This window comes from Pseudomonas lundensis, assembly GCF_001042985.1.
GTDB lineage: Bacteria > Pseudomonadota > Gammaproteobacteria > Pseudomonadales > Pseudomonadaceae > Aquipseudomonas > Aquipseudomonas lundensis.
Genome location: NZ_JYKY01000016.1, coordinates 1 through 56,938, shown reverse-complemented (window position 1 = coordinate 56,938; position 56,938 = coordinate 1). Strand labels below are relative to the sequence as shown.

Annotated in this window: 52 protein-coding genes and 1 pseudogene (1 of these 53 cut by a window edge); 23 read left to right on the top strand and 30 right to left on the bottom strand. The window is 58.4% G+C overall.

Features of this window, described 5'->3' with window-relative positions:
• A protein-coding gene (locus TU74_RS14090; RefSeq protein ID WP_047279039.1) for a cation:proton antiporter crosses the window boundary here: on the top strand, positions 1–1,287 show its 3' portion. The gene continues 474 nt to the left of window position 1, outside the view; the window shows 1,287 of its 1,761 coding nt (coding positions 475–1,761); its start codon lies off the left edge, out of view; its stop codon occupies positions 1,285–1,287.
• A 102-nt stretch (positions 1,288–1,389) separates the two neighbouring features.
• Here the strand turns inward: TU74_RS14090 and TU74_RS14085 are convergent, their stop codons facing one another.
• From TU74_RS14085 to uvrD, 4 genes are all read right to left on the bottom strand, one after another.
• A complete protein-coding gene (locus TU74_RS14085; RefSeq protein WP_014720555.1) occupies positions 1,390–1,797 on the bottom strand; it encodes an SMI1/KNR4 family protein in 408 nt (135 codons plus the stop codon).
• A 136-nt stretch (positions 1,798–1,933) separates the two neighbouring features.
• Entirely contained in the window at positions 1,934–2,806 is an 873-nt protein-coding gene (locus TU74_RS14080; protein WP_047279713.1) for a Tim44 domain-containing protein, read from the bottom strand.
• 179 nt (positions 2,807–2,985) lie between these two features.
• Entirely contained in the window at positions 2,986–3,426 is a 441-nt protein-coding gene (locus tag TU74_RS14075) for an EamA family transporter (protein ID WP_048376887.1), read from the bottom strand.
• Positions 3,427–3,464: 38 nt separating this feature from the next.
• Positions 3,465–5,648, bottom strand: coding sequence for a DNA helicase II (uvrD, locus tag TU74_RS14070; protein ID WP_048376886.1), 2,184 nt, complete (start codon positions 5,646–5,648; stop codon positions 3,465–3,467).
• Between the two features lie 398 nt (positions 5,649–6,046).
• Here uvrD and TU74_RS14065 point away from each other — a divergent pair.
• The 3 genes and pseudogenes from TU74_RS14065 to TU74_RS23535 form a co-directional block, all read left to right on the top strand.
• A pseudogene (locus TU74_RS14065) lies at positions 6,047–7,723 on the top strand (putative bifunctional diguanylate cyclase/phosphodiesterase); the annotation flags it as partial.
• A 156-nt stretch (positions 7,724–7,879) separates the two neighbouring features.
• Positions 7,880–8,746 carry a transcriptional regulator HexR gene (hexR, locus tag TU74_RS14060; protein ID WP_047279049.1) on the top strand — a complete coding sequence of 289 codons (867 nt, stop codon included), beginning with the start codon at positions 7,880–7,882 and terminating at the stop codon, positions 8,744–8,746.
• 139 nt (positions 8,747–8,885) lie between these two features.
• Positions 8,886–9,098: a PA3496 family putative envelope integrity protein gene (locus tag TU74_RS23535; RefSeq protein WP_047279051.1), complete on the top strand. Its 213-nt coding sequence runs from the start codon at positions 8,886–8,888 to the stop codon at positions 9,096–9,098.
• On the opposite strand, the gene TU74_RS14055 is transcribed toward TU74_RS23535, so the two are convergent.
• Entirely contained in the window at positions 9,040–10,002 is a 963-nt protein-coding gene (locus TU74_RS14055; protein ID WP_047279710.1) for a LysR family transcriptional regulator, read from the bottom strand. The genes TU74_RS23535 and TU74_RS14055 overlap by 59 nt on opposite strands.
• A gap of 190 nt (positions 10,003–10,192) precedes the next feature.
• Here TU74_RS14055 and TU74_RS14050 point away from each other — a divergent pair, with 190 nt between their 5' ends.
• A complete protein-coding gene (locus tag TU74_RS14050; RefSeq protein ID WP_047279055.1) occupies positions 10,193–11,608 on the top strand; it encodes an acetyl-CoA carboxylase biotin carboxylase subunit in 1,416 nt (471 codons plus the stop codon).
• Between the two features lie 11 nt (positions 11,609–11,619).
• Positions 11,620–13,428, top strand: a complete 1,809-nt coding sequence (gene oadA / locus TU74_RS14045) for a sodium-extruding oxaloacetate decarboxylase subunit alpha (RefSeq protein WP_047279057.1) — start codon at positions 11,620–11,622, stop codon at positions 13,426–13,428.
• 132 nt (positions 13,429–13,560) lie between these two features.
• On the opposite strand, the gene TU74_RS14040 is transcribed toward oadA, so the two are convergent.
• From TU74_RS14040 to TU74_RS14025, 5 genes are all read right to left on the bottom strand, one after another.
• Positions 13,561–14,325, bottom strand: a complete 765-nt coding sequence (locus TU74_RS14040) for a hypothetical protein (protein WP_157315172.1) — start codon at positions 14,323–14,325, stop codon at positions 13,561–13,563.
• Positions 14,326–14,645: 320 nt separating this feature from the next.
• On the bottom strand, positions 14,646–15,068 hold the full coding sequence (locus tag TU74_RS24180; protein WP_139145722.1) for a hypothetical protein: 423 nt from the start codon (positions 15,066–15,068) through the stop codon (positions 14,646–14,648).
• Positions 15,069–15,376: 308 nt separating this feature from the next.
• Positions 15,377–16,057 carry a GNAT family N-acetyltransferase gene (locus TU74_RS14035; RefSeq protein WP_048376884.1) on the bottom strand — a complete coding sequence of 227 codons (681 nt, stop codon included), beginning with the start codon at positions 16,055–16,057 and terminating at the stop codon, positions 15,377–15,379.
• Positions 16,058–16,071: 14 nt separating this feature from the next.
• Positions 16,072–16,524, bottom strand: a complete 453-nt coding sequence (locus TU74_RS14030; RefSeq protein WP_048376883.1) for a GNAT family N-acetyltransferase — start codon at positions 16,522–16,524, stop codon at positions 16,072–16,074.
• Positions 16,525–16,528: 4 nt separating this feature from the next.
• On the bottom strand, positions 16,529–17,158 hold the full coding sequence (locus TU74_RS14025; RefSeq protein ID WP_048376882.1) for an FMN-binding negative transcriptional regulator: 630 nt from the start codon (positions 17,156–17,158) through the stop codon (positions 16,529–16,531).
• A gap of 89 nt (positions 17,159–17,247) precedes the next feature.
• On the opposite strand from TU74_RS14025, the gene pdxR reads away from it, so the two are divergent.
• Positions 17,248–18,795 carry a MocR-like pyridoxine biosynthesis transcription factor PdxR gene (pdxR, locus tag TU74_RS14020; RefSeq protein WP_048376881.1) on the top strand — a complete coding sequence of 516 codons (1,548 nt, stop codon included), beginning with the start codon at positions 17,248–17,250 and terminating at the stop codon, positions 18,793–18,795.
• A gap of 46 nt (positions 18,796–18,841) precedes the next feature.
• On the opposite strand, the gene TU74_RS14015 is transcribed toward pdxR, so the two are convergent.
• The 5 genes from TU74_RS14015 to TU74_RS13995 form a co-directional block, all read right to left on the bottom strand.
• On the bottom strand, positions 18,842–19,942 hold the full coding sequence (locus tag TU74_RS14015) for a polyamine ABC transporter substrate-binding protein (protein WP_048376880.1): 1,101 nt from the start codon (positions 19,940–19,942) through the stop codon (positions 18,842–18,844).
• Positions 19,943–19,955: 13 nt separating this feature from the next.
• Complete coding sequence (locus tag TU74_RS14010; RefSeq protein WP_048376879.1) at positions 19,956–20,987, bottom strand: histone deacetylase family protein; 1,032 nt, start codon at positions 20,985–20,987, stop codon at positions 19,956–19,958.
• A gap of 188 nt (positions 20,988–21,175) precedes the next feature.
• Positions 21,176–22,168, bottom strand: coding sequence for an AraC family transcriptional regulator (locus TU74_RS14005; RefSeq protein ID WP_047296533.1), 993 nt, complete (start codon positions 22,166–22,168; stop codon positions 21,176–21,178).
• A gap of 69 nt (positions 22,169–22,237) precedes the next feature.
• Complete coding sequence (locus tag TU74_RS14000; RefSeq protein WP_047281683.1) at positions 22,238–23,242, bottom strand: asparaginase; 1,005 nt, start codon at positions 23,240–23,242, stop codon at positions 22,238–22,240.
• A 56-nt stretch (positions 23,243–23,298) separates the two neighbouring features.
• The gene (locus TU74_RS13995; RefSeq protein ID WP_048376878.1) at positions 23,299–24,720 is read right to left on the bottom strand and encodes an alanine/glycine:cation symporter family protein; all 1,422 of its coding nucleotides are present in this window, start codon (positions 24,718–24,720) and stop codon (positions 23,299–23,301) included.
• 768 nt (positions 24,721–25,488) lie between these two features.
• On the opposite strand from TU74_RS13995, the gene TU74_RS13990 reads away from it, so the two are divergent.
• Positions 25,489–25,839: a DUF6124 family protein gene (locus TU74_RS13990; RefSeq protein WP_048376877.1), complete on the top strand. Its 351-nt coding sequence runs from the start codon at positions 25,489–25,491 to the stop codon at positions 25,837–25,839.
• A gap of 150 nt (positions 25,840–25,989) precedes the next feature.
• On the opposite strand, the gene aspA is transcribed toward TU74_RS13990, so the two are convergent.
• Positions 25,990–27,414, bottom strand: a complete 1,425-nt coding sequence (aspA, locus tag TU74_RS13985; RefSeq protein ID WP_047279083.1) for an aspartate ammonia-lyase — start codon at positions 27,412–27,414, stop codon at positions 25,990–25,992.
• 179 nt (positions 27,415–27,593) lie between these two features.
• Here aspA and TU74_RS13980 point away from each other — a divergent pair, with 179 nt between their 5' ends.
• Positions 27,594–28,505: a LysR substrate-binding domain-containing protein gene (locus tag TU74_RS13980; protein ID WP_047279700.1), complete on the top strand. Its 912-nt coding sequence runs from the start codon at positions 27,594–27,596 to the stop codon at positions 28,503–28,505.
• Positions 28,506–28,588: 83 nt separating this feature from the next.
• On the opposite strand, the gene TU74_RS13975 is transcribed toward TU74_RS13980, so the two are convergent.
• Both TU74_RS13975 and TU74_RS23145 read right to left on the bottom strand, forming a co-directional pair.
• Positions 28,589–29,185 carry a hypothetical protein gene (locus TU74_RS13975; protein WP_157315170.1) on the bottom strand — a complete coding sequence of 199 codons (597 nt, stop codon included), beginning with the start codon at positions 29,183–29,185 and terminating at the stop codon, positions 28,589–28,591.
• Between the two features lie 123 nt (positions 29,186–29,308).
• Positions 29,309–29,860 (bottom strand): hypothetical protein, encoded by a 552-nt coding sequence (locus TU74_RS23145; protein ID WP_053070012.1) that lies wholly within the window; start codon positions 29,858–29,860, stop codon positions 29,309–29,311.
• A 429-nt stretch (positions 29,861–30,289) separates the two neighbouring features.
• On the opposite strand from TU74_RS23145, the gene purE reads away from it, so the two are divergent.
• The 4 genes from purE (at position 30,290) to TU74_RS13950 (ending at position 32,851) form a co-directional block, all read left to right on the top strand.
• Positions 30,290–30,781 carry a 5-(carboxyamino)imidazole ribonucleotide mutase gene (purE, locus tag TU74_RS13965; RefSeq protein WP_047279087.1) on the top strand — a complete coding sequence of 164 codons (492 nt, stop codon included), beginning with the start codon at positions 30,290–30,292 and terminating at the stop codon, positions 30,779–30,781.
• Between the two features lie 11 nt (positions 30,782–30,792).
• Complete coding sequence (locus TU74_RS13960; RefSeq protein ID WP_048376875.1) at positions 30,793–31,878, top strand: 5-(carboxyamino)imidazole ribonucleotide synthase; 1,086 nt, start codon at positions 30,793–30,795, stop codon at positions 31,876–31,878.
• Between the two features lie 106 nt (positions 31,879–31,984).
• Positions 31,985–32,233 (top strand): GlsB/YeaQ/YmgE family stress response membrane protein, encoded by a 249-nt coding sequence (locus TU74_RS13955; RefSeq protein ID WP_047279090.1) that lies wholly within the window; start codon positions 31,985–31,987, stop codon positions 32,231–32,233.
• A gap of 81 nt (positions 32,234–32,314) precedes the next feature.
• Complete coding sequence (locus TU74_RS13950) at positions 32,315–32,851, top strand: DUF3299 domain-containing protein (protein WP_047279093.1); 537 nt, start codon at positions 32,315–32,317, stop codon at positions 32,849–32,851.
• Positions 32,852–32,914: 63 nt separating this feature from the next.
• Here the strand turns inward: TU74_RS13950 and TU74_RS13945 are convergent, their stop codons facing one another.
• A complete protein-coding gene (locus TU74_RS13945) occupies positions 32,915–33,823 on the bottom strand; it encodes a D-hexose-6-phosphate mutarotase (protein ID WP_048376874.1) in 909 nt (302 codons plus the stop codon).
• A 57-nt stretch (positions 33,824–33,880) separates the two neighbouring features.
• Positions 33,881–34,282, bottom strand: a complete 402-nt coding sequence (locus TU74_RS13940; protein ID WP_003438129.1) for an acyl-CoA thioesterase — start codon at positions 34,280–34,282, stop codon at positions 33,881–33,883.
• A gap of 377 nt (positions 34,283–34,659) precedes the next feature.
• Between TU74_RS13940 and TU74_RS13935 the strand changes: the two genes are divergently transcribed.
• The 7 genes from TU74_RS13935 to TU74_RS13905 all read left to right on the top strand — a co-directional run bounded on the left by TU74_RS13935 (position 34,660) and on the right by TU74_RS13905 (position 44,091).
• Positions 34,660–35,949 (top strand): MFS transporter, encoded by a 1,290-nt coding sequence (locus TU74_RS13935; protein WP_048376873.1) that lies wholly within the window; start codon positions 34,660–34,662, stop codon positions 35,947–35,949.
• Positions 35,950–36,118: 169 nt separating this feature from the next.
• Positions 36,119–37,105 (top strand): phosphate ABC transporter substrate-binding protein PstS, encoded by a 987-nt coding sequence (locus tag TU74_RS13930; RefSeq protein WP_047279100.1) that lies wholly within the window; start codon positions 36,119–36,121, stop codon positions 37,103–37,105.
• Between the two features lie 176 nt (positions 37,106–37,281).
• Positions 37,282–39,567 carry an ABC transporter permease subunit gene (locus TU74_RS13925; RefSeq protein WP_048376872.1) on the top strand — a complete coding sequence of 762 codons (2,286 nt, stop codon included), beginning with the start codon at positions 37,282–37,284 and terminating at the stop codon, positions 39,565–39,567.
• A gap of 15 nt (positions 39,568–39,582) precedes the next feature.
• Positions 39,583–41,253, top strand: coding sequence for a phosphate ABC transporter permease PstA (gene pstA / locus TU74_RS13920; RefSeq protein WP_047279104.1), 1,671 nt, complete (start codon positions 39,583–39,585; stop codon positions 41,251–41,253).
• A 99-nt stretch (positions 41,254–41,352) separates the two neighbouring features.
• Entirely contained in the window at positions 41,353–42,186 is an 834-nt protein-coding gene (gene pstB, locus TU74_RS13915) for a phosphate ABC transporter ATP-binding protein PstB (RefSeq protein ID WP_047279108.1), read from the top strand.
• Positions 42,187–42,272: 86 nt separating this feature from the next.
• Positions 42,273–43,034 (top strand): phosphate signaling complex protein PhoU, encoded by a 762-nt coding sequence (gene phoU, locus TU74_RS13910; RefSeq protein WP_047279110.1) that lies wholly within the window; start codon positions 42,273–42,275, stop codon positions 43,032–43,034.
• A 160-nt stretch (positions 43,035–43,194) separates the two neighbouring features.
• A complete protein-coding gene (locus TU74_RS13905) occupies positions 43,195–44,091 on the top strand; it encodes a response regulator (protein WP_047296591.1) in 897 nt (298 codons plus the stop codon).
• 15 nt (positions 44,092–44,106) lie between these two features.
• On the opposite strand, the gene TU74_RS13900 is transcribed toward TU74_RS13905, so the two are convergent.
• The 4 genes from TU74_RS13900 to TU74_RS13885 all read right to left on the bottom strand — a co-directional run bounded on the left by TU74_RS13900 (position 44,107) and on the right by TU74_RS13885 (position 47,170).
• Positions 44,107–46,068 carry a DUF7844 domain-containing protein gene (locus tag TU74_RS13900; protein ID WP_048376871.1) on the bottom strand — a complete coding sequence of 654 codons (1,962 nt, stop codon included), beginning with the start codon at positions 46,066–46,068 and terminating at the stop codon, positions 44,107–44,109.
• The gene (locus tag TU74_RS13895; RefSeq protein ID WP_047279694.1) at positions 46,065–46,385 is read right to left on the bottom strand and encodes a DUF2388 domain-containing protein; all 321 of its coding nucleotides are present in this window, start codon (positions 46,383–46,385) and stop codon (positions 46,065–46,067) included. The genes TU74_RS13900 and TU74_RS13895 overlap by 4 nt, the downstream gene beginning before the upstream one ends.
• A 26-nt stretch (positions 46,386–46,411) precedes the next feature.
• The gene (locus tag TU74_RS13890; protein WP_047279693.1) at positions 46,412–46,705 is read right to left on the bottom strand and encodes a DUF2388 domain-containing protein; all 294 of its coding nucleotides are present in this window, start codon (positions 46,703–46,705) and stop codon (positions 46,412–46,414) included.
• 147 nt (positions 46,706–46,852) lie between these two features.
• Positions 46,853–47,170: a DUF2388 domain-containing protein gene (locus TU74_RS13885; protein ID WP_047279124.1), complete on the bottom strand. Its 318-nt coding sequence runs from the start codon at positions 47,168–47,170 to the stop codon at positions 46,853–46,855.
• A gap of 122 nt (positions 47,171–47,292) precedes the next feature.
• On the opposite strand from TU74_RS13885, the gene TU74_RS24175 reads away from it, so the two are divergent.
• Positions 47,293–47,448, top strand: a complete 156-nt coding sequence (locus TU74_RS24175) for a hypothetical protein (protein ID WP_157315168.1) — start codon at positions 47,293–47,295, stop codon at positions 47,446–47,448.
• Between the two features lie 21 nt (positions 47,449–47,469).
• Here TU74_RS24175 and TU74_RS13880 read toward each other — a convergent pair whose 3' ends face one another.
• The 6 genes from TU74_RS13880 to TU74_RS13855 form a co-directional block, all read right to left on the bottom strand.
• A complete protein-coding gene (locus tag TU74_RS13880) occupies positions 47,470–47,685 on the bottom strand; it encodes a DUF1127 domain-containing protein (protein WP_048376870.1) in 216 nt (71 codons plus the stop codon).
• A 318-nt stretch (positions 47,686–48,003) separates the two neighbouring features.
• Entirely contained in the window at positions 48,004–49,494 is a 1,491-nt protein-coding gene (locus TU74_RS13875) for an acetyl-CoA hydrolase/transferase family protein (RefSeq protein ID WP_047279132.1), read from the bottom strand.
• A 182-nt stretch (positions 49,495–49,676) separates the two neighbouring features.
• Positions 49,677–51,113: an NAD(P)(+) transhydrogenase (Re/Si-specific) subunit beta gene (locus TU74_RS13870; protein WP_047279134.1), complete on the bottom strand. Its 1,437-nt coding sequence runs from the start codon at positions 51,111–51,113 to the stop codon at positions 49,677–49,679.
• A complete protein-coding gene (locus TU74_RS13865) occupies positions 51,110–51,433 on the bottom strand; it encodes an NAD(P) transhydrogenase subunit alpha part 2 (RefSeq protein WP_047279135.1) in 324 nt (107 codons plus the stop codon). The genes TU74_RS13870 and TU74_RS13865 overlap by 4 nt, the downstream gene beginning before the upstream one ends.
• 11 nt (positions 51,434–51,444) lie before the next feature.
• Positions 51,445–52,566 carry a Re/Si-specific NAD(P)(+) transhydrogenase subunit alpha gene (locus TU74_RS13860; RefSeq protein ID WP_048376869.1) on the bottom strand — a complete coding sequence of 374 codons (1,122 nt, stop codon included), beginning with the start codon at positions 52,564–52,566 and terminating at the stop codon, positions 51,445–51,447.
• Positions 52,567–53,002: 436 nt separating this feature from the next.
• The gene (locus TU74_RS13855) at positions 53,003–53,899 is read right to left on the bottom strand and encodes a LysR family transcriptional regulator (protein ID WP_048376868.1); all 897 of its coding nucleotides are present in this window, start codon (positions 53,897–53,899) and stop codon (positions 53,003–53,005) included.
• A 158-nt stretch (positions 53,900–54,057) separates the two neighbouring features.
• On the opposite strand from TU74_RS13855, the gene TU74_RS13850 reads away from it, so the two are divergent.
• Positions 54,058–55,239, top strand: a complete 1,182-nt coding sequence (locus TU74_RS13850; protein ID WP_047279141.1) for an acyl-CoA dehydrogenase — start codon at positions 54,058–54,060, stop codon at positions 55,237–55,239.
• Positions 55,240–55,254: 15 nt separating this feature from the next.
• Complete coding sequence (locus TU74_RS13845; protein WP_048376867.1) at positions 55,255–56,475, top strand: CaiB/BaiF CoA transferase family protein; 1,221 nt, start codon at positions 55,255–55,257, stop codon at positions 56,473–56,475.
• Positions 56,476–56,938 lie beyond the last annotated feature (463 nt).

Here is a 56,938-nt window from a genome sequence, read left to right as displayed (position 1 = left end):
GACATTTTGGGCATCGGGATTATTGCCCTGCTTTCCAGCATCGCCGTCAGTGGCAGCGTGAGCCCGGAAGAGGTGTTCTCGACCGTCGGCAAACTCTCGTTGTTCATGATCGTGGCATTGGTCATTGGCATTTTGCTGGTACCCCGGGTACTGGCTTATGTAGCGCGGTTTGAAAGCAATGAGATGCTGCTGATTACCGTGCTGGGGCTGTGTTTTGGTTTCTGTCTGCTCGTGGTCAAGCTGGAGTACAGCATGGTGCTGGGGGCGTTTTTGATCGGCGCAATCATGGCCGAATCCCGGCAGCTGCTGAAAATCGAAAGGCTGATCGAGCCGGTGCGTGACCTCTTCAGTGCGATCTTTTTCGTCGCCATCGGCTTGATGCTCGATCCTGCCATCTTGTGGGAATACGCTCTGCCAATAGTCGTCATTACCTGTGCGGTGGTACTGGGCAAGATGTTGTCCTGTGGCTTGGGTGCGTTTATCGCAGGCAATGATGGACGGACCTCGCTGAGAGTCGGGATGGGGCTCTCTCAGATCGGAGAGTTTTCATTCATCATCGCGGCACTGGGCATGACCTTGCAGGTCACCAGCAGCTTCCTGTACCCCGTAGCGGTCGCTGTGTCGGTGCTGACCACCCTGATGACCCCGTATTTGATTCGCGCCGCTGATCCGCTCTCGCTCAAGCTGGCGCAGATCATGCCCAACCGGGTGTCGCGCGTGTTCGGGCTCTATGGCGAATGGCTGAGCAGTATTCAGCCCCAGGGCGAAGGGGCACGGTTGGCGGCGATGATTCGCAAGATCTTGCTGCAAGTGGGTGTCAATCTGGCCCTGGTGATGGCCATATTCTTTGCCGGGGGGTATTTCGCCCCTCGCATTGCGGTGTATTTGCAGGGGTGGGTGATGAAATCGAGCTGGCAGCATGGCTTGATCTGGGGCGCCGCGTTATTGCTGTCGCTGCCGTTTCTGATCGCGGCGTATCGCAAACTCAAGGCACTGTCGATGCTCTTGGCAGAGATGGGGGTTAAACCCGAGATGGCGGGGCGGCACACACAGCGCGTCCGTCGCGTGATTGCTGAAGTGATCCCGATTCTATCGTTGCTGGTTATCTTCTTGCTGCTGTCAGCCTTGTCCGCCAGTATCTTGCCGACCAATGAACTGCTGATCGTGATTGCGGTGGTTGCAGCCGGGGTCGCGGCGGTGTTGTGGCGCTGGTTCGTGCGCATTCACACGCGCATGCAAGTGGCCTTGCTGGAAACCCTCGACAACCACAAGGATGTGGGCCACTAGCGGCCTGGTTTATCTTCTGCAGGAGCGAGCTTGCCTCGTGATGGGGATGGTGCTCAGCCCCTCTCGCGCACGCTCACTCCTGCAAAGCAACTGGCGGGTGTATCAGCTTTCCAGCCAGACATCCCGTGCCCAGTGCCAGACCGATTCCCATGTCTCTTCGGTAACCAGCTCTTCTTCGGCGGACCACAGCACGACCGTGCCGTCTTCCTCGACGCAGTAGTAGTCGTCGCCGTCCTGACAGATAGGGATCAGGCTGCGGTCTACGCCCGCATCCCATGCATTGGCCGCGACGTCAGGCAGGTAGGTATGCGATTGCGGGTCGGTCACAGTGACCGGTTCCAGGCTGCCATACACCACGTCGCTGACCGTCAGCAAAAACTCTCGGAAAACAAAGGGAATATCGATGAACAGCTGTTCTTCGATTTCCACCAGCAAATCTTCGTCAGGCAGTTCCAGAGGAACCGGGACGGGTTCATTTGCCTCACGCAATTGTTCAATGATCTCTTCCACGACCTCAATCCTCATACTCTAATGGCGCGGTTTTATATGACGCGCTTTATACAGTAGCTCGTTATAAGTGCAATCGTGAAATGCAAAGCCCCGGACAAGTCCGGGGCTTTGGTTACAACCTGTTAAGCGAAATCGATCAGCCGTTCTGACGGATACCGGCTACAAGCCAAGGCTGGTTTTCACCTTGAACGCGTTCCATGTTCCAGCTTTCGCTGAAGGCTTCACCCTGATCAAAACGTGAGGTTTTGGAGAGGCCGCTGAACGTCAGTGTGGCGATGGTTTTATCGGCGCGATCGTCCAGGCCGTCCAGCTGAACGGTCAGGTTGTCGATGTACGTCGAGTTGAAGCCATCACCCAGATCAGCGCGCTCGCGCTTGAGGAATTCAAGCATTTGCGGAGTCACGAACTCAGCGATCTTGTCCATTTCGTTAGCGTCCCAATGCTGTTGCAAGGACTGGAAATGGTTGCGCGCGGCTTCCAAAAAGCTCTGCTCGTTGAACCAGGCGGGCGCGTTGATGACCGGGCGTGGCGCCGCGGCAGAAGAACCGCCACCGAAGATCGACGCAGTGGCTGGCTTGGCGTCGAACGCTTCGCGCTGCATCGGTGCGTGACCCGCCGGGGCCAGGTCAGCTTGTTGCTTGCGACGACGCGCGGCGATGAAGCGGAAGATCACAAACGCAATGACCGCCATGATCAGGATGTCGAAGATCTGCATGCCCTGGAAGCCGTCGCCCATGAACATGGAAGCCAGCAGGCCGCCGGCAGCGATACCGGCCAGAGGGCCAAGCCAGCGTGAAGCACCACCGGCCTTGGCAGCTGCGCCAGCAGCGGCAGGGGCTGCGGCTGGAGAGGCAGGGGCTGCGGCTGGAGAGGCAGGAGCGGCTTGGCGAGTCTGGTGGCTAGGCGCCGAACCAAAACTTTTGCCGCCGCCGAAGCGCTTGGCATTTGCGTCGAGACTCATCGTCAAACCGATGCACAACGCCATGGCGATGCTAAGAAAACGTTTCATAAAGGGAATTCCCATTTGTGGATGACACGCGCGCCATGGTGCACAGGTGAGGTGTGACTGGCTAGCGGTGAAGTGTTTCGGGTTTTTGCCTAATTTAGAGTAAGACGTTTCTTTGTATTCTGTAGTTCACGTTGAAAAGACACGATTGTCGACTCAGTGGGACCCACGGTACGGCGTCTCTAGCGCTTGAGCGCCAGCATCACCACGCCCGCCGTGATCAAGCCGATTCCGCCCCATTGCCGCAGGTCGAGTTTTTCGCCCAGCAGCCATACACCGATGATCGCCACCAGTACCACGCTGAGCTTGTCCACCGGTGCGACGAGTGACGCGGGCCCCAGTTTCAAGGCGCGGAAGTAGCAAAGCCAGGATGCCCCGGTCGCCAACCCCGACAACGCTAAAAACAGGTAACTGCGTGGGGAGATCGAACTCAGCGGCTGATACTGGCCTGTGGCGTAAAGAATCAGCGCCAGGCTGACCAGCACCACTGCGGTACGCAACAACGTCGCGAAGTCGGAATTGACGTGTTCGATTCCGACCTTGGCAAAGATCGCCGTCAGCGCGGCGAACGTGGCTGACAACAGGGCCCAGAATGTCCAGGAAGAAAAAAAGCCTGAGCCCATGTTGCCTACCTTATCGTCCGATGGCTGTCGGGTTGCTGTCAGACCGCCTCAAGTTTGGCGTAGCCCATCATCAGCCACTTGCTGCCTTCAGAGAAGTTGACCTGCACCCGCGCCTGCGCACCGGCGCCCTCGAAGTTGAGGATCACACCTTCACCGAATACCGCATGCTTGACCATCTGACCCAGTTTGAATTCGGTTTCCGGAATCTCCGAACCCCCAAACAGGGTGCTGGCGCTCTGCTGTTGACCGCCGCCGAAAGGGCGGCTGACGCTGTTGGACAAACGCACTTCCTGAATCAGCCCTTTTGGCACTTCACGTACGAAGCGTGAAACCTTGTTGTAGGTCTCACTACCGTAAAGACGTCGGGTCTCAGCATAGGTCATCACCAGGTTCTGCATGGCCCGTGTGATGCCCACGTACGCCAGTCGGCGCTCCTCCTCAAGACGACCAGGCTCTTCAAGGCTCATCTTGTGCGGGAACAGGCCTTCTTCCATGCCCACCAGGAACACGTAGGGGAATTCCAGCCCTTTGGCGCTGTGCAGGGTCATCAACTGGATGCCGTCTTCGTGCTCTTGCGCCTGGGTGTCGCCGGCCTCCAGCGACGCATGGCCGAGGAATGCGGCCAACGGTGTCAGTTCTTCGTCTTCTTCCGTGTTCTCGAAGTTGCGCGCGGCGCTGACCAGTTCCTCAAGGTTTTCTACCCGGGCCTGGCCTTTCTCACCTTTTTCAGCCTGGTGGTAGGCAATCAGCCCGCTTTGCTCGATCACGGTCTGGGTCATCAGATGCAAAGGCATCTCCATGACTTTTGCCGCGAGGCTTTCGATCAATTCGACAAAACCGGCAATGGCACCCGACGCACGGCCGGGCAGCGCTTTATTGGCGATCAGCTGGCGCATGGCTTCCCACATCGACACATCATTGTGACGTGCGTGTTCACGAATCGCTTCGACGGTTTTTTCGCCAATACCGCGAGCCGGGACGTTAATCACCCGCTCCAGTGCAGCATCATTCCCACGGCCTTCAAGCAAACGCAGGTAGGCCATGGCGTTCTTGATCTCGGCGCGTTCGAAGAAGCGCTGGCCGCCATAAATTCGATAAGGAATGCGTTCGCGCAACAACGCCTCTTCCAGTACCCGTGACTGGGCGTTGGAGCGGTACAAAATGGCGATGTCGTTGTGCGCCAGCCCGGTTTTCAGCGCGCTTTCGATGGTTTCAACCACGTAGCGGGCTTCATCGTGCTCGTTGAATGCCGCGTACAGATTGATCGCTTCGCCATCGCCGCCGTCGGTCCACAGCTCTTTACCCATACGCCCGGTGTTATTGGCAATCAGCGCGTTGGCAGCCTTGAGGATGCCCGCAGTGGAGCGATAGTTTTGCTCCAGACGAATGGTTTCGGCGTCGGGGAAGTCTGTGGAGTACTGGTAGATGTTCTCAATTTTGGCGCCGCGCCAGCCGTAGATCGACTGATCGTCATCGCCGACCACCATCAAGCTGTCGCCACCCTTGGCCAGCAAGCGCAACCAGGCGTATTGAACGGCGTTGGTGTCCTGGAACTCGTCCACGAGAATGTGCCGGAAACGCTTTTGATAGTGCGCCAGCAGGCCCGGGTTATCGCGCCACAGATCGAGCGCACGCAACAGCAACTCGGAGAAGTCGATTACACCTGCGCGCTGGCACGCGGCCTCATAGGCCTCATAAATGCTGCGCATGGTGGCCAGGAACAAATCGCCGCTGGCCTGAATATGTTTCGGACGCAGGCCTTCGTCTTTTTGACCGTTGATAAACCACTGCGCCTGACGCACTGGCCAACGCTGTTCGTCCAGCCCCAGTTCCCGAATTACACGCTTGACCAAGCGTTGCTGGTCGTCGCTGTCGAGGATCTGGAAGGTCTGGCTCAGCCCGGCTTCTTGCCAGTGAGCGCGCAGCAGGCGATGCGCCAGCCCGTGGAACGTCCCGACCCACATGCCGGCCGGGTTGATCCCCATGAGCTGTTCGATGCGATGACGCATCTCGGCAGCGGCCTTGTTGGTGAACGTCACCGACAGGACGGAGTGGGGTGAGGCGTTCTCGACCTGGATCAACCAGGCGATACGGTGCACCAGCACACGGGTTTTGCCGGAACCTGCGCCGGCCAGGACCAACTGACGCCCGACACTGGCCGTGACGGCCTGACGTTGGGCATCGTTGAGGGAATTCAATAAGAGAGAGAGATCTTCGCGCATCGGGGCATTCTAGGGTGCTGGCTCAAACCGGGCAAACGCCAATCCTGTTCCCGCGGGCCGTCTGTCGCAGCTTCGACACGCGTCTTTGAAAAGGCAGGGCGCGCATCTGTTAATTGCGTGGCGTTATTTCGTCTTTTTAATGACGTGTCTCAGTTTGGTCGTGAGCATTGCTTGTGTATGCTCGGGCGACTTTTTTGGCTCATCCACTGATAAGAATATTGCCAATGATTCAGGGTCTTAGCGCGTCGGGTGTGTTGATCGGCACCGGGCTCGGTTTTTTTCTGACTGTGCTGGGGGTTGCTGGCTGGCAAGTCAATCAGCGCCGTCGTGGGAAATCTCAATCTTTGCCGACACTGCCAGAGGCGCAGTCCGCGGCTGCGGAGCGTTTACGCGAGGCTGAGCAGCGACGCCTGGCGGCCACCGTCTTTGAAGCGGCCAGCGAGGGCATTGTGATCCTCGACCCGGATTACCGCATGTTGGCGGTGAATCAGGCATTCAGTCGATTCAGCGGTTATGCGGTTGAAGAACTGGTCGGCCGCCGCGTGAGCGAGCTGGCGTGCAGCCGCGATGCGCTGCGCCACTTCCCGGTCATCCAGCCTGTTTTGGAACAGCAGGACCGCTGGCAGGGTGAGCTGGTTGAAACGCGCAAAACCGGCGAGTTGTACCCGCAGTGGCTGCAATTGAAAGTGGTGCGTGATGATGACGGGCGCATCAGTCATATCGTGGCGTTTGTCAGCGACCTGTCGGCGCGGCGCCGCTCCGAAGCCCGTGTTCGCCACCTTACGCACTTCGATGAACTGACCGGGCTGGCCAATCGCCTGTTGTTCAAAGAGCGGCTTGAAGAGGCCAATCAACGGGCTCGCCAAGGCGCGCGTAACCTTGCCCTGCTGTACATCAACCTGGATCGATTCAAGCTGTTGAACGACAGTCTAGGATCAGAACTGGCCGATCAGGTCCTGCACAAAGTCGCCAGACGCCTGACCAAAGCGCTGCCTGAAGCCGACACCATCGCGCGGTTGTCAGGGGATGAGTTCGCTGTGTTGTTCGACTCCTACGCCAGCCTGACCAGTCTGGCGCGGGTCGCGACGCGGCTGCTGGCCAAGCTGGGCCGGCCGCTTATGATTGAGGGCCATGAACTGGTCATCAGCGCGTCCATGGGGATCAGCCTGCTGCCCGACAGTGCGCGAGACATCGCCACGCTGGTCAGTCAGTCGAATCAGGCCATGCTCCAAGCCAAGCACTTGGGCGGCGGCAGTTTCCAATTCTTCAGCCACAGCTTGCAGCACAGCACCCTGGAGCGCTTACAACTGGAAAACCAATTGCGCAAAGCGATTGCCGAACAGCAACTGACCGTCTTCTATCAACCCAAAATGTGTCTGGCGACGGGCCGTATGAACGGAGCCGAAGCACTTGTGCGCTGGGATCACCCCCAGTTGGGCAGCGTGCCGCCGGGCGATTTCATCGGCCTGGCCGAAGAGACCGGGCTGATCGGGCCCATCGGTGAGTTTGTGTTGCGCGAGGCGTGTCGGCAGGCCTGCCAATGGCAGCGCGAAGGGCTGGCGCCGATACGGGTGTCGGTCAATTTGTCGGTGCACCAATTACGGCAGGGCAAGCTGGTCAGTCTGGTGCGTCAGGTGCTCGAAGAATCCGGGCTGGCGCCGCAGTATCTGGAGCTTGAATTGACGGAAAGCCAGCTGCTCGACAGCGTTGAGTCCATTATTTCGACCTTTGAGCAGTTGCATCAGTTGGGCGTCAAACTGGCGATTGACGACTTTGGCACCGGGTATTCCTCCCTCAGTTACCTCAAACGGTTTGCCGTGGACTACGTCAAAATCGACCAGACCTTCATTCGTGGCGTGGGGCGCTGCGCTGAAGACGAAGCCATCACCAAGGCAATCATTGCGATGGCTCATAGCCTTGAATTAAAGGTCGTGGCAGAAGGCGTGGAAGAAGACGTGCAACTGGCTTTTCTCAAGGCGCAACAGTGCGACGAAGTGCAGGGGTATTTGATCAGTCGTCCGATTAACGCGGCCGCTTTGGGCGATTTATTGCGCAGCGATGTAGTCTTTTTGTAGTGCTCAAAAGGGCTACATAGAGCGCGGGCGGCCTGAATAGGGGAGAAAGCCGCGGTTTTAGTCGTGGATTGGTTGGGCAGAAAACGAATTCTTGTAGTATAACTACAAGATTGCTACATCCCGGCCATCCAACCCTTTCAGACCGAGTCCTGCCCTTTGAACTTGCTGCAACATATCGCCCAGTCACGCCACTTGTTACGTAAATCGGAACTCAAGGTCGCCGATCACGTGCTGCTTGATCCTGCGGCTGTAATGCACAGTTCCATGGCCGACCTTGCCCACAGCGTGGGTATCAGTGAGCCCACCATCGTGCGCTTTTGCCGGGCGATTGGTTGCTCGGGGTTTCAGGACCTGAAACTCAAGCTCGCGCAAAGCCTTGCGGCGGGCGCCAGCTTTGGCCAGTTCGCCATCCACGAAGACGACTCGGTTGCTGACTACAGCCTGAAAATTTTCGACACCACACTCCACACCCTGATGGACGTGCGCGAAAAACTCGACCCGGTCGCTTTGCAGCGCGCTGTGACAGCGATGTCTCAGGCCCAGCGCGTCGAGTTTTATGGCTTTGGTGCGTCGGGTGCCGTGGCGGCGGATGCCCAGCACAAGTTTTTCCGTTTGTTACTGACGGCAGCGGCGTACTCCGACCCACACATGCAGGCGATGTCGGCTGTCACGTTGAAGCCCACTGACGTGGCGATTTGCATTTCCCAGTCAGGGCGCTCCAAGGACCTGTTGATTACCGCCAATCTGGTGCGTGAAAGCGGCGCGACATTGATCACCTTGTGCCCGAGCCAAACGCCGCTGGCGGAACTGGCGACCGTCAACCTGGCGATTGATGTGCACGAAGACACCGAAATCTATACGCCGCTGACCTCGCGCATTGCGCACCTGGTGGTGATCGATGTGCTGGCCATGGGCGTGGCCATGGCGCGCGGCCCGAGCCTGGTCAACCACCTGAAAAGCGTCAAACGTAGCTTGCGCAGCCTGCGCCTGTCGCCTAAATCGCTGAAAAACATAGAAGACTAACAACCCCTCGCGCTCTCCCTTCTCAACAGGGAGAGCGGGCGCACCCAGCGCGTTTCACGCATCTGTCATCTCGACTTCCCCAATTCGTCATAAATCTGGTCCATCGTAAAGCTCCCGTACACGCCTTGGGAGACTCGAAATGGCTCAGCCTTACGAAGAACGCAACAGCGCCGTCAAAACCCGCCGCCAACAGGAAGATCAGCGCCGCATGGCCTTCCGACGTGCGATTGAAGACCATACTGACCAGCGCCAATTGCGCCTGGAAACAGCCGACTACCCGGACCTGAGCGCCATCAATTATTGGCAAGCCTCGTCGGCAAGTGGCCGTCGAAGCGCTCAACCAACGCGCTGATTTGCAGACGCTCGCTGCGGATAAACCCCAGGAATGCATGCGCCACCGGTGACAGGCGCTTGGCTTTGGCCTGCACCACGCACCAACTGCGGTACAGCGGCAACTCCTCGACAGGCAGCTCGCGCAGCAAGCCTGTTGCCAACTCCAGGCTGACGGCGTGGCGCGTTAACAGCGCCACGCCCAGCCCGGCCACGGCGCACTCACGCTGGGCATCGGTCGACGCCACCTCCAGCGTTTGATTGAAGTGCACGCGCTTCTCCTTGAAATACTCCTCACACGCCCTGCGCGTGCCCGACCCTTGCTCGCGCATTAACAGCGTGAAGGGTTCCAGGTCCTGCAAATGCAAGGTGTCGCGCTGGCTCAGCGGGTGGTCGGGCGGGGCGACGGCCACGATCGGGTTATTCAAAAACGGCAAAAATTCCAGCCCCATGTCCAGCGGCACCATCGACATGATCACCAGATCATCGCGGTTGTCCGACAGCCTGCGCACCGCTTGTGCGCGGTTGACGACCGTGAGCTGCAAATTCACTTCCGGGTGCTGGCGCTTGAACGCCGCGAACAGGTGTGGCACGAAATACTTCGCGCTGGATTCCACCGCCAATTTCAGTTGACCTTGCAGCGAACCGAGCATGTCGGACAACTGCATATCAAGGTTTTCCAGGCGGCCAAAAATATCGCGACTGGCGCGCTGAAGCGCTTCAGCGGCTTCGGTCATGTACAGTTTTTTGCCCACATAATCGAACAACGGCTGCCCGATCAGCTCTTCTAACTGACGAATTTGTAGACTTACGGCGGGTTGCGTCAGCGACATTTCTTCTGCCGCACGGCTGTAAGAACGCAGGTCACACACTTCATTGAACACTTGAAGTTGTCTAAAAGTGATACGCATCAATGACTTACGCATTTTTGACGTTTATTCCGAGCGCAGGGGATGGGCTGACTATAAGTCGTTACTTATGCATGACCCAAGAATTATTGATTTTTGTTTATCAATGAGCAGGTCTAGTGTGACGACACAACGGTTCAGACACATTTGGACACGTGCCGACCTGGTCTAGCAGGTCGTTTGTTCCATGGGCTTTAGGAAAATCCAAGTGATAAAAAAGATCCTGATCGCCAACCGCGGAGAAATTGCTGTGCGCATCGTGCGTGCCTGCGCCGAGATGGGCATTCGCTCTGTCGCGGTCTACTCCGAAGCGGATCGGCATGCTTTGCACGTCAAGCGCGCCGATGAAGCGCACAGCATTGGTGAAGACCCGCTGGCCGGCTATCTGAACCCGCGCAAACTGGTGAACCTGGCGGTCGAAACCGGCTGTGACGCCTTGCACCCCGGTTACGGCTTCTTGTCAGAAAACGCTGAATTGGCTGACATCTGCGCAGAGCGCGGCATCAAGTTTATTGGTCCGGCCGCTGAAGTCATTCGCCGCATGGGTGACAAGACCGAAGCCCGCCGCAGCATGATCAAAGCCGGTGTGCCGGTCACGCCAGGCACCGAAGGCAACGTGGCCGATATCCACGAAGCGTTGCTCGAAGGCGAGCGCATTGGCTACCCGGTCATGCTTAAGGCCACCTCGGGCGGTGGCGGTCGCGGCATTCGCCGTTGCAACAGCCGTGAAGAGCTGGAGCAAGCCTTCCCCCGCGTGATCTCCGAAGCCACCAAAGCCTTTGGCTCGGCCGAAGTGTTCCTCGAAAAATGCATCGTCAACCCCAAGCACATCGAAGCGCAGATTCTCGGTGACAGCTTTGGCAACGTGGTGCACCTGTTCGAGCGTGACTGCTCGATTCAGCGCCGTAACCAGAAGCTCATCGAAATCGCCCCAAGCCCCCAGCTGACCCCGGAACAGCGCGCCTACATCGGCGACCTGTCTGTGCGCGCAGCCAAGGCCGTGGGCTATGAGAATGCTGGCACCGTGGAGTTCCTGCTCGCCGAGGGCGAGGTGTACTTCATGGAGATGAACACCCGAGTGCAGGTGGAACACACCATCACCGAAGAAATCACCGGCATCGACATCGTTCGCGAACAAATCCGTATCGCCTCCGGCTTGCCGCTGTCGATCAAGCAAGAAGACATTCAGCACCGCGGCTTTGCCCTGCAATTCCGGATCAACGCCGAAGACCCGAAAAACAACTTCCTGCCCAGCTTCGGCAAGATCACGCGCTACTACGCGCCCGGTGGCCCCGGCGTGCGCACAGATACGGCGATCTACACCGGCTACACCATTCCGCCGTTTTACGACTCCATGTGCCTGAAGCTGGTGGTGTGGGCGCTGACCTGGGAAGAAGCGATGGACCGTGGTTTGCGCGCCCTCGACGACATGCGTCTGCAAGGGGTCAAAACCACCGCCGCGTACTACCAGGAAATCCTGCGTAATCCGGAATTCCGTAGCGGCCAGTTCAACACCAGCTTTGTCGAAAGCCATCCCGAACTGACCAACTACTCGATCAAGCGCAAACCCGAAGAGCTGGCATTGGCCATCGCTGCCGCCATCGCCGCCCACGCAGGCCTGTGAGGAACATAAGAATGTCCAAGAAGATTTTTGTAACTGACACCATCCTGCGTGACGCCCACCAGTCGCTGCTGGCGACCCGCATGCGCACCGAAGACATGCTGCCGATCTGCGACAAGCTCGACAAAGTCGGCTACTGGTCGCTGGAAGTGTGGGGCGGCGCGACGTTTGATGCCTGCGTGCGCTTCCTCAAGGAAGACCCGTGGGAGCGTCTGCGCCAACTGCGCGCGGCACTGCCCAACACCCGCCTGCAAATGTTGCTGCGCGGTCAGAACCTGCTGGGCTATCGCCACTACAGCGACGACGTGGTCAAAGCATTTGTGGCCAAGGCTGCGGTCAACGGCATCGACGTATTCCGCATCTTTGACGCCATGAACGACGTGCGTAACCTGCGGGTCGCCATCGAAGCGGTCAAGGCGGCCGGCAAGCACGCACAGGGCACCATCGCCTACACCACCAGCCCGGTTCACACCACCGAAGCGTTCGTGGCGCAAGCCAAGCAGATGGAAGCCATGGGTTGCGATTCCGTCGCTATCAAAGACATGGCCGGCCTGCTGACACCCTTCGCCACGGGTGATCTGGTCAAGGCACTGAAAGCTGAAATCAGCCTGCCGATTTTTATTCACTCCCACGACACCGCCGGTCTGGCAGCCATGTGCCAGCTCAAAGCAGTGGAAAACGGCGCCGACCACATCGACACCGCGATCTCCAGCTTCGCGTGGGGCACCAGCCACCCTGGCACCGAATCGATGGTTGCAGCCCTCAAAGGCAGCGAATACGACACCGGCCTGGACCTGGCGCTGTTGCAGGAAATTGGTTTGTACTTCTACGCCGTGCGTAAGAAGTATCACCAGTTTGAAAGCGAATTCACCGCAGTTGATACCCGTGTGCAGGTCAACCAAGTGCCGGGCGGCATGATCTCCAACTTGGCCAACCAGCTCAAAGAGCAAGGCGCACTGAACCGCATGAACGAAGTGCTGGCCGAGATCCCGCGGGTGCGCGAAGACCTGGGCTTCCCGCCGCTGGTGACCCCGACTTCGCAAATCGTGGGGACGCAGGCGTTCTTCAACGTACTGGCAGGCGAGCGCTACAAAACCATCACCAACGAAGTGAAACTTTACCTGCAAGGTGGCTACGGCAAGGCGCCGGGCGTGGTGAATGAAAAGCTGCGTCGTCAGGCGATCGGCAACGAAGAGCTGATAGACGTGCGCCCGGCCGATTTGCTCAAGCCGGAAATGGTCAAACTGCGCGGTGAAATTGGCGCGTTGGCCACGTCCGAAGAAGACGTGCTGACCTACGCCATGTTCCCGGACATCGGCCGTAAATTCCTTGAAGAGCGTGCGGCGGGTGCCTTGGTGCCTGAAGCCCTGCTGCCGATCCCGGAAGCGGGCGGCGTCACCAAGGCCGGTGGCGAAGGCGTACCGACTGAGTTCGTGATCGACGTACACGGCGAAAGCTACCGCGTGGACATCACCGGAGTGGGCGTCAAAGCCGAAGGCAAGCGTCACTTCTACCTCTCCATCGACGGCATGCCGGAAGAAGTGGTGTTCGAGCCGCTCAACGAATTCGTCGGCAGCGCGATTGGCAAGCGCAAGCAAGCCAGCGAACCGGGCCACGTCAGCACCACCATGCCGGGCAACATCGTCGATGTACTGGTCAGCGTCGGCGACACCGTCAAGGCAGGCCAATCGGTGCTCATTACCGAAGCCATGAAAATGGAGACTGAAGTACAGGCGGCCATTGCCGGCAAAATCATCACCATCCATGTAGTCAAAGGCGACCGCGTCAACCCGGGCGAAATCCTGATCGAAATCGAAGCCTGATACGCCTTTGATTCAAACGCTTTAAACCTCGGGGGAGCACGTGCTCCCCTTTTTTTTGCGCGCCTCTACCGCGCTGTTCCCCCTGCCTGTCGCTGCTGCTCGCGTTCAACCACGTATCAAGGGCTGATGCGGTTAAAACGTCCTGTTCTTTTGTTTCGTTGCTGCTTCGATCAGGCGCAGAGACAACCCTTGTGGTTTCAGCATCTCAACCGGCACATTGACCCAACCGCTGATCCCGTCTTGATCAATCATCGCCACCAGCACCGTGTCGCTTGCGCCCTTGAGGTTTGAGTAGGCGGGAAAATCCACGGTCTTTTGCCCATGCCGATCCAGAATCGACCGGGCCTGTGCATGCAGCGCATCGGCGGGCATCCAGCCCCGCCACGCGCGCTCACTTTCACTCATCCCGGATGCCATTTGGGCGTCTCTCAAGTAACTGGCCAGAATGCCCCACAACGCATTCTCGTCCCCTGGGTTCAAGGGGTCTGAAAGGTCAAAGGTCTGGTTACGAAATTCGAGATCGCGGTCGGTTAACGTCATAAACGCCACCTGGCGTTCAATGGCTGTAAATGCCTGGCCACCCTCAAAGGCGATATGGGAAAGCGAAAGCCTGTCCATGCCTTTGAATGGGTTGGTTGAGGCCACGTTGTCATGCAGTTTTTCTTTGTCATACAGCGACGTCAGAAGATAGTTACTGGCCTGCATGGACATGATGACGCGCTGCGGTGTGCGCTCTTCGGGTAATTCCTGTAGCGCACTTGCCTCCTTGCCGTGCATTGAAAGTTGCTGATGAAGGTCTTGAGTCAAGCAACCGAACTGCGCCGTGGCGCCAGGATCCGTCACCGATGTACGACGCAGCAGAGCGCTGATTTCCATTGCGGCAGCAGACAACGTCACCTGGATACCCGCCTGGGTGGGTAGCACCTTGGTCGCGGCTGCGTCTGAGGCGTGGTTGGGGGTTTATCGGGCCACTTTAAGGTGGCACCCGCAGCAATGGCCCGATGGGTCATCAGAAAGTCTGCTCGAAGTGGGTTCATCATGACGCCTCTCAGAGTGGCAGACAGCGGCAGTCTGCAACGGTTGTTAAAACGTACAGTGAGTAAATGCCTGTTCGAGCAGTACATCGACAGCCGGTTTTATTAACTTTAAGTCATTGCGCGGGTTTAATTGATTTAAAGAAGCGTCTTACATTGATACGTAATAAGGGGCGTTATTCATTAATGATAAAACGCGAAAGTTGCCGTGTAGTTGTAGGGGATTCTCCAAGTTGGCGATTGAAAGGTCAGGCACGTTGCCGAAGTGGTGCCTGTGGAAACGGCACTTTTATTAAAGCGCGGGCCTGAAACATGCACGACATGCGACGCTGAAAACCTGCAGGCAGTCCCCCCGCGTGCGCGTCTGTAGGTTGCCGTCACTTCCGATGAAGTGCCCCCGATATCAACGCTCACAGGTGCCGTCTGGCCCGGGGCAATGCTCATTGGAAAATGGCCAGGAGGGTAGCTGGATACAAGCAGGAGCACTTCAGGCGTGGCATTTTGAACATTCACCGTGACCGAATTGGCATGTACGAGACTCGCGGCCATGACACTCCAGCCACACAGCAGCCAGATCAGTGCGGTATTAACTGTTGGGGTTTTCATTGTTTAGTCCTTTAGCGTTAAACAAACTTTTCATGTGAGGCTAAAAAATAACGCATGAAAATCGCGGAAAAGACTATTTACGTAGTGTTTGCGTATGGGCGTTTACGAGGCCGAATGAACGGACTTAAAAGCAATGGCGAAGAGGACAATAAGCTGGATTTAAATGTGCTCGCGCTCCGTGTGCATTCCAGCGCCGCATCAACAAACCCATCGGCTGCAAATGGGCGTCGTTCGATTACCGCGCCCGTTTTAATCCTTTCTCAACGCAAAAACGCCCGACAGTCCTTGTTGGGCGTTCTGATCGTTTTTTATACAGCTAATGCCCTGCAGGCTTCCAGCGTCTTGATTTGGCCGGTTTTTGGCTGGTTATCACGTGCCAGCCATTTTTCGAAGCCTGCCGCGATAGCTGGCCATTCCGTACTAATAATGCTGTACCACGTGGTATCCCTATTTTTGCCTTTGACCACCATATGCTGGCGAAAAACACCTTCAAAGGTGTATCCCAATCGTACTGCGGTACGTTTTGATCGAGTGTTGTCGTTGTTGCATTTCCATTCCAGCCGACGATTGCCCAAGTGGAAGGCTTCTCTGGCCAGCAGGTAAACGGCCTCGGTGCTTTTAGGCGAGCGCTGCATCGGCGCGCCAAATGCCACATGGCCAATTTCGATACGCCCATGTTCCGGCACGATGCACATCAGGCTGAGCAAACCCTGTGCCTGTTCAGCGACGCTGTCGATGACCGCATAAAAATGCGGGTCGCGGCTGGCGGCGTTTTTGGTCAGCCATTGATCAAATGCAGACCGTTCGTTGAAAGGCCCATACGGCAAGTAATCCCACAGCTTGGAATCGCTCGCGGGCCCCTGTAAGGCTAGCCACAAATCGTCGCCATGCCGGGCCGGATCGAGTTTTTCGAGGCGAATGTAAATCCCCTCTAGTGTTCGGTTATCCGGTGTTTTGGCCGGTTGCCAGTGTTGTAGAGATTCGGACATGGCGCGCTCCTTGATTACGACAAGACTTTGCGAAATTGAATGAAGCCTGGACGATCCGCGATGCGTTCGTACAGGCGAATAGCCGTGGCATTGGTTTTCTGCGTCAGCCAATGCACTTTGGCGCAATCCAGGGCGCGGGCCTGGGCGTACACATGCTCGATCAACTGGCGGCCCACCCCGGTGCCGCGTACCTGTGGGCTGACATACAGGTCTTGCAGGTAGCACGAATTACCCACGCTCCAGTTGGAGCGATGAATCACCGTCTGCACCATGCCCACCGCCTCATCACCTTGCCAGGCAAGGGCCAGATGGGTCGGTTCGGACGGGTCCATGAAGCGCTGCCATGTGCTCTCGCTCACGTCGTCGCCCAGCTCGGTGTTGTAAAACGTCAGGTACGCCTGCCAGAGCGGCATCCAGGCATCACGATCGGCGGCGGTAGCGGGTTTGATTTGAAGGGGCTGGGTCATGGGGCTATTCCTTGGCGATTAATTGAGCGAGTGCGTGGTCGTACGGGTTGTCACTGGCCAACAGGCCGTCGCGCACGCCAGCCTGATCGGCAGCGCTGCGGTTTTGGCTGAGTTTGCGCTGACCTGTCAGGCGGCTGATGGGCAGGCTGAAGCCGACGATCGCCTTGAGCAGGTTGTCGATGTACTCGCGGGGCGCGTCACTGACCGCCCACGGCGCGGGTCGATTGGCTTCATGGCGCTCACTTAACTGAGTGACCACCCGCAAAAGCCCTGGCGCGTCATCAAAGACGGTGGCGTGGCCGTAAGCATGGACGGCAACGTAGTTCCAGGTCGGAACAGCTTTGGCGTGTTCGGCTTTGCTGGGGTAGAACGCCGGGCTGATATACGCCTGTTCCCCGGCAAAAATGACCATCGCTTCTGCCCCCTCGGCCAGCGCCTGCCACTGCCGATTGGCACGGGCTAAATGCCCGTAGAGTGTGCCGTGGCTGCCTTCGTCCGGGTTCAGCAACAAGGGGATATGACTGGCGATCAGGCCGCACTCGCCCTGAGTCACGAGCACAGGCAGCGGGGTGGTGAGCATCTGGGCCTGCAAGGCTTCAAGGTCGTTTTCAGCAAATGCGCGAGGTACGTACATGGAAGAATTCCTTGGCGAATGCCTGCATCCTAGGCAGGCTATTGGTTCGTTGTAAGAGCCACTCATGGTCAATTTCGTAGGTCCAATGCATGTCGGATTCAGCGCTGCCCATCGCCTTCAACCCTGCGGGTATCCTCCTTGATCCTAAAAAAGGGCTGAGCCGTCAGCTCTATCACGCCCTGCGTGCGCGCGTGCTGGACGGGCGGCTCAGTGGCGGGGCGCGTTTACCGGCCAGCCGCGATCTGGCGGCCGCGCTCGGTATTTCGCGTAACAGCGTGGTACGTGCTTACGATCAGTTGTACGCCGAAGGCTTTATCGAAGGGCGTATCGGGGATGGCACCTACGTGACGCAATTACCTGAAAAAACCTCGCCGCCAAAAAAGTTGTCCACCAACTTGTCCACAGGGTTTTCAACAGGCTTACCCACAGGTTTATCCACAAAAACGCCTGTTTTACCTGTGATTACATCCAGTAAAGTTATCCACAGCAGCGCGCTGCACAAGGTCGCCCGACACTCACTGGACAGCCCGCCAAGTGGTCCGCCGCGTGCTTTTCGGGTGGGTGTTCCGGCCTTCGACTTATTCCCTTTTGATGTATGGAGCAAGCTGCAAGCGGGTTTCTGGCGAAAACCGGATTTGCAGCAGTTGTGTTATGGCGATCCGGCGGGGGATGCGCGATTACGTGGGCTGATTGCCGCCTATTTGCGTACCTCGCGGGGTTTGACGTGCACGCCTGAACAAATTTTGATCACCTGCGGCGCACAACAGGGAATTAGCCTTTGTGCACAGTTGCTGGTGGAGCTGGGCGAAGGGGTGGCTGTGGAAAACCCCGGCTACCACGCGGCCGCCCAAGCCTTTGCCATTGCGGGGGCGCAAGTGTTGGGCGTACCGGTGGACCAAGAGGGCATGCAATGCGACGCACTGGCAGGTTTGCCCCATTGCCGCCTGGCCTATGTCACGCCGTCCCATCAGTACCCGTCCGGCGTGACCATGAGCCTGGCACGGCGGCTGGCGTTACTCGATTGGGCCGAGCGCACCCAGGGCTGGATCGTCGAGGACGATTACGACGGCGAGTACCGCTACAGTGGCGCGCCCTTGTCGCCACTGGCGGCGCTGGATCGTCAAGGGCGAGTCATTTATGTCGGCACCTTCGGCAAGGTGGCGTTTCCGGCCCTGCGCCTGGGGTATCTGGTGCTGCCCAAGGCCCTGATCGAACCGTTTGCCCAGCGCCGCTCATTGGACATGCGTCACTCTGAAGTCAGCACCCAGGCGGTCATGGCTGAATTCATGGCATCCGGGCATTTTCAACGCCATATCCGGCGCATGCGGCGTGCCGCCTTGAGCCGTCGCAATACGTTGCTGGCGCACTGGCCACAGGGGGTAGAAGGGCTGGGGGAGCTGCCGGCCATCGTCGCGGGACTGCATGTGACCGTTGCGGTCAGCAGCCTTGAACGTGAACAGGCCTTGCTGGCGCAGGCCAAGCAGGTGGACGTGGAAATCAATGGGTTGAGCCGCTACTGGCTGCGTGATTCCACTGAGCCTGTGGATAACCGCGCCGGTCTGGTGCTGGGGTTTGCAGCCGTGCCCGAGCTGGCTATCAAAGCCGCACTCGCGCGCCTCAGCCACGTGTGGCGATAAAACCCGTTGCCGCTGGCGCAGGTGGCGCCAGCGGCAGCAGGTCGACTCAGGTGCCCGACTTGATTTTGGTCCAGGCCCGCGTGCGGGCGCGTTCGGCTTCTCGGGGCAATGGGGTCAGGGTGTACAGCGTTTCCATTGCCGCTTGCGTCGGGTACAGGTTCGGGTTGTTACGGATGCTCGGGGCCACGAGGTCGGTCGCATCTTTGTTCGGGTTGGGATACCCGACAAAATCACTGATCGGTGCTATGACCTGGGGTTGTAGCAAGTAGTTGATGAAGGTGTAGGCGTCTTCTACATCTTTAGCGCCTTTCGGGATCGCCAGCATGTCGAACCAGATCGGTGCGCCTTCTTTAGGCAAGCGCATGTCCACGGTCACGCCATTGTTGGCTTCCTTCGCCCGGTTGGCGGCTTGCGAGAAACTGCCGGAATACCCCACCGCCACGCAGATGTCGCCATTGGCGATGTCGGCCATGTACTTGGAGGAGTGGAAGTACGTGATGTACGGCCGAATCTTCAGCAGCAGGGCTTCAGCCTTGGCGTAGTCCTTTGGGTTTGTACTGTTGGGATCAAGCCCCAGATGTTGCAGCGCCAGCGGCAAAATTTCAGACGGCGAATCCAGTAACGCCACACCACATTGCTTGAGTTTGCTGATGTTATCTTCGTTGAAAATCAGGTCCCAGCTATTCACGGGGGCGTTTTCACCCAACGCCGCCTTGACCTTGTCTGGGTTGAATCCGATCAAAATCGTGCCGTACATGTACGGCACGGCAAACTGGTTGCCGGGGTCGTTGGCCTCAATCAGCTTCATCAGTTTGGGATCAAGGTGGTTCCAGTTCGGGAGTTTGCTGCGATCCAGCGGCTGAAACACGCCCGCCTCGATCTGTTTGGCCAGAAACACATTCGACGGCACCACCACGTCATAACCAGAGTTGCCGGTGAGCAGCTTGGCTTCCAGCGCCTCATTGGTGTCGAAAATGTCGTAGATCAGCTTCACCTTGGTGTCTTTTTTAAAATCCACCAAGGTCTGCGGGGTGATGTAGTCGAACCAGTTGTACACCCGCAACGTACGTTCTTCGGCATGGACGGCGGCGCTGGCCAGCGCCGCGGCACACAGCGCGGGAGTGAATAAACGCGTAAGAGCTTTCATTGTTATTAAATCCTTATTGAGCGCTCAAAAAGCCTTCAAGTACGTTGACGGCATTAACGCCAATCTCTTCTACCGCGTACCCGCCTTCCATCACGAACAGCGTTGGCTTGCCCAAGCGCGCAATGCGTTCGCCCATGCGCAGGTAGTCCGGGCTGTCGAGTTTGAACTGGGAAATCGGGTCGTTTTTGAACGTGTCCACGCCCAGCGAGATCACCAGCACCTCGGCGTCGTAGCGCTCGATTTCAGCGCACGCCTTTTCCAGTGCAGCGCTCCAACGATCCCAGGCCGAGCCTGCGGCCAGCGGGTAGTTGAAGTTGAAGCCTTCGCCCGCGCCTTCACCCACTTCGTCTTCGTAGCCCAGAAAGAACGGAAACTCCGCTTCAGGGTGGCCGTGGATCGAGGTGAACAACACGTCGCTGCGTGCGTAGAAAATCGACTGCGTACCGTTGCCGTGGTGGTAGTCCACGTCAAGGATGGCCACTTTGCTGCGACCCTGATCGAGGAACGCCTGCGCCGCGATGGCGGCGTTGTTGAGGTAGCAATAACCGCCCATCAAATCGCTGGCGGCGTGATGGCCCGGTGGCCGGCACAAGGCGAACGCGCTGTGTGCGCCGCGCTGGATTTCAGCCTGTGCTGTCAGCGCCACTTGCGCTGCGCTGTAGGCCGCTTGCCACGTACCCGCCGTAATGGGGGCGCCGCCGTCGAAGCTGTAATAACCCAATTGCCCATGCAGGCTGGTGGGGATCACGGCGCGCAAAGTGCGGGCAGGCCAGGTGTAGGGCAACAGGTCGCCGTCGCGCCCGTGCTCGGTCCAGCGCGCCCAGGCGCCCTGAAAAAAATCCAGATAGGCCGGGGTGTGAATGCGTTCGAGGGGGCCGCGGCCAAAGTCTTGCGGGGCCTGCACCGGGCCCAGTTTGCGGGTTTGCACCCGTTGCAGGATGTGATCGGCACGCGAAGGCATTTCGAAGCAAGGCATCAGTTGCCCGTCCATCAACTCGCAACGGCCGTGATGCAGGTGGTGATCGTCTGAATAGATCGTCAGCATTTTTCTTATTCTCCGCAGGCTTGATCGGTGACCTACAGTTTTGCGGCCCTGAACGTTTCAGAGAACGGCAGGAGCGGCCAAAAGGGGATGGATATGGCCAATATGATTGACCTGAATTCGCCCCTTTTCGGCGCGGGCGTGCGCCATTTGCAGGCATCACCCTCAGCGGGCAGGGCATGGCGGGGTGTTTACGCGCGAAACTGGCTGGGTGAGACGCCGCTCCAGCGCACGAACGCGTGGCGAAAGCTGGCGGTTTCGCTGAAGCCCAGGTGTTCGGCGATCCGGTAGATCGGCCATTCGGTGTCGTTGAGCAGCCGTTTGGCGCGTTCAAAGCGCAGGTCGTCGAGCAGCGTTTGATAGCTGCACCCCATGTCGTGCAGGTGGCGGCGCAACGTGCGCGGCGAGCAGTTCATTTGCTCGGCCAGGCCCTCAAGCCCCGGGGCGGCCTGCAGTTGCGCGGTCAACAGTTGGCGGATGCGATCGAGCCACGACTGGCGGCCTGTGAACTCCAGGTTCTGTTTGCGGCAGCGCTCGGCCATGGCCTGATGGGTCACGGCATCGGCCAGCGGCAAGGGTTCATCGAGCCAGCGCGGGTCGAAGCCGAACGCGTTGTCACAGGCCTGGAAGGCATGCGGGCAGTCAAAGCTGTGGGCGTAATGGGCGTGATAATCCGGGGCGGGGTGAGCGAAGCGTGCCCCGACGAGGGGCAACGAGCGGCCCAGTAAATCCTCACAAATGACCTTGAGCGACGTCAGGCACAGCTCGGCGTTGAACACCGCCAGGTGCGGGCTTTCGCGATAACCCGTTGCGCAGAACCAGACGACGCCGTCTTCCTGGGCCAGGCTCAGTTCAAAAAGTGTTCCCAGCAACGCCGGGTAGCGCAAAGCCAGGCGTAAAGCGTCACCTAAGGTGGCACTGGTGAGTAAGGCGTAACCCAGCATGCCGTAGGACGACACGTGCATGCGCTGACCCAATTCCAACCCGATTTCGCGGCGAAGGGCCACGGCGTTGGCGCAGACGCGCATTTCTTGATTGGTGGTGATGCGCGTGTCGGCGCGGCTCAAGTCGGCGGCACGTATGCCGCTGCCGGCCAGTAGCGCCTCACTCGACCAGCCTTCGGCCTGGAAGGTGCTGAGCACCAACGAAACCGCGTTCAGGGTAGTGAGATGGGAATGCAGCATGCTCGCTTCCAGCGGGGGGATGCTGGAAGGGAGCAAATTATGTGCCGAGTCGCGCAGTGATGACCGGCATTACACCAGCTCCCCGCACAGATCGAGTTCAATCAGACGGCGCACGTCGGTCAATGACAGGTCGGCGCCCAGCAACGCCTGGAGCTTGCCGAACACCGCTTCGCGGGTCATGCCGCCCCCCGAGAGCACACCCGCCTCACGCAGGCGGCTACCGGCTTCGTACACGTCCAGCTCCACACCGCCTTCATGGCATTGGGTGATGGCGACAATCACGATGCCGTTTTCCTGCGCTCGTTGCAGGCTGGCAAGGAAAGCCGGGTCGTCACTGGGACCGGTGCCGCTGCCAAAACATTCCAGCACCAGGGCTTCGAGGCCGCTGTTGAGCAGCGCATCGAGCTGCGGCGCGCCAATGCCCGGCACCAGGGGCAGCACACCCACGCTGGCCACGTGCTTGGGCCGGGTATAGAACAACTGGCCGGGGATGTCAGCGGCCGGGGTGCCGCCGCCGTTTCGGGCCAGGGTTACAAACGGGTGGCGCCCGAAACTGCGCACTTTGGCGCAGCGCGTCGGGGCCATCAGTTGGCCGTGGAAGTACAGCTGAACCCCGAACGGTTGACCCTCGGCCAACGCCGACAGCGCACCGCTGACGTTCTCCCAGGCGTCGCTGTCAGGCACGCCCGCAGGCAGCATGGAACCGGTGAACAGCACCGACGCCGGCAGGCCGATCAGTTGAAAGCACATTGCCGCCGCACTGTAGGCCAACGTGTCTGTGCCATGCAGGACCAAGACGGCGTCGCAGTCCTCCTGCTCAACCGCTTCGACGATGGCCGCGCTCAGTCGCAACCAGTAGGCGGGCGTCATGTTGGCGCTGTCGATCAGTGGGCTCATCTCGCGAAAGCGCCATTGCGGCACGTGCAGGTCCGGCTGGCTAGCAAGAAAGGCGCTCATTCGCGCCTCAAAACCCGAAGCGGGTGCAAGCCCGTTGGCGCTGGCTTGCATGCCGATGGTGCCGCCGGTGTACAGCACCATCACGCGTTTGGCAGGGTAGGAAGTGGCAGCAGTCATGTGGAGTCCCCATAAGCAAAAACGCGGCGGTTCTGTTCAGAACCGCCGCGTCAGTGTCAGCGTTTTGTGTCTTCGATCTTGGCGGCCGGTGTGGGCGGCCAGGCCTTCAAGTCCAGGTCCAGGTCCGGGAATTTACTGGAATCGAACACCGGTGTCTTGATCCCGGCGCGACGTTGGTCGTCGTAATCCTTGAGCACGCGCATGCAGATTTTGAACAGCATGGCCAAGGCAATCAGGTTCACGAACGCCAGCATGGTCATGGTGATGTCAGCGAAGGCGAAGACCGTTTGCAGGTTTTCAATCGAGCCCCAGAAGATCAACACCAGCACCAGTGCGCGGTAACCCATCAGCGCCTTGCGGTTTTCACCAACCAGGAAACGCAGGTTGTTTTCGCCCAGGTAGTAGTTGTAGAGCATCGAGGTGAACACGAACAACGCCAGTGCCACGCTGATAAAAATGCGGCCCCATTCACCGACCACCGCGGCCAGCGAGTTTTGGGTCAGGGCAATGCCGTCGCCTTCAAAGCCCGGCGTGTAAAAGCCCGACAGCAAAATCAGCAGCGCCGTACAGGTGCAGATGACGAAGGTGTCGAGGAACACGCTGAACGCTTGCACCACGCCTTGTGCGATCGGGTGCTCAACGTCTGCCACGGCGGCCACGTTCGGGGCGCTGCCCAAGCCTGCTTCGTTGGCGAATACGCCACGTTTGACGCCCATCACAATCGCGCTGCCGATCAGGCCGCCAAACACCGGGTCCATGCCGAAGGCGCTTTTGACGATGTGGCCGAGCATGGCTGGCACTTGGTCAAACTGCAGCACGATCACGTACAGGGTCACGGCGATGTAGGCGAGGGTTTTGACCGGCACCAGCAGGTCGGCTACTGAGGCGATGCGTTTGATACCGCCGATGAACACCAGGCCCAGCAGCACGGCGATGGCAAACCCGGTGTAGTTGACCTGGAACCCGAACGCGTCTTGCAGCGAGTGCGTCACGGCGTGGGCTTGCAGGCCCATGAAGGCAAATCCGAAGGTGATCAGCAGCAAAACTGCCATCAATTTACCCATCCACGCTTTACCCAGCCCGTGCTTCATATAGAAGGAAGGACCGCCGCGCAGTTGGCCTTCGGCATCGCGGCGTTTGTACAGCTGGCCCAGCGAGCATTCGATCAGGCTGCTGGACATGCCGACCAGCGCGGTCACCCACATCCAGAACACGGCGCCGGGGCCGCCGAGGGTCACGGCAATGCCGACGCCGGCGATGTTGCCAGCGCCCACGCGGCCCGCCAGGCTCAGCATCAATGCCTGAAACGAGCTCAGTTGACCGGCGCTGCTGCGCAAGCTGTCTTTGAACACCGCAAACATGTGCAGGAAGTAACGAAACTGAACGAAACGCGAGCGGATCGTGAAGTAGCCACCGAGCCCAACCATGAGCACGATTAGCACTTTCCCTGAGAGGAAGTCATTGATGACTTCAAGCATGGATTATTCCTCGCTGTTTTTATCTGATGGCAATACGGCCGGATCGAAATATCGCGTTACACCCGTGTGTGCAGGGCGAAAACGTAGGCGATCAATGCGACCCTGGCCATGTTGCTGCTTGGTTTACGATGCTGTTTGCGCAGTGCCACTGGCCGCTGTTGCGGGGCCGATGCATGGCAAGAGGGCGGGCACTATACCTAGGCGCAGTGGAAGCGTCTGCATAAGCCATTGATTTTTCATCTGCATACGTCTGAAAAGCGCTGCTTAAATGTAGGAATTAACCGCGATTCAGAGGGTGCGAGCACCGGCCGCAACCTTCGTGTGGAGGGGGTTGAACATCGGATGGACGGGCATTGTTCACCCGGGTGCTGTAGCAGGCCGCATGAGGCCCGCAGAACGCTGCTCAAGGCCATGCCAGCGCGGCTGAAAACCGCTGAAAATCAGGGTTTTCGTACGATGCTTCCCTTTCAATCCGCAGAAACTTCCTTGAAAATCCCGTTCGCTTGCGCCTGCCAATTTCGGGGTCTAGTCTCGGCCCACCGCTGCACACTCAGCGGTCGGGTTTAGTAGCCCGGCGATATGATCAGGCGCAAGGCGCCACCTCCGCGAGGCGCTTTTTTTCGGCCTCACGTTTTATGGTGGCCGTGCGCAGGGCGCCTTCGAGCGCGCCGGTTCTCCTGATCACCGGTCTACTAACCTGCGTACGGCTGCCACCCATCGTTTAGTAGCGACGGGTGTCAGCTCCTTGAATTGATTGGGAGTCATGTCATGAAAAAAATTGTTCCAGATCCCCCTTCGTCCGGCCTGTCGGATGCGGCTGAGTGCCTTGCCCTGTCACTTGACCGTGCGGCCGCCGAGCGCGCGCTCAATGACTACCTTAACGACCATCAGCCTGCTCGCCCCGTGGGCACTGCCACGTATGCCATACCCGACAGTGTCAATTTAGAAGCGGCCCTGGCCCAGGCGTCAGACTTGTTGCGCTGCATGGGAGCAACGGCGAGCGAGGCGGGGAATGGATTGAACGGGTCGCCGCGTGATGTGGTGTTGTCGATTGTGCATTTGGCGGAGCTGGCCAAGGCGTACGTCGACAAATCGCTGGACTGTCTAGTGGCGCACTAAGCCGCACGCGCCTGCTTGGCGACAGGCGCGTCAAACCCCTGTTGGGTGCAACGACAGGCGAGCAAAAAAAAAAGGACCTGCAGATAAATCTGCAAGTCCTCAAAAGGTGAGAGGTGTCTAGTCCCTCGACCTGGTGATCGTGTTACCGCATCAGGCCTTCAGAGGCACCAGACGCGGAGCAATCATGTTTTCCGGGCGCAGGATGTCGTCGAGCATGGCGTCGTCGAGCAAGCCTTCTTCGCGCACCAGTTCCAGCACGCCGCGGCCGCTTTCGAGGGCGATACGGGCGATGCGGGTGGCGTTTTCATAGCCGATGTACGGGTTCAGTGCAGTCACCAGACCGATCGAGTGTTCGACCAGTTCGCGGCAGCGCGCTTCGTTGGCGGTGATGCCGACGATGCAGTGTTCGCGCAGCATGTCCATGGCACGTTGCAGCAGGCGGATCGAGTCGAAGATCTTGAAGGCGATCAAGGGCTCCATCACGTTCAATTGCAGTTGGCCACCTTCGGCGGCGATGGTCAGTGCCAAGTCGTTACCGATGATCTGGAACGCCACTTGGTTAACCGCTTCCGGGATAACCGGGTTGACCTTGCCGGGCATGATCGAGCTGCCGGGCTGACGCGCTGGCAGGTTGATTTCGTTGATGCCGGTACGTGGGCCGCTGGACAGCAGGCGCAGGTCGTTGCAGATCTTCGACAGTTTGACCGCGGTACGCTTGAGCATGCCGGAGAACAGGACGAATGCGCCCATGTCCGAGGTGGCTTCGATCAAGTCGGCGGCCGGCACCAGCGGGTGGCCGCTGATGGTGGCCAGACGGGTCACGGCCAGGTTCTGGTAGCGCGGGTCGGCGTTGATGCCGGTTCCGATGGCAGTACCGCCCAGGTTCACTTCGGTCAGCAGCTCTGGCGCCAGTGTTTTCAGGCGAGCCAAGTCTTCGCCCAAGGTGGTGGCGAATGCGTGGAATTCCTGGCCGAGGGTCATCGGCACGGCGTCTTGCAGCTGGGTACGGCCCATTTTCAGGACGTGGTTGAACTCAACCCCTTTGGCCGCGAACGCTTGAATCAGGCTGTCGAGGCTGGCCAGCAGCGCATCGTGACCCAACAACAGGCCCAGACGGATGGCCGTCGGGTAGGCGTCGTTGGTGGACTGCGCCATGTTCACGTCGTTGTTAGGGTGCAGGTATTGGTATTCGCCTTTCTGGTGGCCCATGGCCTCCAGTGCGATGTTGGCGATGACTTCGTTGGCATTCATGTTGGTTGAAGTGCCAGCGCCGCCTTGAATCATGTCCACCACGAACTCTTCGTGGAAGTCGCCGCGCACCAGACGGGCGCAGGCTTCACTGATGGCCGCGTGCTTTGGCGCGCTCAGGTGGCCCAGTTCGCGGTTAGCATCTGCCGCGGCTTGCTTGACCATGGCCAGGGCCACAACCAACTTTGGGTAATGCGAAATCGGAACGCCGGAGAGACGGAAGTTATTCACCGCTCGCAGGGTCTGGATGCCGTAATACGCTTGAGCGGGTACTTCGAGTACGCCAAGCAGGTCTTTTTCAGTGCGGAAAGATGCAGCGGAGGACATGATAGAAATCATCTCGATAAGGACCCGGTATAGGCCGGAACGCTGCGAATCCTAGGCTTGCGGGGTATTTTGGGCCAATGCCTTTAAACACTATCCTATGCAGAAACGGCATAATGCCGACGTGACGCGACGGGCGCGTCGAACGTGTGACCCAATTTGGTGCGCCTCTGGGAGGCTCGATGAATCTCGAAAGTAAATGGCTGGAGGACTTCAGTGCCCTGGCCGCCACGCGCAGTTTTTCTCAAGCGGCTGAGCGTCGTTTTGTGACGCAACCGGCCTTCAGTCGACGTATTCGCAGCCTCGAAGCGGCCTTGGGGCTGACGTTGGTGAATCGTTCCCGCACCCCGGTGGAGTTGACCGCGGCCGGTCAGTTGTTTTTGGTCACGGCGCGCACAGTGGTCGAGCAGCTTGGGGAGGTGTTGCGTCACCTGCATCACCTCGAAGGCGGGCAGGGCGAGGTCATGCAAGTGGCTGCCGCTCACTCGTTGGCGCTGGGGTTTTTCCCGCGCTGGATCGCCCAATTGCGTAACGAAGGGCTGAACATTGCGACACGTCTTGTTGCGACTAACGTCGGAGACGCGGTGCACGCATTACGTGAGGGCGGTTGCGATTTGATGCTGGCGTTTTACGACCCGGACGCGGCGTTGCAGATGGACCCGGAGATTTTCCCGTCGCTGCATTTAGGCAATACCGAGATGTTGCCGGTGTGCGCCGCCGATGCGGACGGCAAGCCGCTGTTCGACCTGGAAGGCGATGCAAGCGTGCCCTTGCTGGCCTACAGCGCGGGGGCTTTTTTAGGCCGTTCGGTCAATTTGTTGCTGCGCCAGCGCAGCCTGCGCTTTACCACTATTTATGAAACCGCCATGGCGGACAGCCTCAAAAGCATGGCGCTGGAAGGGTTGGGCATTGCGTGGGTGCCGCATTTGAGTGTGCGCGCCGAGCTGGCACGCGGCGAACTGGTGGTGTGTGGCGGCCCGCAGTGGCACGTGCCGCTGGAGATTCGTTTGTACCGCTGCGCGTTGGTACGCAAGGCCAACGTGCGGTTGTTGTGGCGCAAACTCGAAGGTGGCGCCGCGCCTTCGGCGACGTGAAGGGCAAGGCCTCTGGATCCGGCTTTGCCCGTTTCATTCATCGCTTGAGTGAGCAGTTGAATCAGCCACTTGGCGTAAAGCGCTTAAGGGGCATCCTTTAAGTAGTTATGAATGTTGTAGCGGTTCTCTGCACTGTAGCCAAAGAGTGCGCACGTCCATTCCGGGCGCTGGGTGGCCATGAATGTGGCGCAGTGATAGGGGTCATTGAATTGGGTGTCTCTGTACAGCGCGGCATCCTCATGGGTGGCCCCCAAGCAGTGGCCCACTTCATGGGCGACCACCACACGGCCGAAGGTGGTGGCGCATGCGATATTGGCCTCGGGTAGCGCGATGCCTTCAACCTTTAGGGATTTAACGAGGTAGCCATCGATCAACAGCAGGTCAATGTCTGTCAGCTTTACGGGTCTCGGCGAGTTGGCCTTGCAGGCCGCGAACGCTGTTTGAAGATCAGTGCTTATCGCTTCTTCAAAGGCGCATAAATTTGAGTAACAGTCTGAATAATGGGCATAGCTAAAGTCTGTTATGCCCGGCACATTACGGTGGAACGTAACGGTGACCTCACGCCCTGTTATTTCAGATAACTCCGGCGTAAATACACAAAAAAACAAATATTCAAGTTGTTTGTCGTTCGTTTCTTGAACGGTGTCGTGAACATACGTATGGATGTTAATCGGCAGCATTTTAAAGTCCTGAGACAGGCTAATAAGTTCCGCAAGCTGGCTGAGCAACTTGCACGTACCGCACGCTTTCGTGAGGGTGTAGTGCCCGCTTATGGCGTGATGGAAAAACAGCACGGGTCTTTTTTAAGGGGCGTCTTTCAGGTAATTAACAATGTGCTCACGGTTTTTCGGGGTATAGCGATAGCAATTGGCACGGTTTTTACTCACCTCGGGAAACACATAGGTTTCACACGGCAAACCCCACGCGTTCCAGCCGATTTCGGCATCTTCATGGGTCGCTGTGAAACTGTGCCCAACTTCATGGGCAATCACTTGATAGCTGCTGACACTGGCAATCAGGGCGGGTTGTCGCGGGAGGGCGGCACCTAATACCTGGTCATTAATTTTGCCCTGGGTGACCAGAATGTAACGGTCGGTGCGGGTCCTGCCCAAGTTGTGGGTGTTTCTATAGTCGGCGGCCACCGCCATCCAGCGGTCAGCGACGGCTTGGGCATTTTGAGAGGCGTATTTGAAGTTCGTGACGCCCGGGATGTTTCTGAGCATGTTGAATTCGAACGTGCGTCCTGTGATGGCGGAGATTTCTTCAGTGAAGGCTTTGAAATATTGAAGGCCGAGGACACGGTCGCTCAGGGTGACATCGTCGTGAACAAAAATATGAAACGTGATGGGCTTCATCGATAAATCCTTTTATGTATGAAGAGCGCCTCGCCGGGTGTGCAGGACGCGGTGTCATGTCAGTTTTCAAGGTGACTTCATCAGTTAAGGCTCAGTGGGTGGTTTTAACGACGCGGGGGTGTCTGTGAGTCGACCTGTTTATTTCGCCTGTAGCCGTAGGCTTTTTCGATTGTTTGCCGGCGTGGTGGCGGGATCGCGGGCATGCCTGTGGCCTGACCCAAGGGTCAGTAAAACCGGGTGTTTGCCGGATTTAAACGGCCGCGGACAGATGGTCGTCAAAGGTGCTTTTAACGCACTTCTTTGGGGTATACTGCGCGGCCTTCGGCTGGCTTGACCGGCCTTAATTCCTATAACAAGCCACGTCGGATCCCCCACGTGGCTTGTTGTTTTTTGACGCGCCTGCGGGCGCCCAAGAGAAGAGGCGCGACGATGAGTGCACTGGTAGGCGTGATCATGGGCTCCAAGTCCGATTGGTCCACCCTCAGCCACACCGCCGATATGCTGGAAAAACTCGGCATCCCTTATGAAGTGAAAGTGGTCTCTGCCCACCGAACGCCGGATTTGCTGTTCCAGTATGCCGAAGAGGCCGAAGGCCGCGGAATCGAGGTCATCATTGCCGGTGCCGGTGGCGCAGCCCACTTGCCAGGCATGTGTGCGGCTAAAACCCATTTGCCTGTACTCGGCGTGCCGGTGCAGTCGTCGATGCTGTCGGGTGTCGACTCGCTGCTGTCGATCGTGCAAATGCCCGCGGGCATTCCGGTGGCGACGCTGGCCATCGGCAAGGCCGGGGCGATCAACGCCGCGTTGTTGTCCGCCAGCATCCTGGGCGCCAAACACCCGCAATTCCATACCGTTTTGAAAGCATTCCGTGCTGAACAGACTGACAGCGTGCTGGACAATCCAGACCCGCGCCTGGCCTGAGGTTTCTGACGATGAAAATCGGTGTAATCGGTGGCGGCCAGTTGGGTCGCATGCTGGCTCTGGCGGGCACTCCGCTGGGCATGAACTTCGCCTTCCTTGACCCGGCGCCCGACGCCTGTGCGGCGCCTTTGGGCGAGCATATCCGTGCGGATTACGGGGATCAGGATCACCTGCGCCAGTTGGCGGACGAAGTCGATCTGGTGACCTTTGAGTTCGAAAGCGTGCCAGCCGAAACCGTGGCGTTCCTGTCGCAATTCGTACCGGTGTACCCGAGTGCCGAGGCGTTGCGCATTGCCCGTGATCGCTGGTTCGAAAAAAGCCTGTTCAAGGACTTGGGTATTCCTACCCCGGCCTTTGCCGATATTCAGTCCCAGGCGGATCTGGATGCAGCGGTGGCCAGCATTGGCCTGCCAGCCGTGCTCAAAACCCGCACCCTGGGTTACGACGGCAAGGGCCAGAAAGTGCTGCGCACCCCAGCCGATGTGGTGGGGACGTTTGCCGAGCTGGGCAGCGTCGCGTGCCTGCTGGAAGGATTTGTGCCGTTCACGGGTGAAGTATCGCTGATCGCCGTGCGCGGTCGTGATGGCGAAACCCGGTTCTACCCGTTGGTGCACAACACCCACGACAGCGGCATTCTCAAGCTGTCGGTTGCCAGCACCGATCACCCGCTGCAAGCACTGGCTGAAGACTACTCCAGCCGGGTCCTCAAGCAGCTGGATTACGTGGGCGTGATGGCGTTCGAGTTCTTTGAAGTCGACGGTGGCCTCAAGGCCAACGAAATCGCGCCCCGCGTTCACAATTCGGGCCACTGGACCACCGAAGGCGCCGAGTGCAGCCAGTTTGAAAACCACCTGCGTGCCATTGCCGGGCTGCCATTGGGCTCGACCGCCAAAGTGGGCGAGAGCGCCATGCTCAACTTTATTGGCACGGTGCCACCGGTTGAGAAGGTGATCGCGATTGCCGACTGCCATCTGCATCACTACGGCAAGGCGTTCAAGGCGGGCCGTAAAGTGGGTCATGCCAACCTGCGTTGCGCCGACATGGCGACCCTGCAAGCGCAGATCTTGCGGGTCGAAGCGCTGATCGACGAAGCCTGAGCGGTACATCGGCGGGAACCATTCGGTTGCCGCCGCCCTCTGATGGCGTGATGCCAAAGTGCTGACTAGGCTTTGGTTTAACGCCATTTAAAGAGAGGAAGCGTCCATGGGCATTATCGGAACCATTTTTATCGGCTTGATCGTTGGCCTGCTGGCCCGTTTCCTGAAGCCGGGCGATGACAGCATGGGCTGGATCATGACCATCCTGCTGGGTATCGGCGGTTCGTTGGCAGCCACCTATGGCGGCCAAGCGCTGGGTATCTACAAGGCGGGCGAAGGTGCCGGCTTTATTGGTGCCGTGGTTGGTGCCGTGATTCTGCTGGTCATTTACGGCCTGGTCTCAAAAAAGAGCTGATCGGACGTGGGTGCTCTCTGCGCCCGGCGCAGAGAGCGCTAGAATGCGCGGCGTCTTACGTCTTTCTTAATTGAGTCCGCCATGCGCCGTCTTGTAATGACCTTTCTTTTGCTGGGCGCAAGCCTGGTACACGCGGCAGACCTGCCGGAAACCGACTGGCTCGACCTGATGCCCAAGTCGGATCAAATGGCCCTCGAACAGATGCCTGAAATCGACCACGACTCGCCTGAAGCTCAGGGGACGTTTACCGATAAGGGTGGCCTGAAACAAAGTAAAGGCCTGCCGGCCGTGATGTATTCCACCAAGACAGTGGCCAGCATGAACGGCAAGCACATCCGTCTGGGCGGCTATCCTGTGCCGCTGGAAAGCGACGCGAAAGGGCGCAGCACGCTGTTTTTCCTTGTGCCTTATCCGGGTGCCTGTATCCACGTTCCGCCGCCGCCTCCCAATCAACTGGTGCTGGTACGTTATCCAAAAGGCTTGAAGCTGGATGACATTTACACGCCGCTGTGGGTCACGGGGACGTTGAAGGTTGAAAAGGTCAGCAATGATCTGGCCGATGCGGCGTATGCGCTGGACGCCGGGCAGGTGCGGGTGGTGAAGGAAGAGGATCTGTAAGGCTGTTGCCAGTCGCTGACGGGCCGCGCATTGATCGCGGCTGCCCGTCAGCGATTGCAGAGGTTAAAGCACGTTTGCGCTGATACTGACGCCCAGCGTGTGGCTGGCGCCCGGTTCCAGTGTGATCACGTCGTCCATCACATTGGCCGTTTCGATGCACAGCATGCGCTGCCAGCCGTCGGCGGCCATGTCGTTGAAACGCGCGGTCTTGTCGATCCACGGGTTCCAGATCACGGCGCTGCGTGAACCCTCGCTCTTGAGGGTGATGCGACGTTCCCATTCAGGGTCAACGATGCTCAGTGTGTCAGGGGTGTCGAGGTAGATGCGGTCGGTTTCGCCGCTAAAGGTCAAATCCCCTGACTGCTTGACGCGTTTCCAGTCATCCAGGGTTTCGATGTAGGTCAGCCCCTCCACGCCTTCGACATGCACCTGGCGCACATCGCTGACCGCAAAATAGCTGTGCAGCGCTTGGCTGATGCTCACGGCGGTGTCGCTGCGGTTATGGCTGACGAGGTTCAGGTGCAGTTGAGTGTCGAGGCGGATGTGCAGGGTCAGGGTCACGTCGTGCGGCCAGCCTGGCAGACCGCCCTCAACCTGAGGCAAACGCAGCGCTATATGCAGCGCCTCGCCGGCGTCATCGTAATCGTGCAATTCCCACTCTCGCGTGCGCACCAGACCATGGGCCGTGGCGGGTTCTGTGTTGACGCGCATGGCTTGCACGCTGGGCGGGTTGAGGGCCAGGTTGCCAAACCAGGGCCAGCAAATCGGTACGCCGGTGCGAATGCCTTTGCCGTGGGTGTACTGGGCTTTTTCGTTCAGCCAGATCACCGGCTTGTCCTTGCCGACCTGATAACTGAGCACCTGTGCGCCCTGTTTGGCGATCAGCAGTTGCGCTTGCCCGTGGATAAAGTGCCAGCAGTCCAGCTCGCCCAATTTCAGTGAAGTGCTCGGGAGTGACGTGTGGCAGTGCATGACAGGCTCTCTATGACAGGACAAGGGCAGCAGTAGACAGGCAAAACACCGTCAGGTTTAACGGCGTGGCGGCACTGAGCGTGTGCGGCCGCTGCCATCGATGGCGACGAACACAAATACCGCTTCGGTCACTTTGCGCCATTCGCTGGAGAGCGGGTCGTCGCTCCACACTTCGACCATCATCTGAATCGAACTGCGGCCGATTTCCAGGGCCTGGGTGTAGAAGGACAATTGCGCGCCGACGGCGACCGGGACCAGAAACGCCATGCGGTCGATGGCGACGGTGGCGACACGTCCGCCCGCCACTTTGCTGGCCATGGCCGTGCCGGCGAGGTCCATCTGGGACACCAGCCAACCGCCGAAAATATCGCCAAAACCATTGGTTTCGCGGGGCAGGGCAGTAATTTGCAAGGCCAGGTCGCCTTGCGGGATTGGATCTTCTTGTTCGAGCTCTAGCATGCCGAAGGGCCTCTGACCCGTGATTCATCATGTGTATTGCGGGTGAAAAAGCGTCTTTAGAAAAACGATTCAGCCCGAACATACTGCGTTCGTCACGTTCTTCCCAAGCCGCACCAAGGGGAAACATCGTCGATGTATCGGCTGAAGGGACGCATTAGGGCGTTTCGTACAGCCACTCACCATCCGTAGGTCGTTGCTTACGGTCGGCGAGTATATCGGTCGGCAACGCCGTCGACGACCGTCTGATTCTGCTTTTTAAAAGGCCGACACGTCTACCTCTGTGCTTTTGCAGACAATTTGTTATCGTTCGGGACCGCCCGGCCGATGCCGGCGGTGTTGCTGCTTTTGCCTAGCCTAATAAGAGATGCCCAAATCCGATGATCACCGAGCCTTCCAGTGCTGCGCCTCCCTCGCGTCCCCTGACCCGTAATGACTACAAAACCTTGTCGCTGTCCGCCTTGGGCGGTGCGCTGGAGTTTTACGATTTCATTATTTTTGTGTTCTTTGCCACGGTGGTCGGCAAGCTGTTTTTCCCGGCCGACATGCCCGAGTGGCTACGGTTGATGCAGACCTTCGGTATTTTCGCGGCCGGTTATCTGGCGCGGCCGCTAGGTGGCATTGTCATGGCGCACTTTGGCGATCTGCTGGGGCGCAAGAAGATGTTCACCTTGAGCATTTTCATGATGGCTGTGCCGACTCTGATCATGGGGTTGTTGCCCACCTATGCGCAGATTGGCATGTGGGCGCCGATCCTGTTGCTGTTGATGCGAGTGATTCAGGGCGCAGCCATTGGGGGTGAAGTGCCGGGGGCCTGGGTCTTTGTGGCCGAGCACGTGCCGTCACGGCATGTGGGCTACGCCTGCGGCACGCTGACCTGCGGCCTGACGGCGGGTATTTTGCTGGGCTCGCTGGTGGCCACGGCTATCAACACGATTTACACCCCGGTGGAGGTGTCGGACTACGCGTGGCGTATTCCCTTCCTGCTGGGCGGTGTGTTTGGTTTGTTTTCGGTTTACCTGCGTCGCTGGTTGCACGAAACCCCTGTGTTTGCCGAGTTGCAACTGCGCAAGGCATTGGCAGAAGAAGTGCCGCTCAAAACCGTACTGCGCGATCACCGTGGCGCCATCGCCGTGTCGATGCTGCTGACGTGGTTGCTGTCGGCCGGGATCATCGTGGTGATCTTGATGACCCCGACCGTGCTGCAAACCATTTATGGCTTCTCGGCCACGGTTTCGCTGAAAGCCAATAGCCTGGCGATTGTCTTTTTGAGTCTGGGGTGTATTGCGTCGGGTGCGCTGGCGGATCGGTTTGGGGCGGGCAAGGTGTTTGTCTTCGGGTGTGCTGCGCTGTTGATCACCTCGTGGACCTTCTACCACAGCCTGTTGCAACACCCGGATTGGCTGTTTCCGTTGTACGCGTTGAGTGGTTTGTTCGTAGGAACCATCGGCGCCGTGCCGTATGTCATGGTCAAGGCGTTCCCGCCAGTTGTGCGTTTCAGCGGTTTGTCGTTTTCCTACAACTTGGCCTATGCCATTTTCGGCGGTCTGACCCCGATGGCCGTGACCTTATTGCTCAAAGAAAGCCCGATGGGCCCGGCGTATTACGTTGCAATCATTTGTACGATGGGGTTGCTGGTGGGTGCTTATCTTTGGAAGAAAGGGCGCTGACCCGCAGGCTATAGCGTTTGCGCACCACAACACTTCTCTTTAAAAAGGCCAGCCATTCATTGCGAATGCTGGCCTTTCATCTAATTGTCACAATCGGTTCATAGAGTAGTCACATGGCCTGCAGATACTGGCCCCCGATTCATCTAACCTCGTTTGCTAGGAGTAAGGCATGAGACTGAAGCGTGTGATGGCGGCCCTGACTTTTGTCGCCGCAGGCGTTGCAACTGCGAATGCGGTTGCCGCGGGTGTTGATCCGGCAATCCAGCCGTACGTTAAGACCACCGGTGTGTCGGGTAACCTCTCCAGCGTTGGTTCCGATACCCTGGCGAACCTGATGACCTTGTGGGCTGAGGCTTACAAAAAAGAATACCCGAACGTCAATATCCAGATTCAGGCTGCCGGTTCTTCGACCGCGCCACCGGCGATCACTGAAGGCACCGCTAACCTGGGCCCGATGAGCCGCAAGATGAAAGACAACGAACTGGCGGCCTTCGAGCAGAAGTACGGCTACAAGCCGACCGCTATCCCGGTGGCTGTCGATGCCCTGGCGGTGTTCGTGCACAAAGACAACCCGATCAAGCACATGACCATGGAGCAAGTTGACGCTGTCTTCTCCTCCACGCGTCTGTGTGGCGGCAAATCGGACATCAAAACCTGGGGTGACCTGGGGGTGACCGGCGATCTGGCCAACAAGCCGGTGCAACTGTTTGGTCGTAACTCGGTGTCCGGCACTTACGGTTACTTCAAGGAAGAAGCCCTGTGCAAAGGTGACTTCAAGCCAAACGTGAACGAACAGCCGGGCTCGGCTTCGGTGGTGCAGTCGATCAGCAGCTCGCTCAACGGCATCGGTTATTCGGGCATCGGTTACAAAACCGCCAGCGTGAAAACCGTACCGCTGGCCAAGAAAGGCAGCACGGAGTTCGTTGAAGACACCGAAGAAAACGCCTTGAACGGCAAATACCCGTTGTCGCGTTTCCTCTACGTGTACGTGAACAAAGCACCGAACAAGCCACTGAACCCGCTGGAAGCCGAGTTCATCAAGCTGGTGCTGTCCAAGCAAGGTCAAGAAGTCGTGGTCAAGGATGGCTACATCCCGCTGCCAGCCAAAGTCGCTGCCAAAGCCTTGGCTGACCTGGGTTTGAAAGAAGGCGCATAACCCTGTAGCGGCTGGCGCAGGCTGCGAGCACGACGCTCAGCCTGCGCCAGTGACCACAGGTTGTGAGCCCGGTAACTACTCAATTTTCCATTCCGCTGCCAGCACCACTGGGCAGCGGCTTTTTTGCGTCACTGCTTTGTCATCTTTTTGTCATACAGGACCGCTAGGGTGTGCGCATGAATGATCTGGCCAATTCCCCAATGACTACGACATCCGCTCCCAAGCGCATTGATTTCAATACGCCTGAACTGCAACGCAAGCGCCGCATGCGTGCGCTCAAAGATCACCTGACCCGCTGGTATGTGTTTATCGGCGGTCTTGCCGTGCTCGGCGCGATCACACTGATTTTCTTCTTCCTCGGTTATGTGGTGCTGCCGCTGTTCCAGGGCGCCGACCTGAATGCCAAGCAGGCGATTACGCCTGTGTGGATGCAGGACGCAGGCAAGCCGTTGATGCTGTCGGTCGAAGAGCAAAATCAGGTCGGTATGCGCGTGTCCGATCAGGGCATGGTGCTGTTCTTCAATGCCAAGAGCGGCGAAGAACTCTCCCGCGTGAACCTGCCGCTGCCCGCCGACACCCATGTGACGTCGCTGGGCGAGGATCAGCCGGGTAACCCGGTGGTGGTTCTGGGCTTGTCCAACGGCCAGGCGCTGGTGTTTCGCCACACGTATAAAGTCAGCTACCCGGATGGCAAAAAGACCATCAGCCCGGCCATCGAATACCCGTACGGCGAGGCGCCTGTCGCGCTTGACCCTCAAGAGCGTGCGCTGGATCACGTGAACCTCAGCGTGAACGATTCGACGCTGGTGCTGGCGGGCTCGACCGGCGCGCAATTGCACGTGCTGTCGTTGGCCAGTGAAGAAAACATGATGACGGGTGAGGTCACGAACTCCGAGACCCGCATCGAGCTGCCGCAGATGACCGAGAAGGTCAAAGCGCTGTACATCGACCCGCGTCAGCAATGGCTGTATGTCATCAATGGCCGCGCTCAGGCCGACGTGTTCAGCCTGCGCGACAAAAGCTTGAATGGCCGTTACAAACTGGCCGAAGACGCCACCACTGAAATCACTGCCAGTACGCAGTTGGTGGGTGGCATTTCGCTGATCCTGGGTGACTCCACCGGCAGCCTGAGCCAGTGGTTCATGGCCCGCGACCCCGATGGCGAACAGCGCTTCAAGCACATCCGCAGCTTCAAGATGGGCGACTCGCCGATTGTTGAAATCACCGCCGAACAACGCCGCAAGGGTTTCCTGGCGCTGGACGCTGCCGGTGACATCGGTGTGTTCCACAGCACCGCGCATCGCACCCTGCTGGTCGAGAAGGTCGCTGAAGGCCCGGGCATTATGGCGCTGTCGCCTCGCGCCAACCGCGTCATCGTGGAAGAGGGCGGCAAGCTGCTGCCCTTGACCTTGAAGAACCCGCACCCGGAAGTGTCCTGGAGCGCGCTGTGGAGCAAGGTCTGGTACGAGAACTACGACGAACCGAAATACGTCTGGCAGTCGACCGCGGCCAACACCGACTTCGAACCGAAGATGAGCCTTGCACCGCTGACCTTCGGTACGTTGAAAGCGGCGTTCTATGCGATGTTACTGGCTGCACCGCTGGCGGTGGCCGCCGCGATCTACACCGCGTACTTCATGGCCCCGAGCCTGCGCCGCAAGGTCAAGCCGGTGATCGAACTGATGGAAGCGATGCCGACCGTGATTCTGGGCTTCTTCGCCGGTCTGTTTTTGGCGCCGTATGTCGAGGGGCATCTGCCGGGGATTTTCAGCCTGTTAATGCTGCTGCCGATCGGGATTTTGCTGGCGGGCTTCACCTGGAGCCGTCTGCCGGACTCGATCCGCCTGCGCGTACCGGATGGCTGGGAAAGCCTGATTCTGATCCCGGTGATTCTGTTCATTGGCTGGTTATCGCTGTACATGAGCCCGTTCATGGAAGCCTGGTTCTTCGGCGGTGACATGCGCTTGTGGATCTCCCACGACCTGGGCATCACCTATGACCAGCGCAACGCTCTGGTGGTCGGCCTGGCGATGGGTTTTGCCGTGATCCCGAACATTTACTCGATTGCTGAAGATGCCGTGTTCAGCGTGCCGCGCGGCCTGACGCTGGGATCGCTGGCGCTGGGTGCCACGCCGTGGCAAACCATGACCCGCGTGGTGATCCTGACCGCCAGCCCGGGGATTTTCTCGGCCCTGATGATCGGCATGGGCCGTGCGGTGGGCGAGACCATGATCGTACTGATGGCCACGGGCAACACGCCGGTCATGGAAATGAACCTGTTCGAAGGCTTGCGTACCTTGGCGGCGAACGTGGCGGTGGAGATGCCGGAGTCCGAAGTGGGCGGCAGTCACTACCGTGTGCTGTTCCTCTCGGCGCTGGTGCTGCTGTTGTTCACCTTCATCATGAACACTCTCGCTGAGCTGATCCGTCAGCGTCTGCGCAAGAAATATTCGTCGCTTTAAGGAAGGTAGAAGTCTGTGAAACAGAATTCCCTCAAAGGTTGGTTCAAGAGCGGCGCCCCGGGCGTCTGGATCAGCGGTGGCGCAGTGTCGCTCGCGGTCATCATGACCATTGGTTTGCTGGCCGTGATTGCGGTGCGCGGGTTGGGCCACTTTTGGCCGGCCGATTTGGTGCTGGCGCAGTACAACGTGCCGGGCTCTGCCCATCACGTGGTGCTGGGCGAAGTGGTGCAAAAGGAAGAAGTGCCCCGCGAGCGCCTGAAAAGCGCCGGTTTGCCGGTGCCGGAGCAAGGCCCGGAGTTCATGACCCGCGAGCTGATCAAGGTCGGCAACCGTGACCTGAACGGCAACGACTTTTCCTGGGTGGTGGGCGAGTGGCTGACCGACCTGAAGACCCCGCCCGAGTTACTGGCCATCGAGCGCCGTGAGTGGGGCAACTTCTACGGCTACCTGGTCAATGTGAAAGAAAACGGCAAGGTGATTGCCGAAGGTGAAGCGGCGTGGCCTGAGCTGCAAGCGCGAGTCAAGCGCGTCAACGATCTGGCCAAGCAACTCAGCCAGTTGGAAAAGAAAGACATTGGCGCCATCAACTATGGCTTGGAGCGGATCCGCCTGCAGGGTCGCAAGCTGGAGCTGGAAGGCAAACTGACACCGCAAGCCCAGGCGGACATGGAAGCCGAACGTGCCGAGCTGAATGCGCGCTACAAAGCGATTGAAGACCGCTTGGGTGATCTGCATGCCCAGTTCAATCGCGACAGCCTGACGGCCCGCGATGCCAACGGCAAAGAACTCGAAATCAACATCGGCAAAGTGGTCAAGGCCTACCAGCCGAACGCCATGAACAGCTGGCAGAAGCTGGCGATGTACTTCAGCAACATTTGGGAATTCCTGAGCGAAGACCCGCGTGAAGCCAACACAGAAGGCGGGATCTTCCCGGCGATTTTCGGCACCGTGATGATGACCCTGATCATGGCCGTGATCGTCACGCCGTTCGGTGTGCTGGCGGCGGTGTACCTGCGTGAATACGCCAAGCAGAACACCCTGACCCGGGTGATCCGTATTGCTGTGAATAACCTGGCCGGTGTGCCGGCGATTGTGTACGGCGTGTTTGGTCTGGGCTTCTTTGTGTACGTGCTGGGCGGCTCGGTTGACCGTCTGTTCTTTGCCGAGGCACTGCCCGCGCCGACGTTTGGTACGCCGGGCCTGATGTGGGCCTCGCTGACGCTGGCGCTGCTGGCGGTTCCTGTGGTGATCGTGGCCACGGAAGAAGGCCTGGCGCGGATTCCGCGTACGGTGCGCGAAGGCTCGCTGGCGCTGGGTGCGACCAAGTCTGAGACCTTGTGGAAGATCGTATTGCCCATGGCCAGCCCGGCGATGATGACCGGCATGATCCTCGCCGTGGCGCGGGCAGCGGGCGAAGTGGCACCGTTGATGCTGGTGGGTGTGGTCAAGCTGGCACCTTCGCTGCCGCTGGACGGCAACTACCCGTACCTGCACCTGGACCAGAAGATCATGCACCTGGGCTTCCATATTTATGACGTGGGCTTCCAGAGCCCGAACGTTGAAGCTGCGCGGCCGCTGGTATACGCCACGGCGCTGCTGCTGGTGCTGGTGATCGCGACCCTGAACCTGTCGGCGGTGTGGATTCGAAACCACCTGCGCGAGAAGTACAAGGCGCTGGAAAGCTGATAACGAACACTGACGGCAGGAGCGGCCCATGGGCCCTCCCGCCCACGAGAAGCCCGGTTGTAGACAACCGGAACGAATTTTTAGCGTATGGAGCAACCCATGCAGCATGAATCCACGTCCCACGGCATCAACATGTCCGCCTTGGGTCGCACCAAACAAAGCTTGAACCTGGCCAATGAAGAAGTTGCCATTGAAGTCCCGGGGCTGAATCTTTATTACGGCGAAAAGCAGGCGCTGTTCGACGTGAGCCTGAACATTCCGAAACAACGCGTGACGGCGTTCATCGGGCCGTCGGGTTGCGGCAAGTCCACCCTGCTGCGTACGTTCAACCGCATGAACGATTTGGTAGACGGCTGCCGCGTTGAAGGTGAAATCAACCTCTACGGTCATAACATCTACCGCAAGGGCGAAGACGTTGCCGAGCTGCGTCGCCGCGTGGGCATGGTGTTCCAGAAGCCTAACCCGTTCCCCAAGACCATCTACGAAAACGTGGTTTACGGCCTGCGCATTCAGGGCATCAACAAAAAACGCATCCTCGACGAAGCCGTGGAGTGGGCCCTCAAAGGCGCGGCGTTGTGGGATGAGGTTAAAGACCGTTTGCACGACTCGGCACTCGGCTTGTCCGGTGGTCAGCAGCAGCGTCTGGTGATTGCCCGTACCATCGCGGTCGAACCTGAAGTGTTGCTGCTCGATGAGCCGTGCTCGGCACTTGACCCGATCTCGACGCTGAAGGTTGAGGAGCTGATTTACGAGCTCAAGTCCAAGTTCACCATCGTGATCGTGACCCACAACATGCAGCAGGCGGCGCGGGTGTCGGATTACACCGCCTTCATGTACATGGGCAAGATGGTTGAATACGGCGACACCGACACGCTGTTCACCAACCCGGCCAAAAAGCAGACCGAAGACTACATCACCGGTCGCTACGGCTAGTTGGCGCGGCCTCTGCCGCTTGGCGTAATGACACATTTGGCTGGCCGCCTGGCGCGTGCCGCTCACAGATTTTGCGGAGCAGAACCATGATTTCAAAGGATGGCCTCACCCATCACATTTCCGCGCAATTCAACGCGGAACTCGAAGAAGTGCGCAGCCACTTGCTGGCCATGGGCGGACTGGTCGAGAAGCAGGTTAACGACGCGGTCACCGCGTTGATTGAGGCCGACTCCGGGTTGGCTCAGCAAGTGCGCGAGATCGACGAACAGATCAATCAGATGGAGCGCAACATCGACGAAGAATGCCTGCGCATTCTGGCCCGTCGCCAACCTGCGGCGTCTGATTTGCGGCTGATTATCAGCATTTCCAAGTCGGTGATCGACCTGGAGCGCATCGGTGACGAAGCGACCAAAATTGCTCGCCGGGCGATCCAGCTCTGTGAAGAGGGCGAAGCGCCACGCGGTTACGTCGAAGTGCGCCACATCGGCGATCAGGTGCGCAACATGGTGCGCGATGCGCTGGACGCGTTCGCCCGCTTCGACGCTGACCTGGCGCTGTCTGTGGCGCAGTACGACAAAATCATCGACCGCGAATACAAAACGGCGCTGCGCGAGTTGGCCACCTACATGATGGAAGATCCGCGTTCAATTTCGCGGGTGCTGAGCATCATTTGGGTACTGCGCTCACTGGAGCGCATTGGCGATCACGCCCGCAATATTTCGGAACTGGTGATCTACCTGGTGCGCGGAACGGATGTGCGCCACATGGGCCTTAAGCGCATGCGCGAAGAAGTTGAAGGCACCGGTGCCGATAACGCTAATGTTCCGCAGGTGCCTGACGATAAATAAGACTGCCCGAGATTAAAAACGCCCGGCTTTGGCCGGGCGTTTTGCGTTTCGGCGTTCACATTCAGGCGCTCTGCGAACGTAAAGTCATTCGGGGTGCCCCAAGATTTGGCACATGGCCATCATTCGGCGCATGCTAGTCAAGATTTCAGAGGAGCAGTCGATGAGCAAGGTCAGTGTGTTGGTGGTGGATGACGCGTCGTTTATTCGCGATTTGGTCAAGAAGTGCCTGCGTAACTACTTCCCGGGCATCAAGATCGAAGACGCGGTTAACGGTCGCAAAGCCCAGGCCATACTGGCCCGCGAAACCTTCGATTTGGTGCTGTGTGACTGGGAAATGCCTGAAATGTGCGGCCTTGAGCTGCTGACCTGGTGCCGCGAGCAAGATCACCTGAGAACCCTGCCGTTCATCATGGTCACCAGCCGTGGCGACAAAGAGAACGTGGTGCAGGCGATTCAGGCCGGTGTGTCGGGGTACGTCAGCAAGCCGTTCACTAACGAACAGTTGCTGACCAAGGTCAAACACGCCCTGAACAAGGCCGGCAAACTTGAAACCCTCCTGGCCAGTGCGCCAACGCGGATGAACTCGGCATTCGGTAATGATTCGCTCAGCGCGTTGACCGGCGGCAAGGCTCAAGTGGTAGCGCCAACGCCTGCCGCGCCTGCGCCCGTTGCCCGCCCGGTGGCGGCCGCCAAACCTGCGGCAAAAGCCCATGCGCCGGCTGGTCGGGGCCAAGGGCAACTGCGTCTGTCCAGCGGCACCCAGGCGTGTGTCATCAAGGCCTTGAGCCTCAAGGAAGCGCTGCTGGTGGTGCGCCGTGGCGACGTGCTGCCGCAGGTGCTGGAAAGTGCCGTGCTTGACCTTGAGCAGGGCGAGAGCGCCGAGGTGGCCCGCCTTAACGGTTATTTGCACGCTATCGTGGCGTACGAGCCCAAGCCCGACAGCGACTGGCTGCAACTGACCTTTCGCTTTGTGGATCAGGATGCCGCGAAAATGGGCTACCTCTCGCGCCTGATTGCCCATGGCACCGCCCAGAAACACTTTGTGCCGGGTGCATAACACCCCAACACAGGCTTATGGCAATTGCAGGCCGCCGGAAGCCTTGTGAATCGCCCGCAAATGCTCGCCGATCTGTTTGACGTTGGCTTCGGTCGCGGCAATCTCGGCGGCGCGGGCGGGTTCCAGCAAGCTGCGCACTTCCTTGTCCAGGTCCCCGGTCAGGCGCAGTAATTGCTGCTGGCGCTGACTGCTTTCGGATTCGAGCATTTCCCATTCTTTGGCTTGCGGCAGGCCATAGCCGCTGCTGCCCAGCAATTCAGCCGGGCGACTGAGAAAGCCGCTGCTGGCGAGAATTTCTTGCAATGTCTTGTTGGCCTTGTCCATGCCGGCCCCCTCGATCCCGCGCACTTTCAAGTACTTCTGTTTGACCTCGTCCTGGGCCAGCAGCAATTGGCGGCGAAAGGCGGCCTGTTCAAGCAGCAACAACGCTGCGCTGGCGCGCAGGTCGGCCTGTTCGATCCAGGGGCGCCGTGCATCCGGGCTGAGGGCGAGCCAGTCTTCGACGCTGGCCTGCTGGATCGGCAGGCGGGTCTTGAGTACATCGAACATCGCCTGATAGCGATCACGGTATGAGTCAAAGCGATAGCCCAGCCTCAGCGCTTCTTTTTTGTCGTCCAGCACACGGGTGTCGGCCAACCCGCGTGCCTTGAGCACTTCCAGCAGGCCATTGGGCATGATGCTGTCCAGGCCTTTGAGCTGCGTGTTGTCACTGCCGCTGCGCAGTAATTTCAGGGTTTCGACCGCGCAGTTATTGGAGATGAAGTAATAGTTGCCGTCATAACTCCAGTGCACTTCTGCCGCGTGCTCGACCACTTCTTCGATTTCCGGACGGCTCAGGGTGAGGGGCACGGAGGCCAGGCTGCGCAGTTCGGTTTTGGTGTATTCATCGATCACTTGAGCCAGCGGCAAGACGAAAAGCCGCGAGGGGTAAGCGCCGGTCAGCCCGTCCCAGCTTGATAGCTGTACGTCGTTGACGAATGCCCGGTAAGACAACACCAAGTGTTCTTGCAGGTCGAGTCGGCAATCGGGCCCGCGCGGACGTCCGGGCGCGCAAATCACCAAACGCAACATGCTGTGCCCCCAGCGGCTCGCCCATTCCTGATTGGCCTCGGCAAGCAGGTAATCGACGGCGTACACACGCTCGGGGTCGACGGTGCCGAGGGGCTGTTTGGCGAAATCGTTACCGGCGTTCAGAAAGGCAAAGCCTGTGGGGCATTCATCCCGGGCAGCCGGGGCCCAGCCGAAGTGATCCCGGTAGTAGCGATACAGGGCCGGGCGCCGACAAGCGTAAGCCGGGTCGAGGAGGAAGTACTCCATGTTGACCGCGACAAACTCTCTGGGGTTGGTGACTTCGTACAGATCGGGACTGCGCACGATCTGGTGGTTATCTTGTTCGCGTTCACCGCGTCGACCGACATATTGTTGCCAGCCGGCGAGGTCGAGCAGGCGCGGGTCATCGCTGAGGGTGAAACGGCGTTCGGTCTGGCCTCGGCATTCGTCCGGCAGGCCAATCAGCCCGGCGCTGTTGTGCTGACGTGTACAGCGCTGGATGAGGGTGCGTTGGGCGTGCGGCCACACACGGGCGCGGTCATAAATGTGGGTCAGTTCGTGCAGGACGGTGGCGAGCATTTCCCGGCGCACGGTGCCGTGGGGGCGGTTGGTTTGCTCGGTCGCGGCCGAGCCGTCGGTCAAGCTCGCCAGCAATTTGCGGTTGAGGTCCAGCTCGGAGATCAGCGACGCTTGCCCGTAGGCATTGCTCGGCATGTCATCGGTCCAGCCCACCAGGATCTGGCGGTCCAGTTGCTCGATAAAGCGCGGTGGCAGCTTGCGCATGGCCTCGTCCAGCAGCGCCTGACTGGCCTGCTGTTCAGCCGGGCTCAAGCCTTCGGTCTTGAGTTGCAGATGCAACGCGGCCTGGGCGCTGCTGCCGATCAGCAGCAGGCCGCAGGCGGCAAGCCAACGCGCGAGCGGCCTCACAGTGCGAGGATGGCTTCGGCAAGTTCCTGATCGCTGGCGCTGCGGGCTTCTGGCACACGCTCACGCAAGGTATTGAAGGCGGATTCCAACTGAACGCCGCGAATGTCGCCTTGGCTGGCGACGAAAGTGGCGGCGTCATCGTGGGCTTCACGCACCACTTTAGAGTCACGGATCGACGTGGTGGTGTCGGAAGTGAAATCAATGGCGCGTCCGAATGCACGAACAATGATGTTACTGGTCTGCACCAGGGTTTGTGCCTGAGCCACATCGGCCAGCAACAGCAGGCCAAGGGTGGCGACAATCAACGGGTTACGCATGAATATTCTCCAGAAAACGCGGGTGCTTATTGGACGAGAATTGCCTGTGCCAGTTCAAGGTCGCTGGCAGTCAATTTTGGCTGGTCGTGGCGCAGGTAGCGCAAGGCCGATTCCAGCTGTGAGCCTCGTAGTTGGCCGTCACTGGCGATAAATGCGGCAGCGTCATCCTGAGCGGCACGAATCAGTTTGTTTTCGAACGGTGTTGAGGTCACTTTGCTGGTGACGTAGCCAGAGAGCACGGTGGTTTGTGTGCTCGTGTCGAAGGCGGCAGCAGTTTGAGTCCAGCTAAAGGCAAGTAGAGCAATTGAGAGAAAGCGCATGGGTCTCGACGTTAATTGAGCGAGGGCCAAGGCTAGCGTAATGGGCGGGGCAGGGCAAAGCGGATGTGCCCGCTGTCCGGGGGCGAGGCTGTGCTCGAATTACCTCGCACATAGCCTCGCACTGCCCGGCAGCGATGACACGGCAAATCAGAGGGTGAGGATCGCCTGGGCCAGTTGTGCATCGGACGCTTGCAGCTGTGGCGCCTGCTGACGAATGAAGTCCAGCGCGCTTTCGAGCTTGACGCCACGGATGCTGCCTTCGCTGGCGACAAAACTGGCGGCGTCGTCACGGGCGGCGCGCACGATTTTGTTGTCGCGGATGGAGTTCGTGGCGTCGGACGTCAGGTCGGTCGTGGCCTTGAGCGTGCCTACGATGGCATCGGTGGTCGCGATGAAGCTGGAAGCATGGGCGCTGGCCGCAACAGTCAGCAGCGCCGCCGCGCTAAGTAGGCGAAGAGTGGACATGGTGATACTCCTTGGCATGAGCTTATAAGTTAGACGTTTATAAGCCGAATAGTAGGCCCGGCGTCGCGTACGGCAAAGAACGTTTTGCGGTGACACGCCGTTTTGAGGCGTTGAGCCAAGGAATGCGTCAACTGTACCTGTATGTTTTAAACATTTTTAAAACTGTACCTGTGACGGTCTGCGAATACAAAATGCTCTTCCAGAACGACAAAACCCGTCAGCGGTTTCCCGCGACGGGTTCTGTTTTACAAATTCTGGGTGCTGGCGGTAAATCGTGAATCAAGGCCAGCGAGCGCTTGTTAGCGCCAGAACGGCTTGCTCAGCTCTTCGTAGCGCTGTGCTTCGCTAATCCCGGCATCAGCCAGAAGACGCGAGTCCAGGCGAGCCAGTTGATGGCGGCTGGAAATACGGCGCTGCCACAACATGAGGTTGGCAAGTACGCGCAAAGGGATCGAAGCCTGGTTGTTAACAGTGCTGCTTTCAGTGAACAAATCGGAACTGAGGGTACGTTCCATGATGGCATCCTTCCGCTTGTGGCGGCATTGGCTAGTGGTTTAACTGGTGCCCATGATCCTCTTGTGCGTCCAGACTCTCTAGATACAGTTCATCTGTATTGTGCAGAGCCAGTTAACTGTTTATGGGGGCTGTACGGGCGCAAATGACTACAACTGTACCGGTAGGCACTAAGTTGGTGCATTTTTAGCCATTTATGTGTGAAAAGGCGGCTGTAAGGGTAGGAAATGACCAGTACAGCAGTACAGTTTTTGAAATTGCAGCGATAAAAAAGCCGCCGAGAAAACAGTGTTTTCATCGGCGGCTGTCTAGCTCGCGTGTTACGGGAGCATTTTGCCGGTTTCTTCCAGGTTGATATGCCAGCTCAACGCTTCGCGCAGAATGTGCGGGGTGTGGCCACCGATTGCACAGGCTTTGCTGAAGTAGTCATTGAGGGCTTCACGGAAGTCCGGGTGCACACAGTTGTCGATGATCACTCGGGCGCGCTCGCGTGGCGCCAGACCGCGCAGGTCGGCCAGACCCTGTTCGGTTACCAGGATGTCCACATCGTGTTCGGTGTGGTCAACGTGGCTGACCATTGGCACCACACTGGAGATCGCACCGGCCTTGGCAATGGACTTGGTGACAAAGATCGCCAGGTGAGCGTTACGGGCGAAGTCGCCCGAACCGCCGATGCCGTTCATCATGCGAGTGCCGCAGACGTGGGTGGAGTTCACGTTGCCGTAGATGTCGAATTCCAGGGCGGTGTTGATGCCGATGATGCCCAGACGACGCACGACTTCAGGGTGGTTGGAGATTTCTTGCGGGCGCAGGACCAGCTTGTCCTTGTAACGCTCCAGGTTGCCGAACACGTCCGAGTTGCGACGTTCCGACAAGGTGATCGAACTGCCCGATGCGAAGCTCATTTTGCCGGCGTCGATCAGGTCAAAGGTCGAATCCTGCAGTACTTCGGAGTACATGGTCAGGTCTTCGAACGGTGAGTCGATCAGGCCGCACATCACGGCGTTGGCGATGTTGCCGATGCCGGCCTGCAACGGACCCAGCTTGTTGGTCATACGCCCGGCTGCCACTTCTTGTTTGAAGAAGTTGATCAGGTGGAACGCAATGCCGTCGGTTTCGCTGTCCGGTACCGAAACGGTGGACGGTGAATCAGGCTTGTTGGTGATGACGATCGCAACGATTTTTTCCGGCGGAATCGGAATTGCAGTGCTGCCGATGCGGTCGTCGACTTTTACCAATGGGATAGGCGTGCGCGTTGGGCGGTAAGTCGGGATGTAGATGTCGTGCAGGCCTTCCAGGTTCGGGTTGTGCGCCAGGTTGATCTCAACGATCACCTGTTTGGCGAAAATCGCGAAGCTGGCCGAGTTGCCGACGGAGGTGGTCGGCACGATATGGCCTTGCTCGGTAATCGCGACGGCCTCAATCACAGCGATGTCCGGCAGCTTGAGCTGCTGGTTACGCAGTTGCTCTACGGTTTCAGACAAGTGCTGATCGATGAACATGACTTCGCCGGCGTTGATCGCCTTGCGCAGTGTGCTGTCTACCTGGAACGGCATGCGACGCGCCAGCACGCCGGCTTCGGTCAATTGCTTGTCCAGGTCGTTGCCCAGGCTGGCGCCTGTCATCAGGGTGATTTTCAGCGGCGCCAGTTTGGCGCGTTCGGCCAGCGCGTGCGGAACGGCCTTGGCTTCGCCGGCACGGGTAAAACCGCTCATGCCAACGGTCATGCCGTCTTGGATAAGGGCGGCGGCTTCTTCGGCGCTCATGACCTTATCGTGTAGGGAATTTAGGCGAATACGTTCACGGTACATGGATTGTTATCTCGGGCAACGGAAGCAAGATGCGCAGTCTATTCATTTTCAAAGGCTGGCGTCCCGCTACCATGGTCGAATGCCTGACGGCGATTTAGACCCTTTGGTCGGGATCTTTGCAGAAATAAAAAACCCCGGTCAATTCAGCGCCGGGGTTCTCGGTGTGGCAGTGGCGGGGGATGTTACTCGACCGCCTTGACCATATCTTCAATAACTTTCTTGGCGTCACCGAAGACCATCATGGTTTTGTCCAGATAAAACAGTTCGTTATCCAGTCCGGCGTAGCCACTGGCCATCGATCGTTTGTTGACGATGACGGTCTTGGCTTTATAAGCCTCAAGAATCGGCATGCCCGCAATCGGCGATTTCGGATCGTTTTTCGCGGCCGGGTTGACCACGTCGTTGGCACCCAACACCAGCACGACATCAGCCTGTCCGAATTCGGAGTTGATGTCTTCCATCTCGAACACTTGGTCGTAAGGCACTTCTGCCTCGGCAAGCAGGACGTTCATGTGGCCGGGCATACGACCTGCCACCGGGTGGATCGCGTATTTCACCGTGACGCCGCGGTGGGTCAGCTTTTCGGTGAGTTCTTTCAGGGCGTGCTGAGCACGTGCAACCGCCAGGCCATATCCCGGCACGATGATGACCGTGTCGGCGTTGGTCAGCAGGAAGGTGGCATCGTCAGCCGAGCCTGATTTGACCGGACGGGCTTCTTGCGTACCCGCCGGGCCGCCCGCATCCGTTGCACCGCCAAAGCCGCCCAGGATCACGTTAAAGAACGAACGGTTCATCGCCTTGCACATAATGTAAGACAGGATCGCGCCCGACGAGCCCACCAGCGAACCGGCAATGATCAGCATCGAATTGTTCAGCGAGAAGCCGATCCCGGCTGCCGCCCAGCCCGAATAGCTGTTGAGCATCGATACCACAACCGGCATGTCTGCCCCGCCAATCGGGATGATGATGAGCACGCCCAGCACGAACGCCAGTGCCAGCATGAGTGCGAAGGCGTTGAGGTTGCCGGTCAGCATGAAGGTGATGCCCAGCCCGAGGGTGGCCAGTCCGAGCACCAGATTCAGCGTGTGCTGACCACTGAATTGCACGGGAGCGCCCTGGAACAGGCGAAATTTGTATTTGCCTGACAGTTTGCCGAAGGCGATCACAGAGCCGGAGAACGTGATGGCACCAATCGCAGCGCCCAGGAACAGTTCCAGGCGGTTGCCCGCAGGAATGGCATCGCCCAGTTGCTTAACGATGCCCAGCGATTGCGGCTCGACCACGGCGGCGATGGCGATAAATACCGCAGCCAGACCGATCATGCTGTGCATGAAGGCGACCAGCTCTGGCATTTTGGTCATTTCAACGCGCTTGGCCATGATCGACCCCGCCGTGCCGCCGACCAGTAGGCCCACGATCACATAGCCGATACCGGTTGTAGCTATTTCAGCGCCTAGCTTGAAGACCAGTCCTACGGTTGTGATGACTGCCAGCGCCATGCCGAGCATGCCGAAGAAGTTGCCACGACGTGAGGTTGTGGGGTGCGACAGGCCTTTGAGGGCCTGGATGAAACATATTGACGCGATCAGATACAGAACGGTGACCAGGTTCATGCTCATGGCTTGCGCACCTCTTCTTTGGCTTTAGGTGCTTTCTTCTTGAACATTTCCAGCATGCGCCGGGTGACCAAAAATCCACCAAATACGTTAACGGCGGCCAAGGCCACCGCCAGGGTGCCCATGGTTTTGCCCAGTGGGGTGACCGTCAGTGCAGCGGCCAGCATCGCACCTACGATCACAATGGCCGAAATGGCATTGGTGACCGCCATCAGCGGCGTGTGCAGGGCAGGTGTGACGTTCCAGACCACGTGATAGCCCACATAGATAGCCAGCACAAAGATGATCAGGTTGTAGACGCCGGGGGAGATCAGCTCTTCCATTGTTTTTATCCTCAGCCGTTTTTGCGCACGACTTGACCGTCGCGGCACATCAGGCACGCGGCGACGATGTCGTCTTCTAGGTTGATCTGGAACTGTCCTTCAGGGGTGAAGACCAGTTTGAGGAAGTCCAGCAGGTTGCGGGCGTACAGTGCGGAGGCATCTGCGGCAACCATGGCGGCCAGATTGGTATGGCCCACGATGGTGATGCCGTGCTCGACCACCACTTGGTCCGCGACGGTCAGCGGGCAGTTGCCCCCTTGGGCAGCGGCGAGGTCGATAACGACGGAGCCCGGTTTCATCTGTGCCACGGTTTCAGCGCTGAGCAGCACTGGCGCCTTGCGGCCCGGAATGAGCGCGGTAGTAATGACGATGTCGGCCTGCTTGGCACGTTCGTGAACGGCCAGTGCCTGACGCTGCATCCAGCTTGCAGGCATAGGACGCGCATAGCCGCCAACCCCTACGGCGCATTCGCGTTCTTCGTCGGTTTCGTAAGGCACGTCGACAAATTTGGCACCCAGCGACTCGATCTGCTCTTTTACGGCAGGGCGCACATCAGACGCTTCGATCACGGCCCCCAGGCGTTTGGCGGTTGCAATGGCCTGAAGGCCTGCAACGCCTGCGCCGAGGATCAGCACGCGGGCAGCTTTCACAGTGCCCGCGGCGGTCATCAGCATCGGCATGAAGCGCGGGTAATGGTGAGCGGCCAGCAGCACGGCTTTATAGCCGGCAATGTTGGCCTGGGACGACAGCACATCAAGACTTTGCGCCCGAGAAGTGCGTGGTGCGGCTTCCAGTGAGAACGCCGTAATGTCATGGCTGGCCAGTTTGGCAATGGTTTCATCGCTGAACGGGTTGAGCATGCCAATCAGCACTGCGCCGCGATTTATCAGGGCCAGTTCGCTGTCGTTGGGAGCAACCACTTTCAGGATCAGCTCGGCGCCTAGCGCGTCGCCGGCACTGCCAATGGTTGCGCCGGCGGCTTCATAAGCGCTGTCGATGACGCTGGCGTTAATGCCTGCGCCGCTTTGAACAGTCACTTTATGGCCTTGGCCGATCAGCTTCTTGATGGTTTCCGGGGTTGCAGCAACCCGCGTTTCACCCTGATGGGTTTCGAGAGGAACACCAATGTGCACGTCATATCTCCTGCGTGATCTTTTATAAGAAATCCAGCGCACTTCGGATGGCGCGGCTGGGGCGGCCGATCAGCACGATCCCACCGGAATCAGGGTGGGGCGCCGCATAATGCAGGCGATTATTTGGCTCTTCAAGAACTTATGAAGGGTGACGGAATAATTACTACAAGTCATGCCGTGACCGAATGTCGCAAGGTTTCTTTAGAGACCAGTAACGGCGTGGCTTTCAGGGATTAAAGGATGTTTTAGAGTTTTTTTCACATTTCTTTTAGTTATCTGGCCATAACTTTCAGAAATACCCTGTAAGCCACGTGGTTACTGGCTTGCAGGTTTGTCCAGATAGACATAAGTTTAGGCTGCTTAAAAGCGACATTTACGTATATATGTAGGGTGTTTTTATTAGTCACTACATAACTCGTCTGGACGATGTAATGCGCTAATCAAGGCTGTATTGCTGGGCTTTCTGGATAAGCCAGTCGCGAAACGCCTGAAGCGAGGCGGACTCGATTTTGCGTTCAGGAATCATCAAGTGATAAGCCTTGGTGCTCGCCAGCGTTGCAGTGTTAGCGATTACCAGTCGTTGCTCGGCCAATTCGCGTTGAATCAAGAAGGGTGGGATCAGTGCGATGCCCATGTCGTGCATAGCGGCCTGGGCCAGCATCGAGAACAGTTCGTAGCGCGGCCCGGTCATGTCGCGGGGGATGTTCAGGCCTTGCGCGTTAAACCACTGCCGCCACGCATAGGGGCGCGTGGTTTGTTGCAGTAATGGAAGTTCTGCGAGTGCATCTGGCGTGAGGGTTTTCTCGGCTGGCAGCAGGCGGGGGCTGCATACGGGAACGGGATTTTCACCCATCAAGCGATAGGACGAAGTGCCTGACCAGTCGGCATCGCCGAAATAGATGGCGGCGTCAAAGTCGGTGTCAGCAAACAGAAAGGGGCGCGTGCGGTTGGTGAGGTTGACCGTGACGTCGGGGTGTTGCTGCTGGAAGTCTTTGAGTCGCGGTAGCAGCCATTGCGTACCGAAGGTGGGGACGACGGCCAGTTCAATCACGTTGGCGCCTTGCTGGCCCATGATCGAGAGGGTGTCACGCTCGACGGCATCCAGTTGGGTTGCGACACGTCGGCTGTAGGAAAGCCCTGCTTCCGTCAGCTTCACACCGCGTTTTGAGCGTCTGAAAAGTTCGATGCCAAGAAATTCTTCGAGGCTGGCTATTTGTCGGCAGATCGCCCCTTGGGTCAGAGAAAGCTCCTGCGCAGCTTTGGTGAAGCTTTCGTGCCGAGCTGCCGCCTCAAAACTGATGAGTGCGGCCGTACTGGGAATCTTGCGGCGCATGTACGGCTTCCTCACTAAAGGTCATGAGATATGGCGTTTTTGATCTTCACGGAGTGAGAAATTATCACAAGAGAGTGCCGAATCCTCGTTTGTCCTTCTATATAGGTGCGGCCTACGATCGGCCCACGACATTTGATCTATATCTCGAGGGTTCACTCATGGCGGGTAAGGCAAGCTTCAACTGGATCGATCCACTGTTGCTGGATCAGCAGCTCACTGAAGAAGAGCGCATGGTGCGCGACAGTGCTGAGCAGTTTGCGCAGGGCAAGTTGGCGCCTCGAGTGCTTGAAGCTTTCCGTCATGAGAAGACTGATCCGGCCATTTTTCGTGAAATGGGCGAGACCGGTTTGCTGGGAGCGATGATCCCCGAGCAATACGGCGGCAGCGGCCTCAATTATGTGAGCTATGGCTTGATTGCGCGGGAAGTGGAGCGTGTGGACTCTGGCTACCGTTCAATGATGAGTGTGCAGTCGTCGCTGGTGATGGTGCCTATCAATGAGTTCGGGACTGAAGCCCAAAAGCAGAAATACCTGCCCAAGCTGGCTTCGGGTGAATGGATTGGCTGTTTTGGTCTGACTGAGCCAAATCACGGTTCTGATCCTGGTGCGATGATTACGCGTGCACGAAAAGTCGAAGGCGGCTACAGCTTGACGGGCGCCAAAATGTGGATCACCAACAGCCCGATTGCTGATGTATTTGTGGTGTGGGCTAAAGATGATGCCGGGGATATCCGTGGCTTTGTGCTGGAAAAGGGTTGGAAGGGTCTGAGTGCGCCTGCAATTCACGGCAAGGTAGGTTTGCGCGCATCGATCACTGGCGAAATCGTTATGGATAACGTGTTTGTACCTGAAGAGAACATTTTTCCGGATGTGCGTGGTCTGAAGGGGCCTTTCACCTGTTTGAACTCGGCCCGGTACGGTATTTCGTGGGGGGCGCTGGGGGCTGCCGAGTTTTGTTGGCATACCGCACGCCAGTACACCCTCGATCGTCAGCAGTTTGGCCGGCCACTGGCTGCCACGCAGTTGATTCAGAAAAAGCTGGCGGATATGCAGACTGAGATTACGTTGGCGCTGCAGGGTTGCCTGCGTCTGGGGAGAATGAAGGACGAGGGCACGGCGGCGGTGGAGATCACGTCCATCATGAAGCGTAATTCGTGCGGCAAGTCGCTCGACATCGCTCGCATGGCGCGTGACATGCTGGGGGGGAACGGCATTTCTGATGAGTTTGGTGTGGCGCGCCACCTGGTCAACCTTGAAGTGGTGAATACCTATGAAGGCACCCATGACGTGCACGCCCTGATTCTGGGTCGGGCGCAGACAGGTCTTCAGGCGTTCTATTAATAGAGGGGGCGGCTCATGGGGGCTTTATCGCATTTGCGGGTGCTGGATTTGTCGCGGGTACTGGCAGGTCCTTGGGCGGGCCAGATTCTGGCCGACCTTGGGGCTGAGGTCATCAAGGTCGAGCGTCCGGGCAATGGAGATGACACGCGCGCCTGGGGGCCGCCCTTCCTTAAAGATGCCTATGGAGAGAGTACTGGCGAGGCGGCGTACTACCTGTCTGCCAATCGCAATAAACAGTCTGTGACGATCGATTTCACCAAGCCAGAAGGTCAGCGACTGGTGCGCGAGCTGGCGGCGAAGTCCGACATTTTGATCGAGAACTTTAAGGTGGGTGGGTTGCAGGCTTATGGTCTGGACTATGCGTCGCTAAAAGACGTTAACCCTGATTTGATCTACTGCTCGATTACAGGGTTCGGTCAAACGGGGCCGTATGCCAAGCGTGCCGGTTATGACTTCATGATTCAGGGCTTGGGCGGCCTGATGAGTCTGACCGGGCGGCCTGAGGGGGAAGAGGGGGCGGGGCCGGTGAAGGTAGGGGTGGCGCTGACCGATATACTGACCGGGTTGTATTCGACGGTTGCGATTCTGGCTGCGCTGGCTCATCGCCAACATGATGGGGGTGGGCAGCACATTGATATGGCGTTGCTCGATGTCCAGGTTGCCTGCTTGGCGAATCAGGCCATGAACTATCTCACTACAGGTATTTCACCTAAGCGCTTAGGCAATGCCCATCCGAATATCGTGCCGTATCAGGATTTTCCTACGGCAGATGGTGACTTCATTCTTACCGTCGGGAATGACAGCCAGTTCAGGAAGTTTGCGCAGGTGGCGGGTTGCAGTGAGTGGGCTGACGATCCCAGGTTCTCGACTAATACCGCGCGGGTGGCGAATCGGTCGGTGCTCGTGCCTTTGATTCGTCAGACGACTGTGTTCAGGACGACGGCGCAATGGGTGTCTGAGTTGGAAGCGGTCGGCGTACCTTGCGGGCCTATCAACGATTTGGCGCAGGTATTTGAGGATCCTCAGGTGCAGGCGCGTAACTTGGCGATAGCGTTGCCTCACCCGTTGGCGGGGCTTGTGCCGCAGGTGGCGAGCCCGATCAGGCTGTCGGCCACCCCGGTTGAATACCGTAATGCGCCGCCATTGCTGGGCGAGCATACGCAGGAGGTCTTGCAGCGTGTCTTGGGGGTGACTGCGGGGGCGCTGGAAGGGCTGCGCACGTCGGGCGTTGTTTAGGCCTTTGCAGAGGGGCGCTAGTGCCTCTCTATATAGTTAGGTTTTAAGTCTTTTTCGGGTAATTGATAGAGTCGCTCAATTAGGGCTTGACTCAGGATTTCAACGGCCTATAATTCGCCCCACTTCCGGCGTAGTCGAAACGGAAAACTCCTTGAGTTTCAATGAGTTAGACGGTTTTGACGATGCCAGCTTCAAATCATCGAAGCAGGAAATGAGGTGTTGACAGCAGCGTGTAACGCTGTAGAATTCGCCTCCCGCTGACGAGAGATCGGAAGCGCAAGTGGTTGATGTTACAGAGGAAACTTTGAAAACATCTTAAAATAACCGCTTGACAGCAATAGAGGCTGCTGTAGAATGCGCGCCTCGGTTGAGCGAAAGCTTAACCAACCGCTCTTTAACAACTGAATCAAGCAATTCGTGTGGGTGCTTGTGGAGTCAGACTGATAGTCAAAAAGATTATCAG

Excerpts from the sequence above, each read along its gene's own strand:
- TU74_RS14080 (WP_047279713.1), bottom strand. The coding sequence starts at position 2,806 with ATGAAACGTTTTCTTAGCATCGCCATGGCGTTGTGCATCGGTTTGACG.
- TU74_RS14075 (WP_048376887.1), bottom strand. The coding sequence starts at position 3,426 with ATGGGCTCAGGCTTTTTTTCTTCCTGGACATTCTGGGCCCTGTTGTCA.
- uvrD (WP_048376886.1), bottom strand. The coding sequence starts at position 5,648 with ATGCGCGAAGATCTCTCTCTCTTATTGAATTCCCTCAACGATGCCCAA.
- TU74_RS23535 (WP_047279051.1), top strand. The coding sequence starts at position 8,886 with ATGGCTCAGCCTTACGAAGAACGCAACAGCGCCGTCAAAACCCGCCGC.
- TU74_RS14055 (WP_047279710.1), bottom strand. The coding sequence starts at position 10,002 with ATGCGTAAGTCATTGATGCGTATCACTTTTAGACAACTTCAAGTGTTC.
- oadA (WP_047279057.1), top strand. The coding sequence starts at position 11,620 with ATGTCCAAGAAGATTTTTGTAACTGACACCATCCTGCGTGACGCCCAC.
- TU74_RS24180 (WP_139145722.1), bottom strand. The coding sequence starts at position 15,068 with ATGAAAACCCCAACAGTTAATACCGCACTGATCTGGCTGCTGTGTGGC.
- TU74_RS14035 (WP_048376884.1), bottom strand. The coding sequence starts at position 16,057 with ATGTCCGAATCTCTACAACACTGGCAACCGGCCAAAACACCGGATAAC.
- TU74_RS14030 (WP_048376883.1), bottom strand. The coding sequence starts at position 16,524 with ATGACCCAGCCCCTTCAAATCAAACCCGCTACCGCCGCCGATCGTGAT.
- TU74_RS14025 (WP_048376882.1), bottom strand. The coding sequence starts at position 17,158 with ATGTACGTACCTCGCGCATTTGCTGAAAACGACCTTGAAGCCTTGCAG.
- pdxR (WP_048376881.1), top strand. The coding sequence starts at position 17,248 with ATGTCGGATTCAGCGCTGCCCATCGCCTTCAACCCTGCGGGTATCCTC.
- TU74_RS14015 (WP_048376880.1), bottom strand. The coding sequence starts at position 19,942 with ATGAAAGCTCTTACGCGTTTATTCACTCCCGCGCTGTGTGCCGCGGCG.
- TU74_RS14010 (WP_048376879.1), bottom strand. The coding sequence starts at position 20,987 with ATGCTGACGATCTATTCAGACGATCACCACCTGCATCACGGCCGTTGC.
- TU74_RS14005 (WP_047296533.1), bottom strand. The coding sequence starts at position 22,168 with ATGCTGCATTCCCATCTCACTACCCTGAACGCGGTTTCGTTGGTGCTC.
- TU74_RS14000 (WP_047281683.1), bottom strand. The coding sequence starts at position 23,242 with ATGACTGCTGCCACTTCCTACCCTGCCAAACGCGTGATGGTGCTGTAC.
- TU74_RS13995 (WP_048376878.1), bottom strand. The coding sequence starts at position 24,720 with ATGCTTGAAGTCATCAATGACTTCCTCTCAGGGAAAGTGCTAATCGTG.
- TU74_RS13990 (WP_048376877.1), top strand. The coding sequence starts at position 25,489 with ATGAAAAAAATTGTTCCAGATCCCCCTTCGTCCGGCCTGTCGGATGCG.
- aspA (WP_047279083.1), bottom strand. The coding sequence starts at position 27,414 with ATGTCCTCCGCTGCATCTTTCCGCACTGAAAAAGACCTGCTTGGCGTA.
- TU74_RS13980 (WP_047279700.1), top strand. The coding sequence starts at position 27,594 with ATGAATCTCGAAAGTAAATGGCTGGAGGACTTCAGTGCCCTGGCCGCC.
- TU74_RS13975 (WP_157315170.1), bottom strand. The coding sequence starts at position 29,185 with ATGCTGCCGATTAACATCCATACGTATGTTCACGACACCGTTCAAGAA.
- TU74_RS23145 (WP_053070012.1), bottom strand. The coding sequence starts at position 29,860 with ATGAAGCCCATCACGTTTCATATTTTTGTTCACGACGATGTCACCCTG.
- purE (WP_047279087.1), top strand. The coding sequence starts at position 30,290 with ATGAGTGCACTGGTAGGCGTGATCATGGGCTCCAAGTCCGATTGGTCC.
- TU74_RS13960 (WP_048376875.1), top strand. The coding sequence starts at position 30,793 with ATGAAAATCGGTGTAATCGGTGGCGGCCAGTTGGGTCGCATGCTGGCT.
- TU74_RS13955 (WP_047279090.1), top strand. The coding sequence starts at position 31,985 with ATGGGCATTATCGGAACCATTTTTATCGGCTTGATCGTTGGCCTGCTG.
- TU74_RS13950 (WP_047279093.1), top strand. The coding sequence starts at position 32,315 with ATGCGCCGTCTTGTAATGACCTTTCTTTTGCTGGGCGCAAGCCTGGTA.
- TU74_RS13945 (WP_048376874.1), bottom strand. The coding sequence starts at position 33,823 with ATGCACTGCCACACGTCACTCCCGAGCACTTCACTGAAATTGGGCGAG.
- TU74_RS13940 (WP_003438129.1), bottom strand. The coding sequence starts at position 34,282 with ATGCTAGAGCTCGAACAAGAAGATCCAATCCCGCAAGGCGACCTGGCC.
- TU74_RS13935 (WP_048376873.1), top strand. The coding sequence starts at position 34,660 with ATGATCACCGAGCCTTCCAGTGCTGCGCCTCCCTCGCGTCCCCTGACC.
- TU74_RS13930 (WP_047279100.1), top strand. The coding sequence starts at position 36,119 with ATGAGACTGAAGCGTGTGATGGCGGCCCTGACTTTTGTCGCCGCAGGC.
- TU74_RS13925 (WP_048376872.1), top strand. The coding sequence starts at position 37,282 with ATGAATGATCTGGCCAATTCCCCAATGACTACGACATCCGCTCCCAAG.
- pstB (WP_047279108.1), top strand. The coding sequence starts at position 41,353 with ATGCAGCATGAATCCACGTCCCACGGCATCAACATGTCCGCCTTGGGT.
- phoU (WP_047279110.1), top strand. The coding sequence starts at position 42,273 with ATGATTTCAAAGGATGGCCTCACCCATCACATTTCCGCGCAATTCAAC.
- TU74_RS13905 (WP_047296591.1), top strand. The coding sequence starts at position 43,195 with ATGAGCAAGGTCAGTGTGTTGGTGGTGGATGACGCGTCGTTTATTCGC.
- TU74_RS13895 (WP_047279694.1), bottom strand. The coding sequence starts at position 46,385 with ATGCGTAACCCGTTGATTGTCGCCACCCTTGGCCTGCTGTTGCTGGCC.
- TU74_RS13890 (WP_047279693.1), bottom strand. The coding sequence starts at position 46,705 with ATGCGCTTTCTCTCAATTGCTCTACTTGCCTTTAGCTGGACTCAAACT.
- TU74_RS13885 (WP_047279124.1), bottom strand. The coding sequence starts at position 47,170 with ATGTCCACTCTTCGCCTACTTAGCGCGGCGGCGCTGCTGACTGTTGCG.
- TU74_RS24175 (WP_157315168.1), top strand. The coding sequence starts at position 47,293 with ATGCGTCAACTGTACCTGTATGTTTTAAACATTTTTAAAACTGTACCT.
- TU74_RS13880 (WP_048376870.1), bottom strand. The coding sequence starts at position 47,685 with ATGGAACGTACCCTCAGTTCCGATTTGTTCACTGAAAGCAGCACTGTT.
- TU74_RS13875 (WP_047279132.1), bottom strand. The coding sequence starts at position 49,494 with ATGTACCGTGAACGTATTCGCCTAAATTCCCTACACGATAAGGTCATG.
- TU74_RS13870 (WP_047279134.1), bottom strand. The coding sequence starts at position 51,113 with ATGAGCATGAACCTGGTCACCGTTCTGTATCTGATCGCGTCAATATGT.
- TU74_RS13865 (WP_047279135.1), bottom strand. The coding sequence starts at position 51,433 with ATGGAAGAGCTGATCTCCCCCGGCGTCTACAACCTGATCATCTTTGTG.
- TU74_RS13855 (WP_048376868.1), bottom strand. The coding sequence starts at position 53,899 with ATGCGCCGCAAGATTCCCAGTACGGCCGCACTCATCAGTTTTGAGGCG.
- TU74_RS13850 (WP_047279141.1), top strand. The coding sequence starts at position 54,058 with ATGGCGGGTAAGGCAAGCTTCAACTGGATCGATCCACTGTTGCTGGAT.
- TU74_RS13845 (WP_048376867.1), top strand. The coding sequence starts at position 55,255 with ATGGGGGCTTTATCGCATTTGCGGGTGCTGGATTTGTCGCGGGTACTG.